Consider the following 47,313-nt stretch of genomic DNA (forward strand, 5'->3'; position numbering starts at 1 on the left):
AGGAGGAGTTTCATCTTTTAAAGCTGTTCGTTAATCCTGAGTCTGCTATACTTTTGGCTGCGTCTACTAGTCCTTACTGGTACCATACGAGAAAATAATATACTCGGTGACGGTTAAACCTTCGCTCCGGCGCGTTTTAATTGGTAAGTCAATAATTTCAAGAAAGCGGATTCGCCATTAGTGCCCGCATTCCGACTAATTGCCGTACTTGCGAAATGTTTCCGCGCGCAGAGCGTCTACTGCAAGAAACGCTTTATAAATCGGTGTAACTATCAGGTTCCTGTTTTGTAGTACTTATGCTCGGTTGTGTTTCATGTCCGCGCATAGATTAAAAGTGGCGCCGCGACCCTTAGAGAACGCTTACATTAATTTTCCACATAGCTTCAAAGCTTTGCCCAACTTGGATTCCATAATATGCCCCAAGAGCTAATTATATCAAATCTGAGGCAGCTTGATATTGCTGACTGCATAAATTAATTTTGTCACCCCTGTTAATGAATAGAACGAGAAAGTTCATCCCGCTTACTGGTAATTAAACAATGCGATTTTCAATTTGAAGAAAGCGCTCTTCGTTCAATTTCATAAGCAAGTCTATACACCAAGAACACATAAATCGAAGGAAACAGCTATGTTTACAGCTAAGAAATCTAATCAAGGTAAATTCAACTCGCGCATTACAGCAGTAGGACTATTAATAGCAAGTGCGATGGGTGGATTTGCTCTTCAGATAGTTCCTGTATCTGCTCAAAAAACACCAGATGTAATTTTATATGAAGGTCGGAATTTTACGGGACGTGCAATCAGACTAACTAAGGGAGTAGATAGCTTAGGCAGATTTAACAATAAAACTTCATCTATCAAGGTTCTGAACAATCAGAAATGGCAGTTTTGGGCAAAAAAAAATAAAAAAGGTCGTAGTATAATTCTATCTCCTGGGAATTATCCAAATCTCAATTTAAACAATGATATTGAGTCTTTAAAAGGACTTAAATAATTCGCTTTTTCCAAAAGTATGCTCCGTAAACACAATTTTCAGTTCCGTAGTCAATACATAAGTTTTACTGCATCTGAAATTCGTGTTTTCATCACCTATTATGCCCCTATATACCCCCATACGTAACATCTCAACTTCCCACCACCCCACGCTTAAACCACAACGTCGGCTTCGCTGATGCTGTTGGGACACACAATTACATGCCGAATATACCTACCTCCACTCCAGGCAGTTCGCCAATAATCGTACTCACACTCCCAACCATAAGAGCGAGGGTCGCGGCTCTTGGTATAACTGATAAACTCCTTGGTAGTTCGGTTTTGACGTTCGTTTAAGAGAGTTTGAGGATTCAATCCCAGGCGCCACTCGCTGCGCTCAAATTAAAAATTCAAAATTCAAAATTTAAGAGGGTATTCAAACATACTTAATCTCTATGTAGATGTGAGAATATCAAATTACTTCTTTAATTTTGCATTTTGAATTAATAATTTTGTTCACGTAGTGTACCGAAGGTAATTTGAACGAGTGAGTGGTTGGTGATGGATATTGTACGAACTCGGACGACGTTGGTTGTGGTGAGTGTTTGTATTTGAGATAAACGCTCGCACAAGTTGTTCGAGTGAAGACTTTATTGCGTCTAGTTTAAAAGTAAATTGCGATTCGATTTTATCTAGGCGTTTGGTAAGCATCTCAACTGATTTGCTACTGGGCGCCTTTCTCGTTATCCTCGCTGCTATCAAATTCGACAATTACATCCTCCAATACTTGTAGCATTTACGCACTCAGATACATCATTACAAAGGAAACCACTTACACCAGGGTTAATTACTTCAGGCGCCGAACCAAGATTCATTGCAATAACTGGTGTACCTGCTGCCATCGATTCTACCATTACCAATCCAAAAGGTTCACGCCAGGTAATTGGGAATAAAGTAGCGACAGCACCACCCATCAATTCATTTTTATCAGCATGAGTTGCTTCGCCTGCAATAGATTTTGAATCACTAACAGAACGTGCGTGTTGTGCAACTTTATTTACTAAAAATTGGGTTGCTTTATCAATACCACGTTTGAGAGCAATAGGGTTAGAACCTGCTGCAACGTTCCGCAAACCTTCTTTCATCATTGCGTGAGCGAGAACAGTCGCAGTAGTTGTACCATCACCAGCAGCATCGTTAGTTTTAGCAGCAGCTTGGCGAATTAAAGATACACCTGTATTCTCAATATGGTCTTCTAGTTCAATTTCTTTCGCAATGGTAACACCATCATTAATAATTTGCGGGGCGCCGTATTTCTTTTCCAAAACCACATTACGACCTTTTGGACTAAGAGTTACAGCAACCGCTTCTGCAAGAGCATCGATACCACGTTCTAATGCACGACGAGCGTCTTCGTTGTAAAGAATGTACTTAGCCATAATTCTCAAATGATTTTAGATTTTTAGATTTTATTGGGTTTCGGGGCGGGTTTAGGGGTATCCTAATAATATGTTTAATTTTTCGTGAACCCGCCCTTACAAGCGTACTCATCACCCAGCACGAGCGCACGAGCGCACTCAGCGCTTTCTACTAACTCACAACTGCGAGGATGTCTTGTTCGCGCAGCAAGACCTAGTCTTCACTTCCAAGTTTAATATCGGTACCACCATATTTGGAATAAAGTACTTTATCTCCGACTTTTACTTCCAACTGTTGGTAAGAACCGTCATCATTACGCTTACCCGAACCTACTTCAACAACCTCACCAACTTGTTGCTTTTCTTTAGCTGTGTCAGGAAGGAAAATTCCACCTGCGGTTTTTTCTTCAGCTTCGCTGATTTTGACCAATATTCGGTCTCCTAATGGTTTTAAACTGGAAATTGCCAAACTAAGGGTTGCCATAACAATCCTCCTTTCGGTTTATCGTCCTTTCTTTTGTAAGTTATAGGTTGTGTTGTTGTAATCGAAGCGCAAATACTATAAGAGAAAGAGGTGTTCGTGGTGATTTCACCCTTCACTTTTAGCACTTGCTTTATCTAAGTGCTAATGGGAGCAAACCTCTTTCTGAAGTGGCAATTATTTGATTTGTACGGCTTACCGAACTTGGTTTGGTAGTATGATTCCCCTTGAACGGATACTTCGAGGTTTATGAATATAGATATTGCTGTTGCACGCTATTTTCCTTTAGATAATGGACGCTATGAAGTCAAACCTGGAATGGTGCCATTAAGTAAATGTTTTGGCAATGGTATAGTAGATAACTATGTATTCCAGATTGATAATACCTTTGTTGACTACCGAAATACAAAGCTGGCATCTCGTCAAGAGGCTTTAAACAAATATTTTCAAACTAGTAATTATAGTAATGTAGTTGATGCTGCTGTGATAAAGTTTATTATCAGGCGCCTAACTGACGAACATCCAAATTATTTCCATCTTGAAAGCTTTACTTCGGGAATAGCTTTAAATTGTCAACTTACTCAAGAAAAGCTATACTTCGATAAAGATTATCATTTACAAAAAGTAGATATTCCTAAGAGTACTATATTCCCATCTTACATCTGTAGTTTAGATGCATTAGCCGCACAAGTGCAAGAAGATGTTACAGTTATTTGTCGTGCGAATAATACAAATTGGGTAGGCGCGATTCATTTATGTTTTCCCAACCATTGGTCAGCCGAAGATAAAATAGGTAAGGACTTTACGACAGTTCACGCACCCGTTGCGGGAATTGAAAAAATTAATCAGCGTGCCCAGGCAATTACCAATACAATGATTATGCATCAACCAATGGTACGCTTTGCTTGGGGTTTAAGTACAGACACTCGTCTCAACCATCATCCTCAACCACCATTAAATACACCAGCTGAAGTTTGGGGAGGTAGAAAATTTGATATCGATAATCCTGAGTTATATTTACGAATCGAACGTCAGGTTATTTGGGGTTTACCTGAGTGTGATGCAGCAATTTTTACAATTAGAACATATTTTAGAGATGTGGCAGAAATTAAGCAAGATAGTTGTTTGAGACAAAAATTAGTTTCTGCAATTAAATCTATGAGTTTAGACTCTTTAATTTACAAAGGTTTAGTAGAAAACCGTGATGATATTATAGCTTGGTTAGAAAAACCTTAAGCTAGTAAGCCTAATTATGGGTGTAATTCTAAATACCTTTGTTTTCAAATATATATGGATGTTGTAAAAGCCAGCTATCAATATCACTTAAAACTTCTTGTGGTATTTCCCACGGAAAAAGGTGTGCAGTATTCAAATAACGTTTAAACTCAGCATTTTTGAGATTATTCGCAGTTTCAAGGCTAGACTCAACAGTAATATGACGGTCTTCGGTTCCAGCAAGTACTAAACAAGGACATTCGATTTGATGTAAATCTGGTAACTTATTATATCCTCTACCAATTGCATTAAACAGCGCGCGTGTTGCAGCACGAGATGTTTGTAGGTAAGCAGGAACAGCATTTGATGCAATATATTTATAAGTACTAGGTGTATGCTGTCCAACTAAATAGCGAAACAAAGATTTTTTGGCAAATGTCTCAATATTCCATCGCCACCCTGGTTTTACCATATTCAACAATCCAGCAATACCCGTATAGATATTATCTTGTAAGCTAATTGGTGGATGACTACCTCGCGGACGAGCAGACGTAGCTATTAGCACCAATCCACTAACACGCTCAGGAAACCTTAGCGCTAACTCCATAGCTAAAATTCCACCCAACGACCATCCCAAAACCAAGCACTTTTGAATTTGGTGCTGTTCTAATAAATTTTCCAAGTCGGTTAAATGGTCATACATATCAAAGTCCCTATTAAAGCGACTTTTACCATAACCGCGTAAATCAGGCGCCAAAGTTTGGAAACGGTTGCTCAAATGGTTAGTAAACACCGACATACTGGCGCCAGAACCAGGATGACCATGCAAGCAAAGTACAGGAAAACCCTGACCACGCACATAAGTTTTTAAACGGACAGATTGATAACGCATAACGTAGGGGCGGGTTAACCCAAAATCTTCACTCTTTACCAGCATATAACTAAACCCGCCCAGAAACCCGCCCCAAACAAAAGGCGCCGATGGGAGAATTAATCATCAACAACGCGCCAATTCCAGATGCTGGCGCCACACCAACGATTCAATATCTAATTGATATTCTTCTGCCAATATTTTCAACTGGGCTAAAACCGTAGCTCTTTCTTCACGATGCAGGCGCCGAGCGATTGGATTACTATAATTATCAAGACTCACATCCAAATCGCGTAATTTATTCAAACACTCAACTACCTGGGATGGCAACACCTGCCCGAAATCATCAATTTCTAACTCAACACCAACAAGGTTATTAATATTCTGACTTCTATCAATTACCACATCCAACTCAGATAACTCTGACACCTCAACAATCTTACGACCTAAAACCACCTGGGCAATATCCTGAATTTTATGTGTTGAAGCTAATACAAATTCCATCCACTTATCTGGACTGCAACCTGACTGCTTCCATTCGGTGTCAATCTGGTTAGCAAGCTCAGGACTTTTGACTTCCAGACGAAATATACCTGTACCACCTGGCTGATTACCAACCATCTTAACTACAGCTTGAGCCTTTTTGGGTTGTGGGGAATGTGCCTTACGTAAAGTTTCTACATCTTGCGTTGTCACAGTATCGTTGATTTTACGAAACTCTTCGACCATATCAACCAGTGCATCTCTGGCTGTTCCATATTTCGGCGCCAGTAAGCCCATCAACGATAAAGGACTGACTGTTGTCAAATCATCATATATATTACCAAAACTCTCGAATAGCTTTATTAGTTTATTTGCATCACCAGTGACAAAATCGTTTTTATCCAACCAATCGCTGAAGCGTGCGCGACTTAGATGCTGTTTTGTTTGCTTTAGTACTTCTCCCGCTGCCATCAAGGCGCCTGATGCCAACTCTAATAACGAATGAATATCATCCGCAGCCGTTGCTAGATTAAGTTTTGCAGGTTGGGGTAAAAAAACTTGGTAAAGTTGAGCTGTTAGCGCGATATCCATGTTAAGATAACTCCAGAATTTAATTAATATTTTTTAAAAAGCGTACCCAATTTCTAACGGCTGGGTGCGCTTTTACATGTCCTAATTATTTTACCACTAACACAATAAACATAATTGTAAAATTTTGTAACAACATCACGCTTTTTCCCTGAAAGAGCTGTATGCAACATTTAATACATAAACTGATAAAGCGTAGATGGTGAAAATGTGCATATTAAGCTATTTTGAGAAATTAACTAATTTTGTTTACATATCCACTAGCATAATCAATCACACACATTTGTCGGTAGGTAGAATGAATACCAAAAGCAACGCCTGCTAATTTGAATTTAGGGTTATATATATTAGTTCTGTGACCTCGGTCGGGTACTCCATCATCAATAATTAATTGCATTACAATATCTTGGGCAGTGGGAGAACCGTAACTGATATTCTCTCCAGCTATAACTTGCCACTTACCATAGCGTTGCATCCGTTCAAAAGGATTACTGCCATCACTTCCTGTATGACCTGTAATACCTTTGGCGCCTTGGTCTTTAACATGGTCGCGTGCAGCAAGTGACAAACCTTTAGATACACTCAAAGCAGGAACAGGAGAGACTTTTTTAAGATATTGAATAGCTTCATCAACAGCTTTAACTCCCTCAGTAGTTTGCAAGTAGAGATTAGATGATAATTTAACTCGTTTACCTTCAAAGCGCTTTTTATAGTTTTCTAATACGGCTACATAAGCTGCGGGGTTAGTGCGGGCTTTGTTCATTTCCACAATAACTTGTTGTTCCAAACGTGATAAGTCACTTTCGTTAACGGGAACACCAGAGTCACTAGGTTGTATAGATATGGGAAAATCAGGTTGCAACACAATTTGACACGAAGAAAAAAGTAAGCTGATAGGGGCAAATACCCAAGGAAGTATCCGACGCATTGGGGTTATCTGGGAACTCAATACATGTATTCTAGATAAATTCACTTTGTGACATCTTGTACAATTGTTTATAAGCTACAAGTGCAAGCTATAAATTTCCGAATATCTCTAATGCGAACATAAATACTAATAAGTTATGGCGCCTGTTATCGGATTTCCATTCCATGAAAAAGTTGGTTCAGCTTCACAGTAGCTCCATTTTGCTTCCCAAGGCATAGGAAAATTAGGCACTGTAAAACGAATCGAAAATCGTCCCCAAGTGTTGCTTAATTTACCAGAACTATCTTCTCGCCCTGTATCGCATTTAACATTAGATTTGCCAATCCAGTAGCCGTGATAAACTCCACGATTATTGAATACTCCAGCTAGTCCCTCAATGAAAATGGCGCCTGCGGGATAACTCCAAATAGCTGTTTTACCTCTATCACTTTGGTAAACGACTTTACCATAACTGCTATTCCATACTTCGTCCGCGAACGCAGAATTTTGTGCAGTAGCCAAGAAAAATACTGTACTTACAATTGCTAAATGTGTGTATTTCATGCCATTAATATACGAAGTGTCGTTTAGATTTAAAGAATTATATCGGTTGATATGTAATACTCTATATAATGCACTAATACATATAAACACTTAGATTAAACTGGCGCTAATCGTTTCATGACATTAGTACTAAAGTTTATAAAGTTCCTTCTGTAGCTTTTTTAACTGCTTCTGCCGCAATTCTTGCAACCTCCGCCATTCGAGCGGCTTCTTCGTAAGCTTTTCTTGTTTCTTGTAAAACTCTTATTATCTCTACTTCTTCTTCTATAATAATTCTTGTTTTCTGTACAACTTTAGCTGCTTGTGCTTCTGCGGCAATTCTTATTTCCTCAGCCATGAGAGCTGCTTTTTCTGCTATTTTTACTGCTTCAGAAGCTGCATTCCTTGTTACCTCAGCAACTCGAAGTTGCTCAACTGTACCACCGAATAGATGTTGCATTGCTTGTTCTACATCTTGAAGCGGATAGATAATTTTAAGAATTTGTTCTATTACTTTGGCGCCTTGAGCATAAATGTTTTTTAGCACCTTTCCTGTATCAGTCGCGCTCATTCCAACTTCTTGAGAAGCTTTAGCTGTTATAACACTATCCATCGTTGTCAGAGAAAGTTCGATTAACTCGTAAGGAATATGTTCTAAACAAGATATATATTTTGTTAACTTAGCGCGCGTTGTTCCAGATGCTTTTTGCCGTAGCCAATTTGAAACTACCCATTTCATTGTAGGGTCAGTCTCAAGAAACAGAAACTCGTATATTCGCTTTAATCCTTCTTCATTGTCTTGAAGCGCATTACTTAATTCTTCTAATTTTATCATTAATGAACTATTCCGAAGCCGATGCTTGATACCTTCAACTCCACCTAGTACAACCGCATTGTATGGAGTATTGGGAATTTGACTATTTCCTAGAACTGCGTCATCAGGTTTTGGCTTATACATTGCCATAAGTTGTTTAACCGTTTTGCTCTTACTACTTTCTCATAAACGCTTTTATCCAAATTAGACATTATCTTTACAAAAATTTACTTTTTCTGGGAAATAAGAACAGGTGTAAAAGAATGCAGGAAGTTATCGGTTTTGACGATAACCTCGCTTACACGCTTGCGCCTTTTTTAGTTGATATCAATATTTATTTATCTTTAAATCCACCGGCATAAGTGATTACACACATTTTGCCGTATTTAGCATGATTTCCAAACGCGACCCCAGAAACCTTGAAATTAGGGTTAAAGATATTTTTGCGGTGTCCTCTATCTGGCACACCGTCATCGATAACTAGCTGCATAACGATATCTTGAGCAGTTGCAGGCCCGTAACTGATATTCTCACCTGCGGTAGTTTGCCACTTTCCATATTTACTAATACGAGAAAAAGGACTACTACCGTTGCTACCGTTATGACCTATTGAACCTTTGGGTCCTTGGTCTTTTACATGGTCTTTGGCGCCAAGCGACATTCCTCTTGAAGCAGATAAGGCGCCTATTGGACGTTGTGACTTTAAAAATGCAATTGCTTCGTCAACTGCCCTTGCTCCTTCTTGAGTCACCAAAAATGAATTGTTTCCAATTTTGACTTTATTTCCTTGGAAGCGTTTGCGGTAATTTTCGAGAATTGGAAGGTAAGATTTAGGGTTCGTCCGTATCTTGTTCGTTTCCGCAATAATCTGTGATTCAATTGATGAGAGGTAGTTAGCGCTTGCTACCAAAGTTGGGCTAGCAAGTTGATTGGCTTTGACGGTAACAGGCGCCGCACTTGATGTAGACTTAGCTTCAGATGAATCAGATTGTAACAATTGTGGAACACTTGTAAATATTAAAGCAATGGGAAAAAACATCCAAAACTTTGACCGATGCATCATATAACCTCTTAAAAGTACTCACACTGACTTATTTATATACAAGTCTTTGACTGTATATATAGAGAAATTGTTTCTTGAAACTTCCTATTCATCAGCTTGAGACTTAGCTTCATCAAACATCAATCCTAAGTAATATTACATATATTGTTGTATAGAGAATAATTACCAAACGCGACACTAGTGACTTTAAAGTCAAGATTAAACATATTTTTATATTGTCCATGTCAAACTAAATCTGGTTCGATATTTCTTTGGGAGAAATAAATATGCTTGCTTCAACAAGGGATTTGCTCTTAACCGCGCGCAGGAACGTTTATGCAATCGGCGCCTTTAACATATATAATTTGGAAGGGGTCAAAGCAGTAGTGCAAGCAGCCGAAACTCTCTCAAGTCCTGCCATGCTACAAATTCACCCTGGTTCACTTAAATTTGGTGGTACAGCGTTAGTGTCACTTTGTATGGAAGCAGCACGCACATCAAAAGTACCGATTTCAGTACATTTAGACCACAGTACCTCAGCAAGTGCAATTCAACAAGCATTAAGCGCTGGAATGACCTCAGTAATGGCAGACGGTTCACCGTTACCCTACACAGAGAATTTAACCTTTACCAAACAGATGACCGAATTAGCGCATTCCAAAGGCGCTGCAGTCGAAGCAGAAATAGGTAGAATTAGCGGTAGCGAAGATGGAATGACCGTTGAAGAAAAAGAAGCTTTAATGACCGACCCAGACCAAGCAGTTGAATTTGTCGCAGCTACAAAAGTTGACTTCTTAGCAGTGACTATTGGTAATGTACATGGAGAATACAAAAGCAAACCAAGACTAGATTTTCCAAGATTAGTTCGTATCCGCAAAAATATTGATATTCCTTTAGTATTGCATGGCGCCTCTGGTTTACCACCAGAGATGATAAGTAAATCAATAGAACTAGGTGTATGTAAATTTAACGTCAATACAGAAGTAAGACAAGCCTACGTACAGAACTTGAAAAAGGATTTAAGCACTTCTAAAAGTCCTGATTTGGTAGACTTAATGCAAAATGCGATTAGCGCAATGCAAGAAGTAATAAGTGAGAAAATACAGCTTTTTGGTTCTGTAGGTAAAGCCCATTTGCATGAGTCACCTTATGCGAGTATGTTAGCTGGGCAACGGATGTAACGGATGTAACGGATGGTTGATTTATTTTAAGGCGCCTGTTGAATATTTGTTTATAGGCGCCGTTTGCTAGTAGTGCTTGCGGCGCCAGTCTAACAATGATTCTAAAGCAGTACTACTGGTTAACCGAAACCAGTAGTACCAAAAATAAGGAATTTCAAACAATACAATACAAATGAATTACAAACGAGTGATAACCAGTAGTACTCAAGGCGCCAGTTTGCCCTTAAAAGCATGTGTGCAAAGTCATTAGTGTTAAAGATTTATAAATTTGAAATAAAAGGTAAATTCATTTTTACCGTATCAAACCACGCTCCTTTATTCACCCCTGCACATCCAAACCAGTTTACCTAGCAATTCAGATATAGGCTCTAAGGAATAATCTTTAAAATCCACTGTTATTTGTTTTTGTTCAAGTTTGAGAAATCGCCATAACATTCCGTTACTAACACAACCATAAATAGGGAATGATTCTTCTCCTGCTTGCTGATTAAATTGTTGTGCTGCAACCATTTCTGCCATACATTGCCCCATACCACTGTTAATATCTGCTTTTTTCGCTTCTACCAGCACAATAACCGGAGACTCGACTTCTAATTGTTCAGGTGACCGACTGATTAGAAAATCGCACACTCCTGATAGTCCAACTTCAGGATTAACTGTAAATTCCTGTCCTGAAAATAAGCTGATTTGTCGCTTGAGATACTTTCTAACTTCAACCAAAATTGGGCTAATTAGTAGTTCAGATTTGGCTTTTTCACTTGGTAGTGCAACCGCAAGTGGAAGATTTTCTGATAAAACCTCTAACAATGTAGAAGTTGGTGCAACTGGAGAAATTTCCGGAAAAAATGCGACACCTTCATTTGTCTGAATTCCAAATGCCTGTTTAACTTTACCAACCGTGAAATCGCTGTATGCCATAAGGTTTCACTTGTTACCTAATAATATTTTAACTTACATGGGGATGTAAATAATACATCCCTTTTTTTATTGGAATATCTGGAGTATCTTAAATCAAATGTTTATAGGCGCCTATGAACATTTGCAGATGTTATACTTATACAATAACCTGTACAAGTGCGAAGCAGAGTAATTTACTAGCATATGTATTTTTGAAAACACATATACCTTTTGACAGTGCCCGTCGGGGTACTATTAATACGCATTGGATTAATGAATAATCAGGCGCCAGCAGGCAACGTGCTTAAATAAAGTACTACTGGTTTAAATTAACCAGTAGTACCATTTTAGAGCATTATGTTAACCAGTAGTACCATTCTGCGGCATTTGCTTTATGTTCAAATCATATGTACTATTAAACGATGTGAACCAGTAGTACGAAGTGGCGCCAGTAGTTGTGCTGTCTGGTAGAGTACTACTGGTTTGGAATTAATCTGCGTTAGTGCAAATCGAGGCTAAGTGTACTGCATAAGAGCGGGTCAAAGGTGGCAAAATGGCCATAAGTAAGCGGGCATTGAAAGAGAAGCGTTTGCGAAACTCTGGGAAATGCCAGATGTAGCGAGAAGCAATAATTTTGTATCGAGAGTCCCAAGCTTCTATATCTTTAATATTCTTGATACCCCATTGGAATTTGGCAGAAGTGTGTTTTACAGCTTCGTAGCTTCTGCGATTTTTGATAATAAATGGTGAAGCAGCATCAAATACTAGGTATGAACCTGGGAATTCCTGCGCTAAGATTGCCAAGAGTGTTTTTACCTGTTCCTCTGTAAAGTAAAGCAATACCCCCTCAGCAATAAATAATTTTGGTGAATTTGGGCAATTTTGTTTGACTTGATTTATCCATTCTGGCTCTAGCACAGAGCCACTAATGAAATGTCGGCGCCCGTTTTCTTCAAAGAAATGTTTTCTGACAGCTATTGCATCAGGCAAATCTAAATCAAACCAATACAATTGTCCGTTATCAAGCCGCTCAAATCGAGTATCTAAACCGGCGCCAATTTCCACGATTGTAGATTGCGGATTTTGTTGGATAAAATGTTGTGTCAACTCGTCAATAGCTTTACCTCGAATGCACATCATCACCTGGGTGCTTTTCGCTGCTTGAAACTTGTCGAAATCATAATCTAGTTGAGAAACTATTTCTTTGGCTTTTGCATCGTACAGTATCGGTTCTGGCTGACTTGCTTCTACCGCACGCGACCATAGGGGGATTAATAAAGTTTCTTGAACTATTCCCAAATTTACTGTTTGTTTACTCATAACTCCCAATTCCTAACTCCTAACTCCTAACTCCTAACTAATTACCTTTCCATATTCCATGAAATCCCAAGGGAATTACACTTGGTAATTCTAATTTACAAACAGGTTCATCATCTAGATGTTCGCTGTCAAAAATCCATACTTCGCTTGTGTGGTTATTGCCATCATAAACTATCGTTAAAAGCCACCCTGATTGGGGATTTATGGGATTTGCTGCGTAGGTAGGTTCTAGAGGATAGCGGTTCTCCCCTAAGTCGGCAATTGTCAAAGAATCGGTTTTGTAATCAATACGCGCGATAGCATTAAAAAATTCCTCTGTGGTATTCGTTCCTTTCCCAAATCCCAAAAAATAAGTGTATCGCCATTTCTGTCCAATTTCTAACGGTGATACCATTGGAAATTCAGCTAAATGATTATATCCTTTTTCAACTGCCTTTACCTTGCCTGTTTTCGGATTCAAAATTAACTGCCATAATCCTGATTTTGTTGGTGTTTTTAACTCTCCAGTTGGCAATTCCTTTAGACGTTGATTGATATTAAAGTCTTCATAGCCAGCGAAATCTATCATTACCATACCGTTTTCATCTACATAGCCATTACCGAAGTGCCAAAGAAAAAAGCCTTCAGTCTCACTACGGCTAACTAGAGATAAGGTTTGTTTATCAAATACCAAAATTTGTGTTCCTGATTTCGGTTCCCAGGTCATGGAGTTACCATAACTACGCAATCCTAAACCAACAGGCAATCCGTGTACTTTAACTGGTGGAATGAAAAATATGAGATATTCTCCAGCTAACACGAAATCATGTACTAAAGGAAGCCAATCAAGGGAAAATGCTTTTGATACCAATATTTTACCAGTAGAGTCAGATTTATAAAGATTCAAACAACCTTTGAATTTACCTGTGACACCAAAATTAAAAATCTCCCCAGTTTGAGGGTCGCGTTTGGGATGTGCGGAATAAGTCAAACCTCCTTTTAAGGCGCCTAAACTATCTATACCTTGTGTTTCCAGTGTCTCTAAATCAAGTGCATGGGGTTTACCACCCTCCCACAACGCCAAAAGTTTATCGGGTAAAGCGATAACAGCAGTGTTAGCGACATTTTTTAGCGGTCTTAGGAAGTGGTTCCAGAATCGTCCAGGTGCAATCATTCCATAGTTACCATACAAAAGTTTGCCTGCTGCGACTTCATGCTGATATCCCTTGGTTTGCACGTAGCGGTATAAAGCAGTGGCGCCATCATCACCAAAATGAACCCTAAGAATCGCACCATCGCCATCAAACCAGTGTCCGACCTGGATACCCCCACGAGAGAGGCGCCCTGGTCCAATGCGATAAAGTGTACCCCGTAAATATTCTGGTATTGTGCCTTCTAAAACTGGCAAAGGTGTGGAGGAAAATTCTTGCCCTGGCTCGGCAATCGCCTGCTTCCAAGCTTTATGTGTATTTTTTAACTCTTTTCCTAACTTAGTTTCGGAATCTAAAAATGCTGGATTTTGTACCATAAATCTTAAAAATTTAAATAACTATGAAATTTGTTATTAAATGCCCTCTATTGGGAATCTTAAGTCTATAAAGATACTAATGTTTCAGTAATATCCACAAAATATTATGAAGATTGTGATAATTGGTAGCGGATTCGGTGGTTTATCTGCAGCAATTCGACTACAGACTCAAGGACATCAAGTTACACTGTTAGAAAAGCAGTCAGAACCTGGCGGTCGTGCTAATGTGTACCAACAAGATGGCTTTACCTTTGATGCTGGTCCAACAATAATTACAGCACCTTACCTTATTGATGAATTATTTCAAATAAATGGGAGAAGAATAGAAGATTATGTACAGCTAGTTCAGCTTGACCCTTTTTACAACATTCGTTTTAGCGATGGGTCAGTTTTTCACCTCACTGGCAACCGCGAATATATTTTGCAGCAGATTCGCGAGTTTAATTCCCAAGATATTCAAGGCTATTATCGTTTTGAGCAAGCTTTGGAGAAAATTTTCAAAAAAGTTATGCCACTGATGGAACAACCATTGAATAATTTTTGCGAATTGATAAAATTTGCTCCTAAGATAATTGGCTTACAACCTTTACAATCAGTTGCTAGTTTCGTTAATCAATATTTTCAAGATGAACGACTACGACAAGTTTTTAGTTTTCATCCTCTATGGATAGGTAGTAATCCCTTTACAACTTCTTCAATTTTTACCACAATTCATGAATTGGAAAGAAAGTTCGGTGTCTGGTTTGCTATGGGAGGAACAGGAGCCTTAGTTAATGCTTTGGTACAACTTTTTTGCGAGCTTGGGGGTAAGTTATTACTCAATACACCAGTAGCTGAAATTGCCATGAATTATAAAACTGGTTATGCCACAGGCGCCATTTTAGCGAATGGTAAATATTTACCATCTGATATAGTTGTGAGTAATGCTGATGTCGCCTTTACTTATATGAATTTAGTGCCAGCAAAGTTTCGACGTCATTATAGTCTTGCTAAATTTGAACGAATGCGTCATTCAATGTCTGTGTTTGTCATTTACTTTGGTACAAATCGCCGTTATCAGCACATGGCACATCATGAAATGCTGATGGCGCCTGAATATCACAATTTCATGCAAGACATCTTTGAACGTAAACATTTACCTTCATACTTTTGTTTGTACTTGCATCGTCCAACCGCTACCGATGCATCATTAGCACCCCTTGGATGTGAGTCTTGGTATGCTCTCGTTCCCGTGCCAAACTTAAGTGGACAGACAGACTGGGAAGTAAACTCCAAGCCATTTCGGAATAAAGTAATTCAGTACCTTGAGCGCTATTATTTACCAGATTTATCAAAACATATAGTTACCGAGCATAGTATTAATCCTCTATATTTCCGCGATACATTCAACAGTTACCAAGGAAGTGCTTTTGCAATGGAATCAACTTTTACACAGTCTGGTTGGTTTCGTCCGCATCATCAAAGTGAAGATATTCGTAACCTTTATTTTGTAGGTGCTGGAACCCATCCAGGTGCAGGACTGCCTAGTGTAATCACTTCTGGCAAAATTGTAGCGCGAATGATTGGCAAAGCTTGACAGGCGCCAATAGTTAAACCCCAATATTATCATCTCTATAAAAATATGATTTTTCAACTATCAATATCAGATACGATTCGCAAACAACGGAAATTTTTTCAAAGTGGTACAACTAAAGATTTTGCTTTTCGTCTTGTTCAACTAAAAGCTCTAAAACAAGCGATAATTCAACATCAAACAGATATTACACACGCCTTATTAGCTGATTTAAACAGAGCAGAAGTTGAAACTTATGGGACAGAAATACTTTTGATACTTAGCGAAATTGATTATGCAATTAAAAATCTGAAACAATGGATGCAGCCGCAAAAATTAGCAACTAATATCCAACAGCTCCCTGCCTCAGCACACATTTACCCAGAACCACTTGGAATAGCTTTAATAATTGGACCTTGGAATTATCCATTTCAGCTAACTTTGTCTCCATTAGTAGGAGCGATTGCAGCGGGTAACTGCGCCATCATTAAACCATCAGAATTAGCGAGTAATTGCTCTAAAGTTATAGCCGAAATTATCACCAAATCTTTTGCTTCAGAGTATATCACTGTAGTAGAAGGTGGTGTAGACACTAGCCAACAACTACTAGCAGATAAATTTGATCATATATTCTTTACTGGTGGAACAGCTATTGGTAAAATTGTTATGGAAGCAGCTGCAAAACATCTGACACCAGTAACTTTAGAATTAGGCGGAAAAAGTCCTTGTATTGTAGATGCTGATGTTAACATTGAATGTACCGCCCAACGCATTATATGGGGTAAGTTTCTCAATGCTGGACAAACTTGTGTGGCGCCTGATTATCTGTTAGTCAATAAAAACATCAAACCTCAGTTGTTAACTGCTCTTCAAAAAAGTATCAAAGAATTTTATGGCGATAATCCAGCCAAAAGCCCTGATTATGGCAGAATTATCAATCATAAACATTTTGACAGACTAGTTAAGTTTTTGCAAGATGGTCATATTTGTATAGGTGGAGAAAGCAACAAAATCGAATGCTACATTGCTCCCACCGTCATAGATAATATTTCCTTAACTTCAGCAGTCATGCAATCAGAGATTTTTGGACCCATCCTGCCAATAATTGAATATGGTGATATCGACAAAGCTATAACCATCATTAACTCTCAACCAAAACCCTTGGCTGTATATCTATTTTCTCAAGATAAAAAACTGCAACAGCGAATTTTACAAAACACATCATCCGGAGGAGTTTGTATAAATGATACTGTGATGCAAGCTGCTGCTTCTGGATTACCATTTGGTGGTGTAGGTGATAGCGGTATTGGTCGCTATCATGGTAAAACTAGTTTTGAAACTTTTTCCCATTACAAAACCGTACTGCAAAGGTCTTTTTTATTTGATATAAAGCTTCGATATGCTCCTTATAAAGGAAAATTGCAATGGCTGAAGCGAATTGTCGGTTCAAATATTTGATTTAAGAGAATGTTTGAAAAGTATCACATTTAGCTAAAATCTTATAAAATCCCCCCTAACCCCCCTTAATAAGGGGGGCAGGGGGGATTAAACCAATAATTACGAATTAAATAAAACTTTTCAAATCTCCTCTGAACATAATAGATAATTTATACAATTTTAATAATTAATTTACCTATTTTGTTTGCATTAAAAAGTTTCATAATTTCCTTTGGCGCCTTTTCTAAACCTTCAACTATTTCATACTCCTGTTTTATTTTCCCTTGCTTCATCCACTCTCCAATATCCTTAATTGCCTCATGCCAACGATTATGATAATCACTAACAATAAATCCTTGTATCCGTAAACGCTTCATTAAAACCAAACCAAAGTTGTATGGTCCTGGTACTGGTTCGGTAGAGTTATAAGTTGAGATTAAACCACACAGAGGAATGCGCGCAAATAGATTTAGATGCGACATTACTGTATCTAAAATTGAACCACCGACATTATCGAAGTATATATCAACACCATTTGGGCAAGCATTTGTTAACGCGCTGTTTAAGTCGGTAGTTTTATAGTTAATTGCTGCATCAAAACCAACAGAAGTTAACCATTGGCATTTCTCGTCTGAACTTGTTATTCCAACTACATGGCAGCCTTTAATTTTAGCAATTTGTCCTACCACTGAACCAACGGCGCCTGCCGCTGCTGACACTACAACTGTTTCTCCTGGTTTTGGTTGCCCTATCTCTAGCAAACCGAAATAAGCTGTTACACCAGTAACACCCAGTGGACCCACTGCAGCAAATAAGGGGTCAGGTAAAGGTGGGTTAATTTTAGTTACAAAGTTTGCTTGGTTCTCTTTTAACAATGCATAATCTTGCCAACCTAAAAGTCCTGTGACTATATCTCCTGGTTTAAGGAACAGATTCTTAGATTCTTCTACAACTCCAATAGCAACACCTCGCATTACTTCCCCTAACTCTACTGGTGGCATATACTGCACCATGTCGCTCATCCAAATGCGGTTAGTAGGGTCAAGCGACAAATATAAATTTCTTACCAGTGCTTCCCCTTGGCTGGGAGTTGGCACAGGCGCCTCTTTGTACTCAAAGTCACTTTCTTTAATATCTCCAACCGGACGAGAAGCAAGCAGGAATTGACGATTTACTCTTGGTGTGTTTTCTACATTAGTACTCATGTCGCCCCTTAAAGATAACGCGCACGCAATTATTCCAAGGATACATCGCTAGAACCCATCTCATCCAAAAGAATTGTTTGTGCTTGTAAAATACAGGTAGAGTAATAATGCTCATCTATCTTTTTTGCAAACTCAGCATCCATGAAATTAAGTAAAAAATCTGATAGTGATATACAAATAGAATAAACGTTTTTTGGATTAACACCATTGGAATGCGCGCATAGGTGCCCATGAGCAAATATATGCCGAATAGAAGCTGATATATGAGCAATATTTGTACTGTTATTATTTATACAGTCACTTAACTTAACCTTTAGCTTTTTATTTACTCTCTAGTAGATAAAATTATAAAGTAAGCTTTTTTTATCTTTTTCCAAAAATTTTTCAATAACTTTTTCTGGATTATAAGGCGCCATTATAAAATCTAGTGCATCTAAATTGAGCGCGCTTATTTCTATAAATCGCTCTAAAGCCGAATGCGTCAAAAAGACTAAGAAAAAAGCATTATAACCATAATTAGCGTCCTGCGAATACCCATCAATATTAATCCCCTTAAAGCTTTTGGCAAGTCTGACTCTACTCGCAAATCGAATTATATCCCCCGCTCTCACCTTAGAACTAAATCCCATGTCAGATGGATGTTGGTCTAGCTTAAGAAGCTGATGAAATTTAGCAAAACCTTGTAATTCCATAATCTTTTTCATTATACTTTTTCAAAATACATAACTAATTGATACAACTAGCTAGTTGCTGGTTCCGAACACATGTACTGAATTTATGTTATAAAAAATACCATGTATACATATTTAAGAAATGTAGTACTACTGGTTAACGTTAACCAGTAGTACCAAAAACAAGGAATTTCAAACAAAATAATGCAAAAATACTATAAAACGTGATAACCAGTACTACTCACGCGGCGCCTAATTATCTATTTATTGTTTAAATATGGGAATACTAAAACTGTAGTTATAATTAATATCCCTATATAGATTATGATGAAGCTGCTAGGCTACAGTATATTAGAGCAAATCCATGCTGGTAAACGTACTTTGGTGTATCGAGGTATAAGAAATGCTGACCAAATGCCAGTTATAGTAAAAATACTTAGTAGCAAGTACCCTACGGTTCAAGAAATTACTTCTATTAAGCATGAGTACAAAATAACTAAAAATTTGGAGTTACCAGGAATTGTTACGCCATACGCTTTGGAATCATACTCGTCGGGATTTGCGCTTGTTTTGGAAGATTTTGCTGGTATTCCACTGAAAAAAGCTCTGTCTATAAGCAATCTTACATTAATTGATATTTTAAATATAGGCATTAAAATTATTAAAGTTATTAATCAAATACATTCAAATCATATTATTCATAAAGATATTAATCCTCAAAACATAATTATTAATTTAGATAAAAAGATTGTCAAAGTTACTGATTTTAGTATTGCTACGCAATTATCTAAAGAACAACCAAATATTTGCAATTATGATGTCATAGAAGGAACTCTTGCTTATATTTCTCCTGAGCAAACGGGTCGAATGAACCGCGCGCTAGATTATCGTAGCGATTTTTATTCGTTTGGTGTTACTCTTTACGAAATGCTGGTTGGTGAGTTACCGTTTTCAACGACAGACCCAATGGAGTTAGTACATTCACATATTGCTAAAATTCCTGTATCACCATGCAATAAAAATACAAATATTCCCAAAGCTGTTTCAGATATTGTCATGAAGCTGTTATCTAAAACCGCTGAAGATAGGTATCAAACTGCATTGGGTATTCAAGCAGATTTAGAGCGTTGTTTACAATTTTTAGAAGAATCTAACTATGTGCCTAATTTTACTATTGGGCAACAAGATTTTTCTACACAGCTTTTAATACCTCAAAAACTGTACGGTCGTGAACAAGAAGTAGCGATGTTAATACAAGCGTTCGAGCGAGTTAGTCATGGTGCCACCGAGTTAATGCTAGTTGGTGGTTATTCGGGTATCGGTAAATCTTCTTTGGTTTCGTCCATACATAAACCAATTGTTAAACAAAATGGATATTTCATTGCTGGTAAGTTCGACCAATTTCAACGTGATGTACCGTATGTGTCTTTAATTCAGGCTTTCCGTGGGTTGGTTCAGCAAATTTTAACCCAGAGTCATGATAAAATTGAAGAATGGCGCCAAAAACTTTTACAGGCTTTTGGAAATAATGGGCAGGTAGTAATTGATGTCATACCTGAAGTTGAGTTGATTGTTGGTAAACAACCTCCAATTCCCGTTTTAGGAGCTAACGAATCTCAATACCGATTTAATCGCGTATTCAAAGAGTTTGTACGTATTTTTGCAACTCATGAGCATCCACTAGTTATTTTTCTGGATGATTTACAATGGGCTGATGTCGCTTCTCTTAATTTAATTAACTTAATAGTCACTGATACTTCTATTGAATATTTGCTTGTAATCGGCGCCTATCGTGACAATGAAGTTAACCCTGCACATCCTTTCATGCTAACTATAGATGATATACGTTCGCATCATGGAACTATCAATACAATTATACTCAAAAATTTAGAACTGACTGATGTAAATGCACTATTAAGCGAAACTTTTAATTGCTCTCCTGAAAAATCACTATCTCTAGCAGAGCTATGTATGTCAAAAACAGATGCTAATCCTTTTTTCCTTACACAACTACTAAAATCACTCTTCCACTCAGAATTAGTTAAGTTTAATTTAAGGACTTATGAATGGGAATGGGATATTCAAGAAATCACCTTAGCTGCAATCACCGATAATGTTGTAGAATTAATGATTGGCAAAATCAGTAATTTATCAGTACCTACGCAAAATATTCTCAAACTAGCAGCATGTATAGGAAACCGTTTTAATTTGACTGTCCTTGCTACAGTTAACAAAAATTCTCATTTTATAACTGCATCCCAGTTATGGGAAGCTATACAATCTGGTTTAATATTACCCTTAAGCGATACTTATAAAACTCCTCGTGTTTTAGAAGAGTTCGATGAAGTTATTGAATATCGCTTTTTGCACGACCGAGTACAACAAGCTGCTTATGCACTTATTCCCGAAGAAAATAAAAAAATTGTTCATTTAGAAATAGGTCGTTTGTTGCTTGCAAGCAATAACCAAGATATAGAAGATACAATTTTCGATATTGTCAGTCATCTAAATATAGGTCAAGATTTAATTACTTCCCAGCGAGAAAAGATAAAATTAGCAGAACTTAATTTAATTGCTGCTAAAAAAGCCAAAGCTTCAACTGCTTATACAACATCAATTAAACTTTTAGAGAAAGGTATAAAATTACTATCGAGTCCGAATTGGAATAATAATTATGAACTAACATTTAAGTTGTACAGAGAGCTTGCAGAATGTAAATACTTAACTGGTAATTTTCAAGAAGCTGAAGAACTTTTTAAAATTATTTTGGAAAATAGCAGTTGTATTTTTGATAAAGCTGAGATTTATCAGCTAAAAATGAACTGCGATATGACTCAGGGTAATTTTTCAAACGGTATTCACTCAGGATATGAAGCTTTAAAATTATTTGATTTACATCTTCCTGAAAGTGAACAAGAATTAGAAATTATACTTCAACAAGAATTTAAACAAGTTGAACTAAACTTAAATAAAAGAAATATTGCTGATTTATTTAATGCAGCAGAGATGACTAAGCGTTATCAACAAGTTCGTATTAGTATTCTTATTCATTTATGGACTCTTGCTTACATTGCAGCTAAATCAAATTTATTAGATACAGCAGCGGTAAAACTTGTTAACTTATCACTTCAATATGGTAACGCAAATACATCTTCCTTTGGTTATGCCATTTACGGAATGATTTTAGGTATACAGGGAGATTATAGCAATGCATACGAATTTGGTTCCTTAGCAGTTAAGCTAAATGAGAAATATAACCATCCTGGTCTTGTTGGAAAAGTCTACAATATATTCTGCCATATGCACAATCCATATAAGAATCATTTAAAAACTAATATACCGTTGTATAAAAAATCTTACCTTGCCTGTATGGAAAGTGGAGATTTACTTTATGGAGTTTGGGCAATATATTTCTTAGTTTACACTCAGTTTGTTATTGGTACTCAATTGGATAAAGTTTCTGAGCAAGTTAGTAAGTATTTAATTTCTGCTCAACAGATTCAAGACCAAAATATGATATTGGCTTTTCTGTCGCTTCAACATACTATTTGGCGCCTTCAAGGTATTACAACAAAAAAGAATGCTTACCATGATGAATTATTTCATGAAGAGGAAGCGTTAAAATTTTGGCAATCAAATAGTTTTGATAGCGGTATTAACTGGCATTCTTATTTAAAGATACAGTTATTATACCTTAATAGTGATTATACCGAAGCTTGTAATATTGCTAAACAAGCAGAGGAGAAGCTAATTGCTAGTTTTGGGTTTTTCACGGTTACTGAGTATAATTTTTATTATTCATTAAGTCTTGCTGCTATTTACCCAACTGCATCCGCAGCAGAAAAAGAAGAAATTATCACAAAGCTTAGTAGTAATCAAGAAAAGATGAAACTTTGGGCAGATAATTGCCCTGATAACTATTTGCATAAGTATTTATTAGTCAAAGCGGAGATTGCCCGGATTACCAATAATCAGTTAGAAGCAATACATTTGTATGATGATGCAATTGAAGCAGCGCAAGCGAGCGAGTATATTCAAAATTTAGCAATTGCGAATGAGCTTGCAGCTAAGTTTTACTTGGAAATGGGTAAAGTTAAACTAGCAAGACCTTACTTTGCAGATGCTGATTATTATTACACGCGCTGGGGAGCTTTGAGTAAAGTTCAAGATTTAGAAGCGCGCTACTCTGAGTTTATAACAACGGCGCCTTGTAGAGACGTGATTAATCGCGTCTCTACGATTAATCACACTACCACAAGCGGTAATAACAGCAATTTTCTTGATTTGGCAAGCATTATTAAAGCTTCCCAAACCCTTGCTAGCGAAATTGTAAAAGATAAACTCTTGGATAAACTAATAAAGATAGTCATTGAAAATACTGGCGCCGACTATGGTCTACTGATTACGGTAGAAGATGATAAACTATTTATAGAAGCCGCAGGTTTTGCAGAACAAGATGAAGTCTTAGTTAAACGAGTTCCATTCAATCAAACTTCTCTTCAAGCTCCAAGCAAAATTATCAACTACGTACAACTCACTCAGTCAAGCATTGTTTTAACTAATGCAACTCAAGAGGAGTTATATGCAGAAGATGATTATATTCAGAAAAATAAACCATTATCTATTTTATGCACTTCTATATTACATCAAGGAAAATTAATCGGAATTATCTATTTAGAAAATAGTTTAGCAGCAGGCGCCTTCACAAGTCAACGATTAGAGGTATTAAAGCTGCTTTGCTCACAAATAAGCATATCATTACAAAATGCGCGTCTTTACGAAAATTTAGACAATCTTGTTGTAGAACGAACTCAAGAGCTACAAGAAAAAAATACCTCGTTAAAAGAACAAGCGGTTCATCTAGAGCAAACATTACATTCACTTAAATGTACTCAAAATCAATTAATTCAAAACGAGAAAATGTCAAGTTTGGGACAACTAGTTGCAGGAGTTGCACACGAAATTAATAATCCTGTTAATTTTATTCATGGTAATCTTTCTCATCTTACTAATTATGCTCTAGACTTACTAAAATTGCTTAATTTATACCAACACCATTTTCCAAATCCGCCATTAGAGATACAAACAGAAGCTGAAGAAATAGATTTAGATTTTCTCAAAAACGATTTTGTTAAAATTGTCCAATCAATGCAAGTTGGCACAAAACGTATTCGTGATATAGTTCTTTCTTTACGAAACTTCTCACGTCTGGATGAAGCAGAATTTAAACAAGTTGATATACATGAGGGTATTGATAGTACCTTAATGATTTTACAGCATAATTTTAAAACCAAATCTGGTGATGAAATACAAGTGATTAAAGATTATAGTAATTTACTATTAGTTGATTGTTATCCCGGACAGTTAAATCAGGTATTTATGAATATTATTGCCAATGGGATTGATGCATTAGAAGAATGTGCGGATAAACCTAACTATAAACCGACAATTATAATTCACACTCAACTAACTTTAGAAAATAACGTACTAATTTCCATCACTGATAATGGTATTGGTATTCCCGAAGAACTTCGTCACCAGCTATTTGACCCATTTTTTACCACAAAAGAAGTAGGTAAAGGAACAGGTTTAGGATTATCCATTAGCTATCAAATTATAGTCGAGAAACATGGTGGTAAACTTTGGTGTGACTCAGCACCAGGAAAAGGAACAAAATTTTTCATCGAAATCCCTTCCTCTCACCGTTAGCTGTAGGGTGGCAGTACTACTGGTTTAAGTTAACCAGTAGTACCAAAAACAAGGAATTTCAAGCGAGGCAATACAAATATTCTGTTAAAGACGTGTCATAAGTTTTGAGGTCAGTATTTATAACTAATTATCATTATTATTACTAGAACCGTTGGATTTATCAAAAGTCTTTGATTCGCTAAAAAGACCTTTAGAAAACGATTCTCGTTTTTTGGCAGAAGTATTTGCTTGTCTCACAGCTTCTTCAGGTGTCAAAATTACAGTAGCTTCATCGGGTTTTGACACTTTAACAGGCTTGTCTGATTTTAATATTTGATTTTCTTGTTTGTTAATAGCATCTATATCAATAGATGAGGGAGAACTTACAACAGTAGATGACAAAAACATCATGCTACTTGTAACCACCACCAAAAACATCGACAGTAGCCGCAATCCTCGTTTAATAATATCTTTCATGGTTTCCCGTATGTAAAGTATTGTTACGTATATAAAGCAGTTTATATTAAGCTTTTGCTACAAAACTCACCCTTGAGGCAGTAGACAAGTTTCTCAGATACAGCATTTATGAACTTAAAGTAAAATAGTAGAAGGCTAAACACCCATAGTCATCTAGGGTACCTTTATAAACTGATAGCGATGAAAGAAATAGTGACTTTCTTATTTGGTTTAGGTTTTATATTTAATGCTAGTTTGTTTGTCCCACAAGCAATTAGAATCTATAAAACTAAAAGCGCTAAAAACATTTCTTTAATAACTTTTGCTGGCTTTAATATTATTCAATTCAATGGTATATTGTATGGTTACTATTATAATGATATGATTCTAATGTATGGTAACTTAATTAGTTTTATTAGCTGTATAATTGTAACATTACTGGCAATATACTATAGAAATAAATCGACATAAGACCGAGATAAGTGAGAGATGCATGGCGGCAGTTGAGATTTAAGAGATTTTGATTGGCAGGTGGGCACAATTTGCGCGCGTGCAGGGATATGTAACATCAAACTAACTATACCAAGGCAACAAACCCATTGAAAGCTTTTCATAAAGGTAGCTTTTATTATGACTCAGGGTTATTGTTCCCATTTATCAACACAGGTTTATCATTCATTCGTATTTCAATTATCATTAACCCGCCTATGGTTAAAACCCATAGGCTCATAGCACAAGTCCATTAAAATGGACTGAATATTAAGTAACATTGAAAACATACATATTTTAGCTCACGTAATCTACAAGCGCCGCTTCATCAACCAGTATGTAAAGACGTGACATGTCACGTAAGAACAGGGGTTTCACGTTTCGCAATTGCCTTAACCGAGCAGTATTGCCAGTGGTACTTGTGGCGCCGTTGAACAGTACTCTACTCACGCAGTACTACTGGTTTAACATAACCAGTAGTACCAAAAAAGAGCCTTTTTGATATTACAGTTCATAAATACTATTTAAAATCGTTAACCAGTAGTACTCATATTGGCGCCAGTTAACTCAAAGAGCGTAGTACTAGCGACAAGGGCATATATTCACCCAAAGCGCTTAGGCGCCTTAGAACTAGATTATGCTTACTTGCATCGGTAGTAAGTGAGATTTGTGACATCAAACTACGTTTTATAATTTATTAGTCGTAATTTAAGTAACTGAAAAATGGCAAAAAAACTAAAGATAACTATATTATCCGTTGGTTCTAGAGGAGACGTAAATCCATTCTGTGCTTTAGCTCAGGGATTAAAACAAGCAGGGTTTTCTGTAAAAATTGCTACTCACAAAATTTTTGAAGAGTTTGTAACACAACAGGGGATAGAATATGCTCCCATTGCAGGAGATTACAAAGAGCTTTTGCGTTCTGAAGCAGGATATAGGTTACTTGAGGGTAAAGGTAGTTTTAATCCGATAAGCGATGAAGTCTTTCAGCAACAATTAAGAGATGGATGGTCTGCGAGTCTTGGAAGTGATGCAATTATTTTTCCATTATTAGCTACGTGGGGTTACAACATCGCAGAAGCTTTAAATATACCTGGTTTTTTAGCTTCTTATATGCCAGTTGCCCCAACTTCATCTTTTCCTTTTCTCAAATTTGGCTCGTTTGAAACAAACTCATTTAAAGGTTCGCTAAATTATTTAAGTTATTTTTTACTTGACTTTTTATCATAACGTAATAACAGTAAAATTTTAAATGAATTTCGTACCCTAGTTCTTGGTCTACCTGCTTTACCCTTTTTCGGCGCCTGAATTACCGCACCTGAAACATCATAATTCCCTTACTTGGAGCTAACATGCTTATAACCAGTTCTATAAATCATCAAAAATTCAAAGTTACTGTAATCAAAGTTCAGTTTAATAAGCGGCGCCAGCACCTGAACAATACTCACTTCACAAGTACTACTGGTTTAAATTAACCAGTAGTACCGAACATAACTATATGTTTTAATTTTTACAAGCTAGCTTGCAACGAATGAACGGATAGTTGCTTTTAAATGACTAAAATTTGTTTTGCACCAATAATATCATGTCCGGCTGATTACCCATAATTCCCGCATCACGTAGAGACGCGATGTTCCTCGCGTCTCTACAGAGATTTTATTATGGTTATGCCCCCGGACATGATATAACTTATCCGTTACATCCGTTGTATCCGTTGCCAGTCGCTTTACACCTCAGATAAATTACTAACCTGTAGCAAATCCAAACCTTGTGCAAATATTTCATCGATAGGCGCCATTTTCCCATCTGTTGTCATAAACTTATGGTCTCTGGTTGCCCTAATAACGGCGCCATTTTCCAATTCATATTCAAACACTTCTTGGCGCCCGCGATTATGCCATTGAGCAATAGGCTGTGTATAAACAATACCATTACTATCAACGGTAAATACAGAACACTCAATTTCTTTTTCTACAATCTCACCAATCTTCAAAAACCCATATTCCATAGTTAATATTTCAGTATCGTAACTTAAACAATACTCAGCAAAGTTCAACATATCCGCAAAAAGCTTCTCAGCTACTTGCTTCTTCACCCCATTCATCGTTGAACCATCAATGAACTTTTCGCGCTGCTTCTGCATTTCCGAAACTTTCTTTTTACCCATCGCGCGACGTAGCAAGTCAGCTTGACCTAGTGTATATCCAGCCATATCCTGAGCAATTTTCATAATTTGCTCCTGATACACCATAATACCGTAAGTCTCATCAAGAATTGGTTCCAAAAGATGACTTTCATAATCAATTTCCTCACGTCCGTGCTTACGGTCGATAAAGTGAGGAATTAAGCCTGCATCTAATGGTCCCGGTCGATACAGCGCTAAAATAGAAGAAATATCTTCTATATTAGATGGTTTTAAATCGCGTACTATTTGCTTCATCCCAGATGATTCTAGCTGAAAAATTCCTTCTAGCTCACCTGACTCCAATAATTCAAACGTTTTTTTCACGTCATTAGGCAACCTGGCATTTTCTCCACCTTTGGCAAATATTCTCTGAGCTTTACGTTCTAAACTGGTAATTTCATATGGGTCAAGCTTACAGTTATGATTTTGCTGTATCAAGTCGAGAGCGTTTTGAATCATGGTAAGATTCTTCAACCCTAAAAAGTCCATCTTCAATAACCCAATCGAATCTAAGTCTTCCATATAATACTGGGTTATCACCGAACCGTCGTTGTTACGCTGTAATGGTACAATCTCATCTAACGGTTCGGCAGAAATTACTACACCCGCAGCGTGTACACCAAAGGTTTTATTTGTTCCCTCAATACGTATTGCCATATCAAGCCAATGTTTGACTCTAGGGTCATTATCATATTTTTCTTTAAAATCTGGTGATGGGGTATCGTCGGCAATCATTTTTGCAAGGGGTGTTGGTTTACCACGCGATACCGGGATTAATTTTGCCATTTTATCAGATTCCCCATAGGGAATATTCAACACCCTGGCAACGTCTTTTAATACCGACTTTGATGTTAAACGGTTAAAAGTGATAATTTGTGCAACTCTCTCGGCGCCATATTTGCTAGTAACATATTCAATAACTGCATCACGCTTAGAGATACAGAAGTCTGTATCGATATCAGGCATTGACTTCCGTTCAGGATTTAAAAACCGCTCAAATAATAACCCGTGGTGTACAGGGTCAATATTTGTAATACCCATTGAGAACGCTACTAATGAACCTGCTGCTGAACCTCTACCTGGACCTACAGCTATATTGTTATCTCTAGCAAACTTAATATAATCCCAAACAATTAAAAAGTATCCAGAGAATCCCATCTGCTGAATCATTTTTAATTCATATTCCATTCGCTCTCTATAAGTAACATCTAATTCGCTTCTACTTCTACACCGCTGCTTTTCGAGTATCCCTTCCCAAGCAACCTCCTCTACAAACGTATCGGTTGTATGTCCTGCTGGAATTGGATAATTAGGAATCCTCGGTTCACCAAGAATATTATATTGCTCTACCTTATCAGAAACTTCTTCTGTATTATTTACTGCTTCTTCAATAACATCATCAGGTAAATGGTCACGAAATAATTGCCGCATTTCCTCAGCGGACTTTAAATACTCGGTACCGCTATACCGCATTCGGTTATCTTCGACAATTAATTTACCCGTTTGAATACACAGTAGTGCGTCGTGTGCTTCTACGTCAAAACAGGAAATAAAGTGCGAATCATTTGTTGCAACAATTTTTATACCAAGCTCGCGCGCAATTCTAACAATTTCAACGTTGACAATTCTATCTTCTTGTGAACCGTGGTCTTGAATTTCTAGGTAAAAATCATCCCCAAACACATCTTTATACCATTGTGCGACTTTCCGCGCGGCATCTGGTCTATTACTTAAAATCGCTTGCGGTATTTCTCCACCCAAACAAGCGCTAGTCACTATCAAATCTTCGTGATACTTCTGTAATAACTCTTTATTTATACAAGGACGTGAAAAAATACCCTTACCTTGAACACCCTCAAGGTGCGATATCGATGTTAACTTAACTAAATTTTTATAACCCTTAGTACTTTTCGCTAAAACTACTTGGTGATACTTCGGGCGCCGCTCCTGTTTTGTGATATCACCGTTAATAATATACATCTCATTGCCAATTATCGGCTTGATGGTCTTACCCCGGCAAATCTTAATCAATTCAACCGCACCATACATTACACCGTGGTCGGTCAGGGCAATTGCCTTCATCCCTAACTCAATAGCACGGTCTATCAATTCTGGCAACTGACTGGCGCCGTCCAACAAGCTGTAATCACTATGAATGTGTAGAGGTACGAAAGACATAGCTTTTTATAAAAATAATTAATATCAGGTCATTATTATATGCCCGTGCGACTCCATTGCTTCAATTTTGTAATCAAAAAAAGTAAATCTTATGTACTGTATGGTATACAATTCGTATCGTTTTAAAACGGATACAACGGATGTAACGGATAAATTATTAGTTACAAACGCTCCAAAGTAGTTATTCACGCATCAACTATCCGTTACATCCGTTCCGGAATCCGTTGCCAATCATCTACAGCAACCAAGGATTAAAAGGAGTGCAACTAGAAATAAACAAATTACGGCAGCTTAAAATAATTTAAACAAATTCCCGACTTTTTTAAAAAGGTCGGGAATCTGAAGTATAGCTATATATATACGTGTTACAACTAAAATAAAAATATTGCACCCGTAATAATACCTATATTAATACTGCCCCTTAGCATCGCAATGTTTCTCCCAACATCGCTGCAAAAGCTCTACTCGGTAAACATGAGCAAACCTTCTGGGATTGAGTATAGGGGATTTTTCGCCAAGCAAGGGCTGGTTTAAATACTGCCAAACGGGGAATCTTATGTTTGTTTGTTCTGGAGTCATATCAAAAGTAAGCAGGATGGTGTAAAAGTGTTCTACAGTGTTTGATTTGTAATTATGAATACCTAACACTGAATATACAAGTCAAAGATTACACATTCTGCTGACGATTGTCTTTGTGGCAATTGCGGAATATTTCAATTTGTAGCAATATCTATTTTTTTAACTCACGCAATGCTAAGTAAACCTGATTTTTTGGGAATACTAACGATAAGTAATCAGGTCTTGCAGCATTATGAGAAAAAACATCTCCTTATTAAACCCGTTATGGAGTTTAATTATTGGATATCTGGTTTGGGTTGACCCTGCATTAGCTGAAATTGTTCCGGATAGCACTTTACCAGTCAATTCTAGCGTTACACCTGGATGTACTACTTGCACAATTAATGGTAGGACAGTAAGCGCTAGTTCTGAGTTTGGGTTCAATTGAAATGTGACAATTAATACTATCAGTTTTAACCAGAACTTAGGTTTGGTTAAATTGCCAGTCAATATAATAGACTCTTCAACGCAAATAGCGCAAAGTTGTTCAGCACTAGGCAAACTAGCAAGTAATCAAAATAAATTTACAATTATTGGACATAGTGGACTATCATCAAGTCCAGATAGTTTGCTTTTAGAACAAGTCGCAACTGAGTTAATCGATATAAATATTCAAGAAACATCAAATCATCTTGAGAAGGCGCCTTTTAATATTACACAATTACACGAAAAACAAATCATTGAAGCACATGCATGGGTAATTGATGCGAAAGGAGAAGTTACTTTAGTAGCAACAGCAATACCTAAATCATATATCAATACTATTTGTCAGTAGTGTAGCACAGGCGCCTTTCTTATCTCTGTGGACTTTGTGTCTAATAAGGTAAATAACCCTGCTGTTTGAAAGCAGGGTTGGATGTAAGGACTAAAGTCCTTAGTACGAACGAACGAATAAACGAACGAAGGGATTTTTTATTTAATAATAACTTCCTGATTTGCGGTGATGAACTGCGGTAACTGCATTTTGCTGCATAACGGCGCCATTATCAACGGTTGCGTATATTACCCAGTGGTCGCCACATTCCATCCGTTTATTGACGCTGCACTCTAAATATGCTATAGCATCTCCTAATACTGTACAGCCATTATCAGCAGTACTTGTATCAAAACCATTAAAGCGTTCTTCTCCAGGTGCAAAGTTTTTGCGGAAGTGTTTCATATATTCTTGGTAGTTATTTTCTGCCAAGATATTTAAAACGAATTTGTTTCCTGAATGTAATAGTGATTCTATCGCGCGTTCTTTCGCAATAGCCACAGTCAAACCTGGTGGGTTAAATGTAGCTTGCGATACCCAGGCGCCCATCATCGCGGTTGAGACTTCACCAAGTCTTGCAGTTAAAACGCATACTGAACCCACGATGCGACCAACAGCTTGTTCTACTGGACTAGCAGCAGGTTGAGGTAAGCGCATTTTACGCGCACGTTTTAAAGATTGGGTAAAGTCAATAGCTGCTTCTTCGCAATCTTTGAGTACTCTATCGGATGGCTTGAATCTTGCGCGTATTGTTTCAAACCCAAATTTAAATCCTGCTTCTTTGAGTTTACCTTCAATTAAATCGAAAGCTTCACCACTCCAGCCATAGGAACCGAATACACCTGCAAGTTTGTTGGTATCACCAACAGATAATACCGTACCAAGGGCTGTATGAATAGGTGTAGGAGCATGTCCTCCAATAGTGGGAGACCCAATTATAAATCCTTCCGATTTTTGCACCGCATCTTTTATTACTTCGGGTTCGGCAAATTCGCAGTTTATCAACTCGACTGCCACACCACCCTTAGTTAAACCCAATGCAATTGCTTGTGCTAAAGTCGCGGTGTTTCCATAAGCAGAAGCATATAATAACGCGACTTTAATCTCACGATGAGAAAGCGCACGACTCCATTCTTCGTAAGATTTTACCAGTTCCATCAAGCCGTATCGCACCAAAGGCCCATGACCACAAGCTAGCATCCTAACTTGGTAATCAGAAATTTTCTCTAGTGCTGGTTTAATATGACTTGCATTCGGCGCCATCACACTATCATAATAATAGCGTTGGTCTTCCTTAAATTTGTCCCAATCTTCATCAAAAATTTCATCACCGCAAACGTGCGCGCTAAATAGTTTGTCAGTGTAAAGAATTTGAGTTTGTTGGTCGTAAGTGCAAAGTCCTTCGGGCCATCTAGGGCTAGGAATTGGTATAAATTTTAACACGTGACCTCTACCTAAATCAAGGTCTTCTTTACCCCGCATCGCTAACACTTTTAAATTCGGGTTAGTAAATGCTGCCTTTAGATATGCGGCTCCTGGTACAGATGTAACAAAAGTTAAATCAGGGCAAATTTCGAGTAATGCCCGTAATGTAGCCATACGGTTTGGGCTAAAGTGACCAATGATTACATAATCAAAGCTCTTTAATTCCAAACAGCGCTTAATAGCTTCTTTGTATACTTCAGTAAAAGTTTCAGGAGGGGGGTCAATAATGGCAACTTTATCGGCTTGAATTACATATGAATTTACCGTTGTGCCCCTAGAGAGCGCATATTCAATTTCAAAACGTTGCCGTGTCCAACTGCGCGCGCGTAATACTGTAGTATCTGTTGCAATTGGCAAGACTTGCACATCACGAGAATTTTCGCTCATAGGTTAAGGGATGAGATATATATTATGTAGAGACGCGACACGTCGCGTCTTTGTGGATTTGTGGTTCTTTGTGGATTTGGGAGACGTGACATGTCACGTCTCTACACAACAATTAATAATAATTTCCAACCTTACGGTGGCGGACTGCGGTGATGCCTTCAAGTTTGGCGACGCGACCTTCTTTGACGGTGCAGTACATAATCCAGTGGTCGCTGCATTCCATGCTGTCAGCGATTTCACATTCTATGTATGCTAATGCGTCAGCAAGAATGGGGCACCCGTTTTTTGCTGTTTGCGTTTTAACATCAGCAAATCTATCGGCGCCGGGATGTAAGCGCTTCAAGAAATGTCTTTTTAATTCTTTGTAATTGCCTTCTTCTAATACGTTAAGGACAATTTTGTCACCCACTTGCATGAAGGACTCAATCGCGCGGTCTTTGGCAACAGCAACAGTAAACCCTAATGGTTGTAAACTTGCCTGTGCAACCCACGAAGCGAGCATTGCGCTTTTAACACCGTATTTTTGACTAGTAATAATATATAAACCATTACTAATACGACCAAGTGCTTTTTCCATGTTGACATCAAGCGATTTAACTTGCTTAATGTTACGGTCACGAACTAGCATTTGCCCAATATCAATACCAGCTTCTTCACAAAGTTGATAAGTAGCAGGGCTTGGTGTTTCTTTAATCTTAATTGCTGGGAAAGCTTCTTTAATACCTTGTTCAGTAAACTGTCTGCGTAACGAATCAATTGGTTCATCGTCACCACCAAAAGATTCAAAGAAACCAACAAATTGCTTTTCTTTCGCGACAGCCAAGAGTGAACTAATACCAGCCTGGGCAGTAACACTCGTGCTAGGAGGCATACCAATTACTATACCCGATGCACGTCCAGCAAGTCCTTGAATTTCTTGAACATCAGCAGTATTCAAATCAAGAGCTTCTACACCAACACCCGTTTTAAGTAAACCGTGGGAAATTGCATGGCCCAGTTTATCACTATAGCCATAGCCACCTACGAAGAACAAACCAACTGTGGTGTCAGCTTTAGCTTGTACTTGACTCCAGTTGTGATATCTTTCTTTCAAAAAGTCGAGGTGATGGTAAAGTAGCGGCCCGTGTCCATTCGCAATAATCTTGATTTCTCCAAGTTCGCTCATTTTTTTCATTGCATTCAACAATGAGCGTGCGTTTGGACCCATCAAACAATCGTAGTAAAAACGGAAGTCAGGTTCAATCGCTTCCAAATCGACATCGAATGTATCATCGCTACAGTAGTGCATTCCAAACGCATCACACGTAAATAGCGTTTTGGTTTTATGGTCAAAGCTGAAGATAGTATCAGGCCAGTGTAAATTAGGTGCTGATATAAACTCAATTTCGTGTCCATCACCTAAATCTACACGGTCTCCAGATTTGACGATTCTTTTACTAAACGGGTCATGAACTAAATTATCCAAAAATTGTAGCGCCACTTTCGATGCTAACACTGTAGCGCGCGGCGCCAACTGGAGAACGTCTTCCACTAACCCACTATGGTCAGGTTCAGTGTGGCTGACGATAATATAGTCAATTGCCTTTGGGTTAACAAGACTCTTCAGCGTATCTAAATATAAATCGCGGAATTTAACATGCGAAGTATCAACCAAGACAATTTTATCGCCCTTAATTAGATACGAGTTATAAGTCGTACCATTTTGCAGACCGAACTCAATATCAAAGCGGTCGCGGTCCCAATCAAGCGAACGAATCGCTGTAATATTTGGGGCAATTTCAACTGTCTGTATTGTTAGCCGACGTTGGACGTTCTCTGTGAGGGCTACCATGCGTTCTCTCCGAAGCACCTAATATAGTTGAGCTTTTCCTGTCTATATTCTGCTCATAAATATTTTTGTAAAGTTGTTTTAAAGCTTATTTTTTTTAAAAGTCAACTTGTAATCAATGATGCAAATTCTCAGCAGTATTTATTACACAAAAACAGTTAGTATATATAACTTTAAAACAGAGCATATATTAACATTTCCACACCCAAATATATGTTAAATTATTTCAGCATTTATCATTTTAAATTCTTACTCTTGTGGAACAGGCATCCTGCCTGTGTATTCATGTATTTTTTTTACCACAGAGACCACAAGAGAACACAGAGAAAGGATAAATTAACCACGAAGACACCGTTAAAATTAATTACCTGCAATTTTATAAACAAATAAAAAGGCATCCAGGACAGCTTGGATACCTTTTATAAACTCAAGAATAAAACGTCTAAAATTTAATACATAGTTATTAATTTAAAATAGGATTTAAGCTGCAACTTGTAAGTGCATTGTAGAGACGCGATACCCAAGCGTCTCTGCATGAATGTGATATATTTTTTCGCCGCTTACTTACCTAAAATTAGGTGATTGAATAAAAGCACTTATGCGGTTGCCCAAATTAACATCATTACGGTTCCGTCGTTGGTACTACAGCACTGATGCGACAGTAACAAAGTAGCGCAATTGTCGGAGTTCCATTTAATAACCTGAAGTTATTAGTTGAGCGCTAAAAACGACTTGGACAATTTCCCTAGGTTATTTTACCTTTGATTTATGGGTTCACATTTATTAATCAGTAAAGTGTTTGTTGAGGAGAAATCAGTATGAATCGAAAAGCTTTATTACTAGCTATTCTTGGTTTTGTGCTTTGCGTCAGCTTGTCTGTTATGGGTAGTGTAAATGCTATACCATCAAACCAGAGGGTTTTAGTTCAAATTAAGAATGCTTCACCTACTTCGGGTGGGCGCATTGAGGTCGTTAAACGATTTATTCAAGCAGTTGAAGCTAAGGATATTAGTACAATTAATCAGTTAGTGACAGAAAATATTGTTTTAGAGCAACCTTTTTCTAGACTGCGACCAGGAGGTATTCGAGTGGAAGGTAAGCAAGCTGCAAATACTTTTTTCAATCGAATTTTTAGCCAGTATTCTCAAATTCTCTTTGTGAATGTAATCTTTCGTCAGTCAAAGTTTGACAACGCTGTGATTCTGGAAGGACAGGGTGATTTCCGTATGGCAAGCAATCAAAACCCTTACCGGAATCAGTACATTGGTGTACTTGAGGTTGTTGATGGGCGAATTGCTCTGATTCGAGAGTATTTCAATCCCTTGATTGAACCTGATTTGTCTAGTCTTGATAACAGTAATCCAAATCAATAGTAGAGACGTTACATGTAACGTCTGTCAGGTTTTAAATGAGTTTACCATTTACCTCAAGGGAAAGTATATCGAATGTGGACATTTGTAGATAGAGCAAAAGTTGATTGTAGTCGATTTATACCATACTATACTGGTAAAGTTACGCAAACAATTTCTTTAAAAAATTGGGGCACCACTACTTCAGTTATAGTCACAATTGAACCAGAAGTTGGAATTACGCAACCAACTGCACAACAGATGATGACGGGTAGTGTTACTATTTAAGGCGCCTGGTCTCTTAAGTAGAGACTGGGCTTTTACCTATATTAGGAGGCGCCACTCCATCAAAAACCCTTATTGTTTTAAATATTAACTTAAATACTAAAAACCCTGACTTCAATTAATGTAAAGTCGGGTTTTTTTAATTCAAAAGCCCGTTTCAAACAAATTACCTTTTAGGCAAGATTTGAGTATGAAACTATAGAACCATTTTTCTCCGCGTTATATTTTATTAATTTTTCAGTTACAAACTCTTTAACCACAAGCGGTAATGTGAAAAGATAATCTCTTTCCTCTATCGATATATGTAAAGCTTTATCGATTAAACATCGTTCTTGTAAGCACTCTAGAGCCTCTAGCAATTTTTGTGGTGATACTAGAGGCAATACACTTTTCTGTATTTGAGAAAATGAAGCAGGATGATTCGACGCTAACCATTCTATAACTTGCTTCTCTGTATTTGATAAACGGTTAACGTGTTCTCTTATCAAATCATAAATTTCACCAAACACTAAAGTTCTTTGGTTGAGAAACTTCGCAATATAACCATCAAATAACTTCTGAATAGTAGTAGAAGCAATGTTTAACGCAAGTGGATTCCCTGCGTAGAAATTGACTAGTTTTTCCCACTCGTGCGGTGAACCAATAAAGAAACCCTTGGCTTGAAATATTTTTTGTATCTCTAATACTTGCAAACCCTTTAAAATTAACGAACGAACTGGTAAAGTATCACCTGTCATCTGCCCAATTCCTTTGGGTTTTTCACGACCAATCAATATTAAGCAGCTTTGATGCGGCACCTCTCCGACTCGTTTGAAAAGTTTACCATAGGCTTCATAACCTTCACAATAGCATCCGCTATCATCGCTTGCGGAAGCGTTTTGCAGAATTGTTTCTACATCGTCTAACACTAGTAAACAGCGATTAACTCGTAGATAATGTATTAGTCTGGAAATTAATGCATCTACATTTTCTGGTAAGCTAGCTTCGTGTCCATTTGACAGGAATTGAATCAGTTCGGTTAACATATCTTTGAACGATAACCCACTAGCAAAACTTTTATAAATCACAAACTCAAATTTATCTTGAATTTTATGAGCTAACTTTACGCATAGGTAAGTTTTACCTATCCCACCCATACCTAACAACGTTACCAAACGGCAATTATCTTCTATGATAAATTGCTCCAGAGTTACCAGTTCTAATGTACGCCCATAAAAAACAGAGACATCTGGTACTTCACCCCAATCTAGTTTTCGCATTGAGTGCTGCTTCCCACTATCCTCTGATGGACACCATGCTGCCTCAGAATCAGACGGTTGATAATAATCAGTTGGCGCCAAAGATATATTAAAAGCCTCAAAGCAGGTACTTAGGGTTCGTTTATCTACCCTAGCTTTACAAGTATATATTTTCACTAAAGTATGGGGGTCTAAGCAAGTACGTTCGCTCAAAGTATTAAGAGTGTAGCGAATTCCATAGTTATCTTGAATTTCTGACTCCGATGTTGCTGCTTGGAGCCTTTTTAATCCTTGGTTCGTCAAAATGACTCCGCGCCGACGTTTCTGCTGCTTAAATTCCTTCATTGATACACCTTATGTTAATTCAGATTTTGCCTAAAACTCTTAGTCGTTGAACTTTCCTCTCTCGAACTAAAAAATAGTACGAGTGTGTATAAATAAATTTTTTAGGTACACTTTAGAAGTATCACTCAATACATGCTGGGTGCCACTGATTTCAATTTATGCAGTTTATACCTCATCTAAAAATATAGAAAATAAAATACACTGTTACTTATCCAGAATAATAAGTATATTTTAATACTTAAAATCCCAAAATCGGTAATTATATTTCTACTCAAATATATAATTACTCCCTTCCTGCTACAAGATTACATATAAATTCTTCTTCCTTTGCGTCCTTTGCAGTTCATTGATTTCAGTATCTTTAAGCGTGAAGGAAGTATAGATAAATATAGATAAATATATATGATAATTCTGATAATAATCAAAAGTATAAAAAAATACTTATTATTTTTTTGTATATTTGAAGCCAAGTATAAAAAAAGTTGAAAATCTTAAGTTCCTGCTAAAAATACCAAACTTCCATTGCTTATTGCTGGTCATAAGCGCAAACTAAATTTAATTGCTCTTTGCATTGATAGTGGTTCATGTTATTAACGTTGAGAAGTTTCAAGATTGCCGACTTCTTTCACAAATCCAGAATCTAATGCCTGGGCAACAATCATTAATAATGATACGAGCTATTTAGACAGCAATAATCATCACTAATGCAAAAGTAATTATTTTTACAAGCATTGTACGGTGAACAGCACAGAGCTTTAGCATTTCACAAAGTAAATCTCGCTTAGGAGAACAAAACCATATTTATCAATCAATCGTCATACTCGGCTTGGAATTATGTATCTATATCAAAATCAAGGATTTTATGAATGATTCAGGACTGCTATAAATATCTCAAATGTTGTAAATAATAAAATCTGATCGAAGTCTAACTTGATTAAATATCAGGAGAAAAAATGAATAATATTTTATTAATTGATGAAACTTCTGAAACCAAAAACCTTTTAGTTAAATGTTTAGAGAGAGCCGGGTTCGAGGTAATTAGTACAGACAATGGTCTTGTTAGTGTTCATATACGACAGGAAAAATCATATATCATTCCAGAAAGTAAAAAATCTAATTCTCAAGAGTTTATATTTCCATCTATATCACGACTGCGTAAAGTCTTCGAGTTTATTGAATTAAATTATCATCAACCTATTCGTTTGAAAGAAGTCGCTCAAGCTGTTGGTTATTCCTCAGCTTATTTAACTGACTTAGTGCGAAAACTTACTGGCACAACAGTAAATGATTGGATTATCAGGCGTCGGATAGCCGAAGCTTGTAACTTACTTCTAAAAACTGATTGTTCCGTTAATGAGATTGCTTTAGAAGTCGGTTATAAAAATATTAACCTTTTTTATAGTCAGTTTCGCAATTATCATAATAATACCCCCCATGTTTGGAGAGAAGCACAGCGTTACAAACGTGCGTCATAATCAAACACAGCAACTATTCGATAAGCATTGCTATTTATTGTAGTATTGCTACTTATAAGAAAAATTTCCTAAATATTTTTTGAAGCTGGAAACGTTGACGGCAAAGGACTCTGTGTCTCACTAGTAAAAAGAAATACCACTAAAACTTTGGGCATAAAGCAACTAGGATAAACGTTTTCTTTCTGAAAGCAATAACCGAGATGGCTCTTCTAAACCACGCCAAACTATCAGTCCTGTTAAACCAATAAATAGCGCGGATAAAAAAGCATTACCAATATAACCAAACTCTGCATACGCAACACCCGCAGCGATACCACCTAGTCCTCCACCTAGTTGCCCAACTGCGACAACTAAACTCATTAGGGAACCGCGTTGATGTTCTGGAACAAGTGTAGTTAAAAGTGCTTGTAAAGGACTTAAACGTAACGCTAGTAATATCATGACTAAAAAAAATACAGCATAAGCTGATAATGTACCTGTAACAATAAACGGCGCCGCAGTAAACACAACAGCAGATGTTGCACAAGAAGCTATAATCATAGGCTTGCGTCCTATGTTGTCAGACCACCGACCAGCTTGTGGTCCCACTAATATATTCGCTATCCCTCCTACCATAAATAATGTGGCAGTTGCTGAAGGTGTCATTTGAAATTCTTTTTCTAACCATGTAGGAAAAAAGACTACGAATGTAGAAACCGCAAATAACATTGTCGCATAGGCGCCTGCTGCACTTCTAACTTTCGCTTCTTGTAACAACACCCAATAATTTTTCAGTGCTATTTTTACAGACAACCTTTCTTCAAGACGTTTAATAGGAGGTTGAGGAATAATGATAAAAATCAGAAAGAACGAAACTGCTGCAATAATGGCAAATAAAAAAAACGGCGCCCTAAACCCATATCTCTCAGCTAATATTGTCCCAACGGGTACTGCTACAACTTGACCAAAAGCAAAACCGCTCATAACCCATCCCGAAGCCCATCCCCTTCGCTCATAGGGAAAATAATCTCCAACATACGCAACTGCTACACCTGTTAAAATACCTCCAGAAACTCCAGCGCCAATACGCACCGTTAACAAAGATATAAAATCATTAGCAAAACCGTGCATTAATAACATTACTGCCATTAAACTTGTGCCAGCTAACAACACAGGTCTTCTGCCCAAATGGTCAGATACAGGGCCAACAATAATGGCAAATAACGACAGCGCAACAGAATAACCAGTAACCAAACTTCCTTGCCAAGCTTCAGGTATATTCAACGCTTCACCAATACGTGACAAAATAGGCGCCACTATTGTCGCTTGACTACTCGAAGCTAATACCATTAACCACAATGCCAAAATAACTAATAGTGCTGGAGGTTGACGTTTTGCTAATTTCATGCTATTATGCCCATTAATATATTACAGTAAGCCTGTAACTGAGCTTTGCGTGAGAAATGAAGCTGAATTTTATCTCTTAGAGAGTCGCGAAGCTTTTGATAATTCGATGGAGTATTAAACAACTGAACGATTTTTGCTGCCATTGCCGTTGTATCACCAGGCGCCGATAATAATTTAGCAGGCATATCAACATCTAAAATAGCCATAATCTCTTCTAAACCACCGCAATATGTACCCACAACAGGAACTTCACAAGCCATTGCTTCGAGTGCTGCTAAACAGAATGACTCAGATTCACTTGTAACTAATTGCAAATCAGTCACAGCCAACCAGCGCACAACTTCCGTAGGAGAAACAGCACCTAAAAAAATCACTTCGTTTGCTACCCCTAATTCTTCTGCATATTCGCGCCCTCTAATATAGTTTGGACCATTACCAATCATTATTAGTCTAGCTGGTACACCTGCACCTCTCACATGCGCTAATACAGAAATAGCATCCAAAGGACGTTTGACATCACGGAAGTTAGAAACATGACATAAATTCAAAGTATCAGAAGGCGCCGCTATCCATCTACGGAACGGATGAAATACTTCTAAATCAATCGCATTATGAATTACTATCGGGCGCCAAGGTAGAGAAAATATCCGTACTGCTTGTAAAGCTAATGAATTTGATACAGCAGTTACACAATCACACGCCAAAATACAATCTCGTAGTTGAGCATTATAGTTAGAATCGCATCCATATTTATTTACATCACTTCCGTGTAAAGTCAAACAAACAGATAACGAGTAACCACGACTTGCTAACTCTTGACGCGCTTCGAGTGCTGCTTCTACTAACCCAACAGCATAATGTACATTCAACACATCAATATTATTAGTTTCAACATGCTGAATAATTTCTTGTGCTAGTGGTACTATCCATTTTGAATCTGCGGGTGTTGGAGTTTTTGGCGCCGATACTGGTATATAGTTCAACTCATCATTACTTACCCATTGTGCTTGTGGACTGGTAAGAAGTATTACTTTGGCGCCTGCTGTTGTTAATTCTCTCGCCAGTTCTGTTGCAACTTTGCCACTGCCTCCCAAACCTCCGAGAGACAAAATTGCTACTCGCAATGATGTTAGGTCGGAAGTGATGGAGGGTGAAAGATTTGATGTAATGGTATGGGTGGAGGAGAATAGCATAAACCTGTTTTTATCTAAGTTTTGACAATATGATCCCCCCCTAACCCCCCCTTAATAAGGGGGGGAACAAGAGTTTTTCTTAGCCCCCCTTAACAAGGGGGGTTGGGGGGATTAAAACCAGAGATTTAGCGAATTGTTATTAGATGTGACTGATTATCAGGTTGGGAAATTGGTAATAAATGAGAAATTAAAGATTTACCGTGTGTGGCAATTAATTCAGCAACACTTATATGGCGTTCTTGAAGTGTATTATTAGGACTAACTGAGTTAAAAGCTCTAACTCCAGCTATATTCAGCTTTCGTCCTTCTCTAACTATGGTGCGTTCTAGACTAATTAATTTCTGAGCTAATTTTCCAATACTGCGCGTTGATGGTGGATAGCCAGGGTTTCCCGAATGTTGTAAATCTGAATGTACTTTTGCTGCAAGTATAGGCAGTTCTTCTTTTGCGTAAGCGAATGCTTTAAAAGGACGCTTTGCTCCCCATGACTCTATTAATAATGCGGTCGCATTCAACCATTGTTCAATATCTAGTTGAAGTTTTTTAGCTGTGTTACCTACACGTTTATTTGCTTTTGCTTGTTCGAGTAATTTAAAACAACGTTGCTGCAATACCCTTAACTCATCGCAAGCAAGATTTATTGTACTAGCTAAACCCGCGCGTCCTATTAAAGAACCTGGTTTCTCACTATTTATTAATTTTAACGTTCCACCTGCTTGATTGAGTATATTTGCAGTATCGGCGCTTATTACAGTAAAAGATGGTCTAGCAACTATTTGTGGCATGGGAATATTCGCCCAAGTATAAACTCGATGTAACTGTGTAAAATATTTCAATTCACTTGGTCCAGCTACATAGGCAATAGTTGGTAAAACAGCATCTTGAAGCAAAGGACGCATTAATGCACTTGGTGTAAATTTTTCTGGCTCCCAATGCAAAATATTTCTGGCGCCTTCATTCGTTAAATAAACGTTCGTTTGTTGTATCGCAAACCCACCTTCTACCTTACGCAGTCGGCGCCTAACTCCATTATCATCTGTATAGAACATTTGCAATACATCACGCTTTGTGGGAATAGTTTCCGAAAGCCCTTGTAGTAATAATGTTTCTCTCGCTTGTTGTAATGCATCTTGAGAACCATCAAAAAGTTCGCGCGCAATAATATCACGAGCTAAGGTAGCAAACTCACGAGTTGATGGGTCAAGAATAATTAATCCCAAATGCTTTGTTAAGTAACTTAGAAAACGAGCGAAAGCTTGAGCAAAAGTAACATCAGGTTGATATGCGCTTCTTAACGCTGCTACAACTTCTTGAGCATGTGGAAGGTTTTGGAAAGATTCTTCGATATCGTCGAGTAGCGAATAAATTCCTAAACCTAATTTTATAGAACCAACAGGACTTTGAATTGGTGGTAAGCCAAGATTAAATATATTAGGTCTTAAATTCGAGAAAATTTCCACTCGCTGCACTTCTTCTATATCATGGTCATAACTTGCCATCCAAAAAATTGGAACTGCTGGTATCCCTTGAGACTCTAACTCCTGTGCTAACTTAATGGCGCCTAATGTTTTATAAAGTGTATAAGCGGCACCACCTAGTATTCCAACTTGCTGCCCAGTAACAACAGCAACAGTTTTATCATCACGAAGCTTTTGAATATTAGTAAAAACTTCTTGCGAACTTCCCCAACATACAGCTTGCTGTTCTAACAAATCAGCTAACTCATCACGCCGATGACATCGAGAAACTAACGAATTATAAGCAGACATCCAATCACGAGAAAGCTTAATATTCAAAATATTCCTACAAATAGGAAGCGCCATTAAAAATTTTTGACAACATCGTGCCTGTAATACTTGAACTGCCTCAAAACCCTCTTGTGGAGCCTCTTGTGGAGCCTCTTGTGGAGCGGGCATCTTGCCCGCCCCAAGTCTTGAAATCAAACCCTGTATAGAATAACTCTGACTCTGATGTGCCTCAACAGCGCGTAACTTTCGCACAGCATCAATTTCAACCCGCATCACATCACCATCAATCACCTCAACACCATGATGCGAAGGAATCATCACATAATGCCCCTCAACCGCAACAGGCGCCAATTCAGGAGCATCAGGAACAACAAAACCAGGGTCTGCTGCCAAATGAAACGCCACCAACACAGCAGTTCCCAACCCCAAATGATGACCATGCAACGAGTAATTTGGGTCAACAAGAGGATGTAAAGTCAACAAAATTCGCGGACGCACCAAACGAATTTGCTTAACAATCAGTGCTAACGTATTATCCAATCCCCAAATCGAAAGCGTATCACTAGCTGTAACAGGTTGAGTACGGGCGCCATCACGATATTTTCCAAAATCAGCCAAACCTAAACTTTCGACCGACTCAATACCCAAAATCTTAGCCGCGCGCTGTAATTCTTCTTTGCGTTTAACTGTAAGTTCCGTTCCACCACGTCCAGCACCACCGTCTGTAGCAACAACCAAACGCACACTATTTCCTGCCTGAGTTAACGCAGCAATTGTTCCACCAGCATAAATAGATTCATCATCAGGATGTGGCATAATCGCTAAAACATCACAAGCAAAACTATTTTGACTTACCAAAGCAGTTATTTTAGGTAATGGTAAATATCTCGGCGCCACTAAACCCTGTACAACCTGCTTTCGTAAAACATCAACTAAAAGCTGATTATCAATACGCACACTAAGTAAATCTTCCGTCCATTCTGTATTTTGATAACCACTCATCAAAGGTTGACTAGCAACACTCATTAACAGCGAACGGTCAACACAAGCAGTCCGGTCAATTTCCTGTAGTGCTGCTGGTAAAGAAATGACTGGTTGTGTACAACGCGCGATAATTTTTTGGTAACGTACAGGGTCACTCAAATCACCACCATCGTAATAAGCAACAAACGAATGATGTTCCAGCACTTCAAAACCAAGCTTTCTTAGCATACCTTCTACAAACCTTGGTGAATGTGGTTGAGTTGCGCTGCTAAAACTTCGCTGTTGAAAAGGTATATAAGTAAACCCCAATAACCCACCTGGAGCAAGCACCCATCTTAACTGTGACAGAGTTTGAGCAATATTCTTGGCAAAATGAACGGCGCCGCAACTCAAAACAACATCAAAGCTCTGTGGTTTCAACCCTGCTTCAACAAGCGGACGATTAAAATCATGTTCAATCAAAGCATGAAACTGAGGATATTTAGCCTTAGCTTGCCGTAACATCGACGCTGAAATATCCAAACCAGTAACCAACGCACCACTATCAAGATAGGTCACACTAGCTTGTCCCGTTCCAACACCTATATCAAGTACCCGTAAAAAACCCTTTGGGGGTGCATAGCGTACAACTGCATCGAGTAAAAATTGAGGCGCCGACCAATTAAAATTAGTAGTACGTTCATCATAACATTCCGCCCAAGCATCATATCGTTCTTGTGGGTTGGTTGGAATATTTGATGTAGATTGAGGCAGCACAATTATCCCTGGTGTGTGTGACATAGTAAAGTTGTAGAATTTACAAAACAATTACAGAGTAGACGTTTTCAGGTTTCGCTTATTTACAGCATAAATAAACCAAAACCATCATTGATGTTCAATTTTTGCCCTTTAATATCGAAATCTTGCTTTGTTTTTCATAGGGCAGTAATACACATGAACAATTAACATTTAATAGTTAACGGTCGGTGGTAATTCTAATCTGAACAAGAAAAATGACATAAGAATGACAAGCAAAATTAGTATATAAGTCTCTTAAGATTGTCATGTTCAGGAACGTAAACGGAGTTTTCCCGCTTTCGCGCGCATCTAAAATTGTCATACTGAGGAACGAAGCAGGCATGAAACCGAGATACGTGCAATTTCCTGCATTCCGGGTCTGAAAACTATTGCCCTGCATCGGTTTTCAAATTTGCTACATCAGAGTCAAAAAACCGTTATTTACAACGCGCTCATCAAGCCCTTTGAAGGCCGGAATGCAGGTTTTTACAAACATCCTGTCTCAATGCCCAATAGCATTGCGTACAATAAAGTAACAAATTATCAAACTTAAGTAGAATAAGAGTTTCAAGCCTTAATTTCCGAAAATACAGCTATCTCGGCTCAACCTCAGATACAGTGCCTAAATTTTATAGCAATTTTTAAGTATTTATACCACTAGTTTTAATGTATTAGTACATATAGTCTAATATAAGGGCGCCCTCCTGAACGGTTACTTTAGCGATGGATATAACGGATTGTCATGCACAAGGTATAAGTATCTCTTAATTAGCTTGATTTAGACGAATTATCTAATAAATTTTATAGGGCATCGTAGCCCCATTTAAGCGTTATTAACCCGAATATAATTGACAGTACTGAACATCCTAAAATGCCTCTGCTTAAACTTAGCTGATAGTGAAAGAATAAGGTTGTACTGCTCCAATATGATGCAGCAATCACTAATCCAATTATTGCTCCCGCGCTAAAGCGTTTAATCGATGACATCATTTTTCTATCTCCTTAAGATTGTTTGATATGTTTGGTGGCTTAATTCAACACGGTTGTTTGAACTTGCTTTTTATATATGATATTGTGAGCAACGTCGGGCTTCTACTTATTAATTGGTCTCAATCTAATTTTTTATTCAATTTCATTACGTAAGCGTCTCAAGTACGGCAATTAGTCGGAATGCGGGCACTAATGGCGAATCCGCTTTCTTGAAATTATTGACTTACCAATTAAAACGCGCCGGGAGCGAAGGTTTAACCGTCACCGAGTATATTATTTTCTCGTATGGTGCCAGTAAGGACTAGTAGACGCAGCCAAAAGTATAGCAGACTCAGGATTAACGAACAGCTTTAAAAGATGAAACTCCTCCT

At 37.7% G+C, this 47,313-nt stretch carries 36 protein-coding genes and 2 pseudogenes; 13 read left to right on the forward strand and 25 right to left on the reverse strand.

The features are described 5' to 3' along the window. Window positions 1-34: 34 nt before the first annotated feature. Window positions 35-229, reverse strand: a pseudogene (locus DSM106972_RS56115) (hypothetical protein); the annotation flags it as partial. A 399-nt stretch (window positions 230-628) separates the two neighbouring features. On the opposite strand from DSM106972_RS56115, the gene DSM106972_RS47695 reads away from it, so the two are divergent. Continuing rightward, window positions 629-994 carry a beta/gamma crystallin-related protein gene (locus DSM106972_RS47695; protein ID WP_127087282.1) on the forward strand — a complete coding sequence of 122 codons (366 nt, stop codon included), beginning with the start codon at window positions 629-631 and terminating at the stop codon, window positions 992-994. A gap of 152 nt (window positions 995-1,146) precedes the next feature. Here the strand turns inward: DSM106972_RS47695 and DSM106972_RS47700 are convergent, their stop codons facing one another. The 3 genes from DSM106972_RS47700 to DSM106972_RS47710 all read right to left on the reverse strand — a co-directional run bounded on the left by DSM106972_RS47700 (window position 1,147) and on the right by DSM106972_RS47710 (window position 2,874). Next, the gene (locus DSM106972_RS47700) at window positions 1,147-1,347 is read right to left on the reverse strand and encodes a hypothetical protein (RefSeq protein WP_127087283.1); all 201 of its coding nucleotides are present in this window, start codon (window positions 1,345-1,347) and stop codon (window positions 1,147-1,149) included. A gap of 383 nt (window positions 1,348-1,730) precedes the next feature. Further along, a complete protein-coding gene (locus DSM106972_RS52980; protein ID WP_127087284.1) occupies window positions 1,731-2,411 on the reverse strand; it encodes a TCP-1/cpn60 chaperonin family protein in 681 nt (226 codons plus the stop codon). Window positions 2,412-2,604: 193 nt separating this feature from the next. Then, window positions 2,605-2,874 carry a co-chaperone GroES gene (locus DSM106972_RS47710; RefSeq protein WP_127087285.1) on the reverse strand — a complete coding sequence of 90 codons (270 nt, stop codon included), beginning with the start codon at window positions 2,872-2,874 and terminating at the stop codon, window positions 2,605-2,607. Window positions 2,875-3,120: 246 nt separating this feature from the next. Here DSM106972_RS47710 and DSM106972_RS47715 point away from each other — a divergent pair, with 246 nt between their 5' ends. Continuing rightward, window positions 3,121-4,107 (forward strand): heme-dependent oxidative N-demethylase family protein, encoded by a 987-nt coding sequence (locus DSM106972_RS47715; protein WP_127087286.1) that lies wholly within the window; start codon window positions 3,121-3,123, stop codon window positions 4,105-4,107. A 28-nt stretch (window positions 4,108-4,135) separates the two neighbouring features. On the opposite strand, the gene DSM106972_RS47720 is transcribed toward DSM106972_RS47715, so the two are convergent. The 6 genes from DSM106972_RS47720 to DSM106972_RS47745 form a co-directional block, all read right to left on the reverse strand. Next, window positions 4,136-4,978 (reverse strand): alpha/beta fold hydrolase, encoded by an 843-nt coding sequence (locus DSM106972_RS47720; RefSeq protein WP_127087315.1) that lies wholly within the window; start codon window positions 4,976-4,978, stop codon window positions 4,136-4,138. 105 nt (window positions 4,979-5,083) lie between these two features. After that, entirely contained in the window at window positions 5,084-6,031 is a 948-nt protein-coding gene (locus DSM106972_RS47725) for a hypothetical protein (RefSeq protein WP_127087287.1), read from the reverse strand. A 232-nt stretch (window positions 6,032-6,263) separates the two neighbouring features. Then, window positions 6,264-6,956, reverse strand: a complete 693-nt coding sequence (locus tag DSM106972_RS47730; protein ID WP_127087288.1) for a CAP domain-containing protein — start codon at window positions 6,954-6,956, stop codon at window positions 6,264-6,266. A 126-nt stretch (window positions 6,957-7,082) separates the two neighbouring features. Further along, on the reverse strand, window positions 7,083-7,499 hold the full coding sequence (locus DSM106972_RS47735; RefSeq protein WP_127087289.1) for a hypothetical protein: 417 nt from the start codon (window positions 7,497-7,499) through the stop codon (window positions 7,083-7,085). 136 nt (window positions 7,500-7,635) lie between these two features. Beyond that, window positions 7,636-8,442 carry a hypothetical protein gene (locus DSM106972_RS47740; protein WP_127087290.1) on the reverse strand — a complete coding sequence of 269 codons (807 nt, stop codon included), beginning with the start codon at window positions 8,440-8,442 and terminating at the stop codon, window positions 7,636-7,638. Between the two features lie 184 nt (window positions 8,443-8,626). After that, window positions 8,627-9,352: a CAP domain-containing protein gene (locus DSM106972_RS47745; protein WP_170213653.1), complete on the reverse strand. Its 726-nt coding sequence runs from the start codon at window positions 9,350-9,352 to the stop codon at window positions 8,627-8,629. A 269-nt stretch (window positions 9,353-9,621) separates the two neighbouring features. On the opposite strand from DSM106972_RS47745, the gene DSM106972_RS47750 reads away from it, so the two are divergent. Beyond that, window positions 9,622-10,515, forward strand: coding sequence for a class II fructose-bisphosphate aldolase (locus tag DSM106972_RS47750; protein ID WP_127087291.1), 894 nt, complete (start codon window positions 9,622-9,624; stop codon window positions 10,513-10,515). 315 nt (window positions 10,516-10,830) lie between these two features. Here DSM106972_RS47750 and DSM106972_RS47755 read toward each other — a convergent pair whose 3' ends face one another. From DSM106972_RS47755 to DSM106972_RS47765, 3 genes are all read right to left on the reverse strand, one after another. Next, complete coding sequence (locus tag DSM106972_RS47755; RefSeq protein ID WP_127087292.1) at window positions 10,831-11,433, reverse strand: hypothetical protein; 603 nt, start codon at window positions 11,431-11,433, stop codon at window positions 10,831-10,833. Between the two features lie 468 nt (window positions 11,434-11,901). Next, window positions 11,902-12,732 carry a class I SAM-dependent methyltransferase gene (locus tag DSM106972_RS47760; RefSeq protein WP_127087293.1) on the reverse strand — a complete coding sequence of 277 codons (831 nt, stop codon included), beginning with the start codon at window positions 12,730-12,732 and terminating at the stop codon, window positions 11,902-11,904. A gap of 37 nt (window positions 12,733-12,769) precedes the next feature. Then, entirely contained in the window at window positions 12,770-14,239 is a 1,470-nt protein-coding gene (locus tag DSM106972_RS47765; RefSeq protein ID WP_127087294.1) for a carotenoid oxygenase family protein, read from the reverse strand. Between the two features lie 106 nt (window positions 14,240-14,345). Here DSM106972_RS47765 and crtI point away from each other — a divergent pair, with 106 nt between their 5' ends. Next, complete coding sequence (crtI, locus tag DSM106972_RS47770) at window positions 14,346-15,815, forward strand: phytoene desaturase family protein (protein WP_127087295.1); 1,470 nt, start codon at window positions 14,346-14,348, stop codon at window positions 15,813-15,815. 45 nt (window positions 15,816-15,860) lie between these two features. Beyond that, complete coding sequence (locus DSM106972_RS47775; protein ID WP_127087296.1) at window positions 15,861-17,249, forward strand: aldehyde dehydrogenase; 1,389 nt, start codon at window positions 15,861-15,863, stop codon at window positions 17,247-17,249. Window positions 17,250-17,398: 149 nt separating this feature from the next. On the opposite strand, the gene DSM106972_RS47780 is transcribed toward DSM106972_RS47775, so the two are convergent. Both DSM106972_RS47780 and DSM106972_RS47785 read right to left on the reverse strand, forming a co-directional pair. After that, a complete protein-coding gene (locus tag DSM106972_RS47780) occupies window positions 17,399-18,433 on the reverse strand; it encodes an NADP-dependent oxidoreductase (RefSeq protein WP_127087297.1) in 1,035 nt (344 codons plus the stop codon). 332 nt (window positions 18,434-18,765) lie between these two features. Then, window positions 18,766-19,137, reverse strand: a complete 372-nt coding sequence (locus DSM106972_RS47785; protein WP_127087298.1) for a hypothetical protein — start codon at window positions 19,135-19,137, stop codon at window positions 18,766-18,768. A 291-nt stretch (window positions 19,138-19,428) separates the two neighbouring features. On the opposite strand from DSM106972_RS47785, the gene DSM106972_RS47790 reads away from it, so the two are divergent. After that, window positions 19,429-24,813 (forward strand): trifunctional serine/threonine-protein kinase/ATP-binding protein/sensor histidine kinase, encoded by a 5,385-nt coding sequence (locus DSM106972_RS47790; protein ID WP_127087299.1) that lies wholly within the window; start codon window positions 19,429-19,431, stop codon window positions 24,811-24,813. A gap of 123 nt (window positions 24,814-24,936) precedes the next feature. Here the strand turns inward: DSM106972_RS47790 and DSM106972_RS47795 are convergent, their stop codons facing one another. Then, window positions 24,937-25,269, reverse strand: a complete 333-nt coding sequence (locus tag DSM106972_RS47795) for a hypothetical protein (RefSeq protein WP_127087300.1) — start codon at window positions 25,267-25,269, stop codon at window positions 24,937-24,939. Window positions 25,270-25,449: 180 nt separating this feature from the next. Here DSM106972_RS47795 and DSM106972_RS47800 point away from each other — a divergent pair, with 180 nt between their 5' ends. After that, entirely contained in the window at window positions 25,450-25,719 is a 270-nt protein-coding gene (locus DSM106972_RS47800) for an SWEET family sugar transporter (RefSeq protein ID WP_127087301.1), read from the forward strand. A gap of 315 nt (window positions 25,720-26,034) precedes the next feature. Here DSM106972_RS47800 and DSM106972_RS51950 read toward each other — a convergent pair whose 3' ends face one another. Further along, entirely contained in the window at window positions 26,035-26,187 is a 153-nt protein-coding gene (locus tag DSM106972_RS51950) for a hypothetical protein (protein WP_158633015.1), read from the reverse strand. Between the two features lie 273 nt (window positions 26,188-26,460). On the opposite strand from DSM106972_RS51950, the gene DSM106972_RS47805 reads away from it, so the two are divergent. Then, on the forward strand, window positions 26,461-26,967 hold the full coding sequence (locus DSM106972_RS47805; protein WP_127087302.1) for a glycosyltransferase: 507 nt from the start codon (window positions 26,461-26,463) through the stop codon (window positions 26,965-26,967). Window positions 26,968-27,463: 496 nt separating this feature from the next. Here DSM106972_RS47805 and DSM106972_RS47810 read toward each other — a convergent pair whose 3' ends face one another. Next, window positions 27,464-30,100 carry a DNA polymerase III subunit alpha gene (locus DSM106972_RS47810; protein WP_127087303.1) on the reverse strand — a complete coding sequence of 879 codons (2,637 nt, stop codon included), beginning with the start codon at window positions 30,098-30,100 and terminating at the stop codon, window positions 27,464-27,466. A gap of 811 nt (window positions 30,101-30,911) precedes the next feature. Between DSM106972_RS47810 and DSM106972_RS47815 the strand changes: the two genes are divergently transcribed. Further along, on the forward strand, window positions 30,912-31,106 hold the full coding sequence (locus DSM106972_RS47815) for a hypothetical protein (protein ID WP_127087304.1): 195 nt from the start codon (window positions 30,912-30,914) through the stop codon (window positions 31,104-31,106). Between the two features lie 3 nt (window positions 31,107-31,109). After that, window positions 31,110-31,493 carry a hypothetical protein gene (locus tag DSM106972_RS47820; protein ID WP_127087305.1) on the forward strand — a complete coding sequence of 128 codons (384 nt, stop codon included), beginning with the start codon at window positions 31,110-31,112 and terminating at the stop codon, window positions 31,491-31,493. A 141-nt stretch (window positions 31,494-31,634) separates the two neighbouring features. Here the strand turns inward: DSM106972_RS47820 and DSM106972_RS47825 are convergent, their stop codons facing one another. Both DSM106972_RS47825 and DSM106972_RS47830 read right to left on the reverse strand, forming a co-directional pair. Then, window positions 31,635-33,344 carry a diflavin flavoprotein gene (locus DSM106972_RS47825; RefSeq protein WP_127087306.1) on the reverse strand — a complete coding sequence of 570 codons (1,710 nt, stop codon included), beginning with the start codon at window positions 33,342-33,344 and terminating at the stop codon, window positions 31,635-31,637. Between the two features lie 112 nt (window positions 33,345-33,456). Then, window positions 33,457-35,175: a diflavin flavoprotein gene (locus tag DSM106972_RS47830; RefSeq protein WP_127087307.1), complete on the reverse strand. Its 1,719-nt coding sequence runs from the start codon at window positions 35,173-35,175 to the stop codon at window positions 33,457-33,459. A gap of 815 nt (window positions 35,176-35,990) precedes the next feature. Between DSM106972_RS47830 and DSM106972_RS47835 the strand changes: the two genes are divergently transcribed. Further along, the gene (locus tag DSM106972_RS47835) at window positions 35,991-36,545 is read left to right on the forward strand and encodes a nuclear transport factor 2 family protein (RefSeq protein ID WP_127087308.1); all 555 of its coding nucleotides are present in this window, start codon (window positions 35,991-35,993) and stop codon (window positions 36,543-36,545) included. A 57-nt stretch (window positions 36,546-36,602) separates the two neighbouring features. After that, a pseudogene (locus DSM106972_RS47840) lies at window positions 36,603-36,809 on the forward strand (hypothetical protein); the annotation flags it as partial. A gap of 170 nt (window positions 36,810-36,979) precedes the next feature. Here DSM106972_RS47840 and DSM106972_RS47845 read toward each other — a convergent pair. Then, complete coding sequence (locus DSM106972_RS47845) at window positions 36,980-38,389, reverse strand: NB-ARC domain-containing protein (protein ID WP_127087310.1); 1,410 nt, start codon at window positions 38,387-38,389, stop codon at window positions 36,980-36,982. 953 nt (window positions 38,390-39,342) lie between these two features. On the opposite strand from DSM106972_RS47845, the gene DSM106972_RS47850 reads away from it, so the two are divergent. After that, on the forward strand, window positions 39,343-39,864 hold the full coding sequence (locus DSM106972_RS47850) for a helix-turn-helix transcriptional regulator (RefSeq protein ID WP_127087311.1): 522 nt from the start codon (window positions 39,343-39,345) through the stop codon (window positions 39,862-39,864). 162 nt (window positions 39,865-40,026) lie between these two features. On the opposite strand, the gene DSM106972_RS47855 is transcribed toward DSM106972_RS47850, so the two are convergent. The 4 genes from DSM106972_RS47855 to DSM106972_RS47870 form a co-directional block, all read right to left on the reverse strand. Beyond that, window positions 40,027-41,250 (reverse strand): MFS transporter, encoded by a 1,224-nt coding sequence (locus tag DSM106972_RS47855; RefSeq protein ID WP_127087312.1) that lies wholly within the window; start codon window positions 41,248-41,250, stop codon window positions 40,027-40,029. After that, window positions 41,247-42,443, reverse strand: a complete 1,197-nt coding sequence (locus DSM106972_RS47860) for a glycosyltransferase (protein WP_127087313.1) — start codon at window positions 42,441-42,443, stop codon at window positions 41,247-41,249. Before DSM106972_RS47860 ends, DSM106972_RS47855 begins: the two co-directional genes overlap by 4 nt. 125 nt (window positions 42,444-42,568) lie before the next feature. After that, window positions 42,569-45,955 (reverse strand): bacillithiol biosynthesis cysteine-adding enzyme BshC, encoded by a 3,387-nt coding sequence (gene bshC / locus DSM106972_RS47865; protein WP_127087314.1) that lies wholly within the window; start codon window positions 45,953-45,955, stop codon window positions 42,569-42,571. Window positions 45,956-46,753: 798 nt separating this feature from the next. Continuing rightward, entirely contained in the window at window positions 46,754-46,942 is a 189-nt protein-coding gene (locus DSM106972_RS47870; RefSeq protein WP_233787147.1) for a hypothetical protein, read from the reverse strand. Between the last annotated feature and the right edge of the window lie 371 nt (window positions 46,943-47,313).

Source organism: Dulcicalothrix desertica PCC 7102, assembly GCF_003991905.1.
GTDB lineage: Bacteria > Cyanobacteriota > Cyanobacteriia > Cyanobacteriales > Nostocaceae > Dulcicalothrix > Dulcicalothrix desertica.

Bases quoted from the DNA above. Each gene is read 5' to 3' on its own strand.
- DSM106972_RS47695 (WP_127087282.1), top strand. From the start codon at position 629: ATGTTTACAGCTAAGAAATCTAATCAAGGTAAATTCAACTCGCGCATT.
- DSM106972_RS52980 (WP_127087284.1), bottom strand. From the start codon at position 2,411: ATGGCTAAGTACATTCTTTACAACGAAGACGCTCGTCGTGCATTAGAA.
- DSM106972_RS47710 (WP_127087285.1), bottom strand. From the start codon at position 2,874: ATGGCAACCCTTAGTTTGGCAATTTCCAGTTTAAAACCATTAGGAGAC.
- DSM106972_RS47715 (WP_127087286.1), top strand. From the start codon at position 3,121: ATGAATATAGATATTGCTGTTGCACGCTATTTTCCTTTAGATAATGGA.
- DSM106972_RS47720 (WP_127087315.1), bottom strand. From the start codon at position 4,978: ATGCGTTATCAATCTGTCCGTTTAAAAACTTATGTGCGTGGTCAGGGT.
- DSM106972_RS47725 (WP_127087287.1), bottom strand. From the start codon at position 6,031: ATGGATATCGCGCTAACAGCTCAACTTTACCAAGTTTTTTTACCCCAA.
- DSM106972_RS47730 (WP_127087288.1), bottom strand. From the start codon at position 6,956: ATGCGTCGGATACTTCCTTGGGTATTTGCCCCTATCAGCTTACTTTTT.
- DSM106972_RS47735 (WP_127087289.1), bottom strand. From the start codon at position 7,499: ATGAAATACACACATTTAGCAATTGTAAGTACAGTATTTTTCTTGGCT.
- DSM106972_RS47740 (WP_127087290.1), bottom strand. From the start codon at position 8,442: ATGGCAATGTATAAGCCAAAACCTGATGACGCAGTTCTAGGAAATAGT.
- DSM106972_RS47745 (WP_170213653.1), bottom strand. From the start codon at position 9,352: ATGCATCGGTCAAAGTTTTGGATGTTTTTTCCCATTGCTTTAATATTT.
- DSM106972_RS47750 (WP_127087291.1), top strand. From the start codon at position 9,622: ATGCTTGCTTCAACAAGGGATTTGCTCTTAACCGCGCGCAGGAACGTT.
- DSM106972_RS47755 (WP_127087292.1), bottom strand. From the start codon at position 11,433: ATGGCATACAGCGATTTCACGGTTGGTAAAGTTAAACAGGCATTTGGA.
- DSM106972_RS47760 (WP_127087293.1), bottom strand. From the start codon at position 12,732: ATGAGTAAACAAACAGTAAATTTGGGAATAGTTCAAGAAACTTTATTA.
- DSM106972_RS47765 (WP_127087294.1), bottom strand. From the start codon at position 14,239: ATGGTACAAAATCCAGCATTTTTAGATTCCGAAACTAAGTTAGGAAAA.
- crtI (WP_127087295.1), top strand. From the start codon at position 14,346: ATGAAGATTGTGATAATTGGTAGCGGATTCGGTGGTTTATCTGCAGCA.
- DSM106972_RS47775 (WP_127087296.1), top strand. From the start codon at position 15,861: ATGATTTTTCAACTATCAATATCAGATACGATTCGCAAACAACGGAAA.
- DSM106972_RS47780 (WP_127087297.1), bottom strand. From the start codon at position 18,433: ATGAGTACTAATGTAGAAAACACACCAAGAGTAAATCGTCAATTCCTG.
- DSM106972_RS47785 (WP_127087298.1), bottom strand. From the start codon at position 19,137: ATGAAAAAGATTATGGAATTACAAGGTTTTGCTAAATTTCATCAGCTT.
- DSM106972_RS47790 (WP_127087299.1), top strand. From the start codon at position 19,429: ATGATGAAGCTGCTAGGCTACAGTATATTAGAGCAAATCCATGCTGGT.
- DSM106972_RS47795 (WP_127087300.1), bottom strand. From the start codon at position 25,269: ATGAAAGATATTATTAAACGAGGATTGCGGCTACTGTCGATGTTTTTG.
- DSM106972_RS47800 (WP_127087301.1), top strand. From the start codon at position 25,450: ATGAAAGAAATAGTGACTTTCTTATTTGGTTTAGGTTTTATATTTAAT.
- DSM106972_RS47805 (WP_127087302.1), top strand. From the start codon at position 26,461: ATGGCAAAAAAACTAAAGATAACTATATTATCCGTTGGTTCTAGAGGA.
- DSM106972_RS47810 (WP_127087303.1), bottom strand. From the start codon at position 30,100: ATGTCTTTCGTACCTCTACACATTCATAGTGATTACAGCTTGTTGGAC.
- DSM106972_RS47815 (WP_127087304.1), top strand. From the start codon at position 30,912: ATGAGAAAAAACATCTCCTTATTAAACCCGTTATGGAGTTTAATTATT.
- DSM106972_RS47825 (WP_127087306.1), bottom strand. From the start codon at position 33,344: ATGAGCGAAAATTCTCGTGATGTGCAAGTCTTGCCAATTGCAACAGAT.
- DSM106972_RS47830 (WP_127087307.1), bottom strand. From the start codon at position 35,175: ATGGTAGCCCTCACAGAGAACGTCCAACGTCGGCTAACAATACAGACA.
- DSM106972_RS47835 (WP_127087308.1), top strand. From the start codon at position 35,991: ATGAATCGAAAAGCTTTATTACTAGCTATTCTTGGTTTTGTGCTTTGC.
- DSM106972_RS47845 (WP_127087310.1), bottom strand. From the start codon at position 38,389: ATGAAGGAATTTAAGCAGCAGAAACGTCGGCGCGGAGTCATTTTGACG.
- DSM106972_RS47850 (WP_127087311.1), top strand. From the start codon at position 39,343: ATGAATAATATTTTATTAATTGATGAAACTTCTGAAACCAAAAACCTT.
- DSM106972_RS47855 (WP_127087312.1), bottom strand. From the start codon at position 41,250: ATGAAATTAGCAAAACGTCAACCTCCAGCACTATTAGTTATTTTGGCA.
- DSM106972_RS47860 (WP_127087313.1), bottom strand. From the start codon at position 42,443: ATGCTATTCTCCTCCACCCATACCATTACATCAAATCTTTCACCCTCC.
- bshC (WP_127087314.1), bottom strand. From the start codon at position 45,955: ATGTCACACACACCAGGGATAATTGTGCTGCCTCAATCTACATCAAAT.
- DSM106972_RS47870 (WP_233787147.1), bottom strand. From the start codon at position 46,942: ATGATGTCATCGATTAAACGCTTTAGCGCGGGAGCAATAATTGGATTA.